Origin of the sequence: Natronolimnohabitans sp. A-GB9 (genome assembly GCF_030848565.1) — an archaeon.
Lineage (GTDB): Archaea > Halobacteriota > Halobacteria > Halobacteriales > Natrialbaceae > Natronolimnohabitans.
In genome coordinates this window covers 169,581-225,731 of record NZ_JAVDDV010000005.1, presented here as the reverse complement: position 1 = coordinate 225,731, position 56,151 = coordinate 169,581, and the positions used below count along the sequence as shown (strand labels likewise).

Annotated in this window: 54 protein-coding genes (2 of these 54 running past the window's edge); 25 read left to right on the top strand and 29 right to left on the bottom strand. The window is 63.9% G+C overall.

Going from position 1 to position 56,151, the window contains the following annotated elements:
• The 4 genes from RBH26_RS09175 to RBH26_RS09160 form a co-directional block, all read left to right on the top strand.
• Positions 1 to 679, top strand: partial view of a YqcI/YcgG family protein gene (locus RBH26_RS09175; protein WP_306757912.1) — the 3' portion only. The gene continues 119 nt to the left of window position 1, outside the view; the window shows 679 of its 798 coding nt (coding positions 120-798); the start codon falls outside the window, past its left edge; its stop codon occupies positions 677 to 679.
• Positions 676 to 1,263 (top strand): cysteine hydrolase family protein, encoded by a 588-nt coding sequence (locus RBH26_RS09170; protein ID WP_306757911.1) that lies wholly within the window; start codon positions 676 to 678, stop codon positions 1,261 to 1,263. The genes RBH26_RS09175 and RBH26_RS09170 overlap by 4 nt, the downstream gene beginning before the upstream one ends.
• A gap of 67 nt (positions 1,264 to 1,330) precedes the next feature.
• Positions 1,331 to 1,795 (top strand): pantetheine-phosphate adenylyltransferase, encoded by a 465-nt coding sequence (locus RBH26_RS09165; RefSeq protein WP_306757910.1) that lies wholly within the window; start codon positions 1,331 to 1,333, stop codon positions 1,793 to 1,795.
• 64 nt (positions 1,796 to 1,859) lie between these two features.
• Complete coding sequence (locus RBH26_RS09160) at positions 1,860 to 2,264, top strand: hypothetical protein (RefSeq protein WP_306757909.1); 405 nt, start codon at positions 1,860 to 1,862, stop codon at positions 2,262 to 2,264.
• Positions 2,265 to 2,269: 5 nt separating this feature from the next.
• Here the strand turns inward: RBH26_RS09160 and RBH26_RS09155 are convergent, their stop codons facing one another.
• The 6 genes from RBH26_RS09155 to sepF form a co-directional block, all read right to left on the bottom strand.
• Positions 2,270 to 2,713, bottom strand: coding sequence for a universal stress protein (locus tag RBH26_RS09155; protein WP_306757908.1), 444 nt, complete (start codon positions 2,711 to 2,713; stop codon positions 2,270 to 2,272).
• Between the two features lie 54 nt (positions 2,714 to 2,767).
• A complete protein-coding gene (gene ilvA, locus RBH26_RS09150; RefSeq protein WP_306757907.1) occupies positions 2,768 to 3,979 on the bottom strand; it encodes a threonine ammonia-lyase in 1,212 nt (403 codons plus the stop codon).
• A 251-nt stretch (positions 3,980 to 4,230) separates the two neighbouring features.
• On the bottom strand, positions 4,231 to 4,638 hold the full coding sequence (locus RBH26_RS09145; RefSeq protein ID WP_306757906.1) for a gamma-glutamylcyclotransferase family protein: 408 nt from the start codon (positions 4,636 to 4,638) through the stop codon (positions 4,231 to 4,233).
• Between the two features lie 143 nt (positions 4,639 to 4,781).
• On the bottom strand, positions 4,782 to 5,930 hold the full coding sequence (citZ, locus tag RBH26_RS09140; protein WP_306757905.1) for a citrate synthase: 1,149 nt from the start codon (positions 5,928 to 5,930) through the stop codon (positions 4,782 to 4,784).
• Between the two features lie 170 nt (positions 5,931 to 6,100).
• Complete coding sequence (locus RBH26_RS09135) at positions 6,101 to 6,748, bottom strand: helix-turn-helix domain-containing protein (protein ID WP_306757904.1); 648 nt, start codon at positions 6,746 to 6,748, stop codon at positions 6,101 to 6,103.
• Positions 6,749 to 6,964: 216 nt separating this feature from the next.
• Positions 6,965 to 7,330 (bottom strand): cell division protein SepF, encoded by a 366-nt coding sequence (gene sepF, locus RBH26_RS09130; RefSeq protein ID WP_306757903.1) that lies wholly within the window; start codon positions 7,328 to 7,330, stop codon positions 6,965 to 6,967.
• A 320-nt stretch (positions 7,331 to 7,650) separates the two neighbouring features.
• Here sepF and RBH26_RS09125 point away from each other — a divergent pair, with 320 nt between their 5' ends.
• From RBH26_RS09125 to RBH26_RS09110, 4 genes are all read left to right on the top strand, one after another.
• Positions 7,651 to 8,400 carry a DUF1028 domain-containing protein gene (locus RBH26_RS09125; RefSeq protein WP_306757902.1) on the top strand — a complete coding sequence of 250 codons (750 nt, stop codon included), beginning with the start codon at positions 7,651 to 7,653 and terminating at the stop codon, positions 8,398 to 8,400.
• 308 nt (positions 8,401 to 8,708) lie between these two features.
• On the top strand, positions 8,709 to 9,035 hold the full coding sequence (locus RBH26_RS09120) for a tRNA-binding protein (RefSeq protein WP_306757901.1): 327 nt from the start codon (positions 8,709 to 8,711) through the stop codon (positions 9,033 to 9,035).
• A gap of 208 nt (positions 9,036 to 9,243) precedes the next feature.
• Entirely contained in the window at positions 9,244 to 10,665 is a 1,422-nt protein-coding gene (locus tag RBH26_RS09115) for an APC family permease (protein WP_306757900.1), read from the top strand.
• Positions 10,662 to 11,372, top strand: a complete 711-nt coding sequence (locus RBH26_RS09110) for a universal stress protein (RefSeq protein ID WP_306757899.1) — start codon at positions 10,662 to 10,664, stop codon at positions 11,370 to 11,372. Before RBH26_RS09115 ends, RBH26_RS09110 begins: the two co-directional genes overlap by 4 nt.
• Before the next feature lie 76 nt (positions 11,373 to 11,448).
• Here the strand turns inward: RBH26_RS09110 and RBH26_RS09105 are convergent, their stop codons facing one another.
• Positions 11,449 to 12,186: a universal stress protein gene (locus RBH26_RS09105; RefSeq protein ID WP_306757898.1), complete on the bottom strand. Its 738-nt coding sequence runs from the start codon at positions 12,184 to 12,186 to the stop codon at positions 11,449 to 11,451.
• A gap of 129 nt (positions 12,187 to 12,315) precedes the next feature.
• Between RBH26_RS09105 and mutS the strand changes: the two genes are divergently transcribed.
• Entirely contained in the window at positions 12,316 to 14,973 is a 2,658-nt protein-coding gene (gene mutS, locus RBH26_RS09100) for a DNA mismatch repair protein MutS (RefSeq protein ID WP_306757897.1), read from the top strand.
• Between the two features lie 154 nt (positions 14,974 to 15,127).
• Here mutS and RBH26_RS09095 read toward each other — a convergent pair whose 3' ends face one another.
• Together RBH26_RS09095 and RBH26_RS09090 are read right to left on the bottom strand one after the other, a co-directional pair.
• Positions 15,128 to 15,889: a hypothetical protein gene (locus tag RBH26_RS09095; RefSeq protein ID WP_306757896.1), complete on the bottom strand. Its 762-nt coding sequence runs from the start codon at positions 15,887 to 15,889 to the stop codon at positions 15,128 to 15,130.
• A complete protein-coding gene (locus tag RBH26_RS09090) occupies positions 15,886 to 17,688 on the bottom strand; it encodes an aldehyde ferredoxin oxidoreductase C-terminal domain-containing protein (protein ID WP_306757895.1) in 1,803 nt (600 codons plus the stop codon). Before RBH26_RS09090 ends, RBH26_RS09095 begins: the two co-directional genes overlap by 4 nt.
• Before the next feature lie 232 nt (positions 17,689 to 17,920).
• Between RBH26_RS09090 and RBH26_RS09085 the strand changes: the two genes are divergently transcribed.
• The 4 genes from RBH26_RS09085 to RBH26_RS09070 all read left to right on the top strand — a co-directional run bounded on the left by RBH26_RS09085 (position 17,921) and on the right by RBH26_RS09070 (position 23,359).
• Entirely contained in the window at positions 17,921 to 20,902 is a 2,982-nt protein-coding gene (locus tag RBH26_RS09085; protein WP_306757894.1) for a molybdopterin-dependent oxidoreductase, read from the top strand.
• A 24-nt stretch (positions 20,903 to 20,926) separates the two neighbouring features.
• Entirely contained in the window at positions 20,927 to 21,529 is a 603-nt protein-coding gene (locus RBH26_RS09080) for a 4Fe-4S dicluster domain-containing protein (protein ID WP_306757893.1), read from the top strand.
• A gap of 6 nt (positions 21,530 to 21,535) precedes the next feature.
• Positions 21,536 to 22,627 (top strand): dehydrogenase, encoded by a 1,092-nt coding sequence (locus RBH26_RS09075; protein ID WP_306757892.1) that lies wholly within the window; start codon positions 21,536 to 21,538, stop codon positions 22,625 to 22,627.
• A gap of 75 nt (positions 22,628 to 22,702) precedes the next feature.
• Positions 22,703 to 23,359 (top strand): molecular chaperone TorD family protein, encoded by a 657-nt coding sequence (locus RBH26_RS09070; RefSeq protein WP_306757891.1) that lies wholly within the window; start codon positions 22,703 to 22,705, stop codon positions 23,357 to 23,359.
• Between the two features lie 114 nt (positions 23,360 to 23,473).
• Here the strand turns inward: RBH26_RS09070 and RBH26_RS09065 are convergent, their stop codons facing one another.
• Entirely contained in the window at positions 23,474 to 25,399 is a 1,926-nt protein-coding gene (locus tag RBH26_RS09065) for a prolyl oligopeptidase family serine peptidase (RefSeq protein ID WP_306757890.1), read from the bottom strand.
• A 386-nt stretch (positions 25,400 to 25,785) separates the two neighbouring features.
• On the opposite strand from RBH26_RS09065, the gene RBH26_RS09060 reads away from it, so the two are divergent.
• From RBH26_RS09060 to yqeC, 4 genes are all read left to right on the top strand, one after another.
• Entirely contained in the window at positions 25,786 to 26,247 is a 462-nt protein-coding gene (locus tag RBH26_RS09060; protein ID WP_306757889.1) for a hypothetical protein, read from the top strand.
• Positions 26,248 to 26,698: 451 nt separating this feature from the next.
• The gene (locus RBH26_RS09055; RefSeq protein WP_306757888.1) at positions 26,699 to 27,502 is read left to right on the top strand and encodes a hypothetical protein; all 804 of its coding nucleotides are present in this window, start codon (positions 26,699 to 26,701) and stop codon (positions 27,500 to 27,502) included.
• A gap of 98 nt (positions 27,503 to 27,600) precedes the next feature.
• Positions 27,601 to 28,662: a glycosyltransferase family 4 protein gene (locus RBH26_RS09050; protein WP_306757887.1), complete on the top strand. Its 1,062-nt coding sequence runs from the start codon at positions 27,601 to 27,603 to the stop codon at positions 28,660 to 28,662.
• A gap of 65 nt (positions 28,663 to 28,727) precedes the next feature.
• On the top strand, positions 28,728 to 29,456 hold the full coding sequence (gene yqeC, locus RBH26_RS09045; RefSeq protein WP_306757886.1) for a selenium cofactor biosynthesis protein YqeC: 729 nt from the start codon (positions 28,728 to 28,730) through the stop codon (positions 29,454 to 29,456).
• Here the strand turns inward: yqeC and trpB are convergent.
• Together trpB and RBH26_RS09035 are read right to left on the bottom strand one after the other, a co-directional pair.
• On the bottom strand, positions 29,453 to 30,604 hold the full coding sequence (gene trpB / locus RBH26_RS09040) for a tryptophan synthase subunit beta (protein ID WP_306757885.1): 1,152 nt from the start codon (positions 30,602 to 30,604) through the stop codon (positions 29,453 to 29,455). The genes yqeC and trpB overlap by 4 nt on opposite strands.
• Before the next feature lie 75 nt (positions 30,605 to 30,679).
• Positions 30,680 to 31,825: a NosD domain-containing protein gene (locus RBH26_RS09035; RefSeq protein ID WP_306757884.1), complete on the bottom strand. Its 1,146-nt coding sequence runs from the start codon at positions 31,823 to 31,825 to the stop codon at positions 30,680 to 30,682.
• A gap of 305 nt (positions 31,826 to 32,130) precedes the next feature.
• On the opposite strand from RBH26_RS09035, the gene RBH26_RS09030 reads away from it, so the two are divergent.
• Entirely contained in the window at positions 32,131 to 33,564 is a 1,434-nt protein-coding gene (locus RBH26_RS09030) for a hypothetical protein (RefSeq protein ID WP_306757883.1), read from the top strand.
• Between the two features lie 13 nt (positions 33,565 to 33,577).
• Here RBH26_RS09030 and RBH26_RS09025 read toward each other — a convergent pair whose 3' ends face one another.
• The 7 genes from RBH26_RS09025 to RBH26_RS08995 form a co-directional block, all read right to left on the bottom strand.
• Positions 33,578 to 34,423, bottom strand: coding sequence for a phosphate ABC transporter ATP-binding protein (locus RBH26_RS09025; protein WP_306757882.1), 846 nt, complete (start codon positions 34,421 to 34,423; stop codon positions 33,578 to 33,580).
• Between the two features lie 5 nt (positions 34,424 to 34,428).
• A complete protein-coding gene (locus tag RBH26_RS09020; protein ID WP_306757881.1) occupies positions 34,429 to 35,280 on the bottom strand; it encodes an ABC transporter permease subunit in 852 nt (283 codons plus the stop codon).
• Positions 35,280 to 36,227 carry a phosphate ABC transporter permease subunit PstC gene (gene pstC / locus RBH26_RS09015; RefSeq protein WP_306757880.1) on the bottom strand — a complete coding sequence of 316 codons (948 nt, stop codon included), beginning with the start codon at positions 36,225 to 36,227 and terminating at the stop codon, positions 35,280 to 35,282. The genes RBH26_RS09020 and pstC overlap by 1 nt, the downstream gene beginning before the upstream one ends.
• 2 nt (positions 36,228 to 36,229) lie before the next feature.
• Complete coding sequence (locus tag RBH26_RS09010; protein WP_306757879.1) at positions 36,230 to 37,237, bottom strand: substrate-binding domain-containing protein; 1,008 nt, start codon at positions 37,235 to 37,237, stop codon at positions 36,230 to 36,232.
• A 398-nt stretch (positions 37,238 to 37,635) separates the two neighbouring features.
• Complete coding sequence (locus tag RBH26_RS09005) at positions 37,636 to 37,851, bottom strand: hypothetical protein (protein ID WP_306757878.1); 216 nt, start codon at positions 37,849 to 37,851, stop codon at positions 37,636 to 37,638.
• A gap of 133 nt (positions 37,852 to 37,984) precedes the next feature.
• On the bottom strand, positions 37,985 to 38,968 hold the full coding sequence (locus tag RBH26_RS09000; RefSeq protein ID WP_306757877.1) for a putative sulfate exporter family transporter: 984 nt from the start codon (positions 38,966 to 38,968) through the stop codon (positions 37,985 to 37,987).
• Positions 38,969 to 38,972: 4 nt separating this feature from the next.
• Positions 38,973 to 39,113 (bottom strand): hypothetical protein, encoded by a 141-nt coding sequence (locus RBH26_RS08995; RefSeq protein WP_306757876.1) that lies wholly within the window; start codon positions 39,111 to 39,113, stop codon positions 38,973 to 38,975.
• Between the two features lie 190 nt (positions 39,114 to 39,303).
• On the opposite strand from RBH26_RS08995, the gene RBH26_RS08990 reads away from it, so the two are divergent.
• Complete coding sequence (locus RBH26_RS08990) at positions 39,304 to 39,636, top strand: hypothetical protein (protein WP_306757875.1); 333 nt, start codon at positions 39,304 to 39,306, stop codon at positions 39,634 to 39,636.
• Positions 39,637 to 39,844: 208 nt separating this feature from the next.
• On the opposite strand, the gene RBH26_RS08985 is transcribed toward RBH26_RS08990, so the two are convergent.
• Both RBH26_RS08985 and RBH26_RS08980 read right to left on the bottom strand, forming a co-directional pair.
• Positions 39,845 to 41,530, bottom strand: coding sequence for an NADH-quinone oxidoreductase subunit D (locus RBH26_RS08985; RefSeq protein WP_306757874.1), 1,686 nt, complete (start codon positions 41,528 to 41,530; stop codon positions 39,845 to 39,847).
• Positions 41,531 to 41,643: 113 nt separating this feature from the next.
• Positions 41,644 to 42,768, bottom strand: coding sequence for a hypothetical protein (locus RBH26_RS08980; protein ID WP_306757873.1), 1,125 nt, complete (start codon positions 42,766 to 42,768; stop codon positions 41,644 to 41,646).
• 163 nt (positions 42,769 to 42,931) lie between these two features.
• Here RBH26_RS08980 and RBH26_RS08975 point away from each other — a divergent pair, with 163 nt between their 5' ends.
• From RBH26_RS08975 to RBH26_RS08965, 3 genes are all read left to right on the top strand, one after another.
• The gene (locus tag RBH26_RS08975) at positions 42,932 to 43,819 is read left to right on the top strand and encodes an acyltransferase (RefSeq protein WP_306757872.1); all 888 of its coding nucleotides are present in this window, start codon (positions 42,932 to 42,934) and stop codon (positions 43,817 to 43,819) included.
• Positions 43,820 to 43,912: 93 nt separating this feature from the next.
• Positions 43,913 to 44,242, top strand: a complete 330-nt coding sequence (locus tag RBH26_RS08970) for a hypothetical protein (RefSeq protein WP_306757871.1) — start codon at positions 43,913 to 43,915, stop codon at positions 44,240 to 44,242.
• 374 nt (positions 44,243 to 44,616) lie between these two features.
• A complete protein-coding gene (locus RBH26_RS08965) occupies positions 44,617 to 44,937 on the top strand; it encodes a HalOD1 output domain-containing protein (RefSeq protein WP_306757870.1) in 321 nt (106 codons plus the stop codon).
• 37 nt (positions 44,938 to 44,974) lie between these two features.
• On the opposite strand, the gene RBH26_RS08960 is transcribed toward RBH26_RS08965, so the two are convergent.
• Complete coding sequence (locus RBH26_RS08960; RefSeq protein ID WP_306757869.1) at positions 44,975 to 45,721, bottom strand: hypothetical protein; 747 nt, start codon at positions 45,719 to 45,721, stop codon at positions 44,975 to 44,977.
• Positions 45,722 to 45,987: 266 nt separating this feature from the next.
• On the opposite strand from RBH26_RS08960, the gene RBH26_RS08955 reads away from it, so the two are divergent.
• A complete protein-coding gene (locus RBH26_RS08955; RefSeq protein ID WP_306757868.1) occupies positions 45,988 to 46,233 on the top strand; it encodes a PRC-barrel domain containing protein in 246 nt (81 codons plus the stop codon).
• 93 nt (positions 46,234 to 46,326) lie between these two features.
• Here the strand turns inward: RBH26_RS08955 and prf1 are convergent, their stop codons facing one another.
• Positions 46,327 to 47,583, bottom strand: a complete 1,257-nt coding sequence (gene prf1, locus RBH26_RS08950; RefSeq protein WP_306757867.1) for a peptide chain release factor aRF-1 — start codon at positions 47,581 to 47,583, stop codon at positions 46,327 to 46,329.
• Between the two features lie 185 nt (positions 47,584 to 47,768).
• Here prf1 and minD point away from each other — a divergent pair, with 185 nt between their 5' ends.
• Positions 47,769 to 48,659 carry a cell division ATPase MinD gene (gene minD, locus RBH26_RS08945; RefSeq protein WP_306757866.1) on the top strand — a complete coding sequence of 297 codons (891 nt, stop codon included), beginning with the start codon at positions 47,769 to 47,771 and terminating at the stop codon, positions 48,657 to 48,659.
• A 297-nt stretch (positions 48,660 to 48,956) separates the two neighbouring features.
• Positions 48,957 to 49,478: a hypothetical protein gene (locus RBH26_RS08940; RefSeq protein ID WP_306757865.1), complete on the top strand. Its 522-nt coding sequence runs from the start codon at positions 48,957 to 48,959 to the stop codon at positions 49,476 to 49,478.
• Positions 49,479 to 49,586: 108 nt separating this feature from the next.
• On the opposite strand, the gene argS is transcribed toward RBH26_RS08940, so the two are convergent.
• The 6 genes from argS to RBH26_RS08910 form a co-directional block, all read right to left on the bottom strand.
• Complete coding sequence (gene argS, locus RBH26_RS08935) at positions 49,587 to 51,374, bottom strand: arginine--tRNA ligase (RefSeq protein WP_306757864.1); 1,788 nt, start codon at positions 51,372 to 51,374, stop codon at positions 49,587 to 49,589.
• A 107-nt stretch (positions 51,375 to 51,481) separates the two neighbouring features.
• Positions 51,482 to 52,018: an NUDIX hydrolase gene (locus tag RBH26_RS08930; protein WP_306757863.1), complete on the bottom strand. Its 537-nt coding sequence runs from the start codon at positions 52,016 to 52,018 to the stop codon at positions 51,482 to 51,484.
• A 25-nt stretch (positions 52,019 to 52,043) separates the two neighbouring features.
• Positions 52,044 to 53,207: a pyridoxal-phosphate dependent enzyme gene (locus RBH26_RS08925; protein WP_306757862.1), complete on the bottom strand. Its 1,164-nt coding sequence runs from the start codon at positions 53,205 to 53,207 to the stop codon at positions 52,044 to 52,046.
• Position 53,208: 1 nt separating this feature from the next.
• Positions 53,209 to 54,168 (bottom strand): succinylglutamate desuccinylase/aspartoacylase family protein, encoded by a 960-nt coding sequence (locus RBH26_RS08920; protein WP_306757861.1) that lies wholly within the window; start codon positions 54,166 to 54,168, stop codon positions 53,209 to 53,211.
• Between the two features lie 111 nt (positions 54,169 to 54,279).
• Entirely contained in the window at positions 54,280 to 55,812 is a 1,533-nt protein-coding gene (locus RBH26_RS08915) for a stage II sporulation protein M (RefSeq protein ID WP_306757860.1), read from the bottom strand.
• A 286-nt stretch (positions 55,813 to 56,098) separates the two neighbouring features.
• Positions 56,099 to 56,151, bottom strand: the end of a protein-coding gene (locus tag RBH26_RS08910) for a hypothetical protein (protein WP_306757859.1). 226 nt of this gene lie beyond the right edge of the window; the window shows 53 of its 279 coding nt (coding positions 227-279); its start codon lies beyond the right edge, outside the window; its stop codon occupies positions 56,099 to 56,101.

The window sequence follows — 56,151 nt, the reverse complement described above, 5'->3', positions numbered from 1 at the left end:
CGGCGAACGAAACGGAACGCCGTTCCCGTGTTTCTTCGGCGCCGAGTCGGTCGAAAGCGGCGAGCCGTTGTATACGGCCGTCCCCTCGATGAGCGACGCCGACGCGCTGTTGACGCTGCGCGATCGCATCCTCGAGTACCTCGAGGTGTACGAAGAGTACGCCGAGCGGGCGTCGCTGGTTACCTTCTTCAAACCGCCCGAGGAACCGCTCTCCGAGCGCGAGTACCACGACGCGCTGTGGCACATCCTCCAGACGCTTCACCTCCACGATCCCGAACCTTGGCCCGAGGACATCCCCACCGATCCGGACGACTCCTACTGGGAGTTCTGTCTCGGCGGTGAGCCGATGTTCCCGACCTGCCGGGCTCCCTTTTACGACCAGTACAAGAGCCGCTACTGTCCGATCGGCCTCGAGATCACGTTCCAGCCACGCGCGCTGTTCGAAAACCTCGGCGTCACGGCCGACACCGAGGCCGGCCAGCGCGCCCGCGACGTCATCCAGGACCGACTCGAGGGGTACGACGGTGTCTGTCCCCACGCCGACCTCGGCGACTGGGGTGTCGAGGGCGACCGGGAGTGGCCCCAGTACATGCTCCGGGAGGACGAGGCCCAGGCGCCATCGGAGTGTCCAATGACTGTCACACGAACCCATCCAAAGCCGGCGGCACGGCTGCCATGAGCGACGCGAGACACGACGCACGGTCGATCGCCGACCGCACAGAGACGGCTGCACTCGTCCTGATCGACCTTCAGACGGGATTCGACGACGAAAGGTGGGGACGACGGAACAATCCCGACGCCGAGGCGAACGCGGCACGCTTACTCGAGCACTGGCGCGAGACCGGGCGACCGCTGGTCCACGTCCGTCACGACTCGACCGAGCCCGACTCCCCGCTGCGTGGCGACCGCCCCGGATTCGCGTACAAGCCCGAAACGGAACCGCTCGAGGACGAACCGACGATGGTGAAGTCGGTCAACAGCGCGTTCATCGGAACCGATCTCGAGGAGTGGCTCCGAGCGCGTGACGTCGAGACGGTCGTCGTCGTCGGCCTCACCACCGACCACTGCGTCTCGACGAGCACCCGGATGGCCGAAAACCTGGGCTTCGAGCCGATCGTCGTGTCCGACGCGACCGCGACGTTCGAACGGGAACTCGACGGCGAGCGTTTCGACGCGGAGACGGTCCACCGGACCGCGCTGGCCCACCTCGAGGGGGAGTTCGCGACCGTCGCGACGACTGCAGCGGTGCTCGACGGTGAATGAGGGCGAGGATCACACCCGACGAGAGCCGGCTAGTACAGTTATACGTCGTCTCGGCGTTGCACCCCACATGCGAGTCGCAGTCGCGGGCACGTTCGGACCGATCCACGACGGGCACCGAACCCTGTTCGAACACGCCCTCCGGTTCGGCGAGCACGTCGTCGTCGCCCTGACGAGCGACGAACTGGCCGTCGAGACCCGCACCGAGCCGCGACCGATTCCCGACTTCGACGACCGCGTCCAGGCGGTAACCGACGAGATCGCCGCGATCGACGAGTGGAACCGCGAGGTCGAGGTACGGCGACTCGAGACCGAGTACGGCATCGCAGCTGACGAGCCGTCGATCGACGCCCTGGTCGTCTCACCCGAGACCGCACCCGAACTCGAGGACGTCAACGCCAGGCGCCGCGAGCGGGGCTTCGAACCGATCTCTGGGATCGTCGCGCCCTACGTTCTCGCCGACGACGGCGAGCGCATCTCTTCGACGCGTATCGTCAAGGGGGAGATCGACGAGCACGGGCGGCTCCTCGAATAGTGGCAGTCCCCGCAGGCGGGACGTAACAGTAATATAATGAGTATCGAGACGCGCAGGAAAACTAATGAGTGACACGCGGCGTCCGTTGCTGTTCGTGCTCCTCGGGAGCGCACTGCTCGTTACGGTGATAATCCACGTCTCGTTCGTTCCGGAGTACTTCCCCGGTGACGTCTTCATGACCGGACTGGCGCTGCTCGCCGGCTGGGTTACGTATACGATCGTCTTCTACGCAGTCGGACGTATCGTCTCCGAGCCTACCGACCTGCCCAGTATGCGGACCGCCGACATCGGTATCGCGCTCTTTCTCGTCTCGGCGCTGCTCGCTGCGGCACTCGACGCGTTCGGCTTCACCCCTGAGATGATCCTCGAGGCGTACGTGGTACCCGCGATCGGAATCTACGTCGGCCTCGCGTTGCTCGGCTGGTCGCTCGGTCGCCGGACGGAGGCGATCAACGAGATTGCAAGCTGACGGTGTTAGTCGGACTCTTTTCCGTCGTTTGCCACGAACACGGGGATCTCGCCGAACCGAATGACGTGATCAGTCACGCTCCCCATCGCCATGCGGTGGACACCGCCCCGGCCGCGGGTCCCCATCACGATCAGGTCGACGTCGTTGTCCGCGGCGTACTCGAGGATCTCGTGTTCTGGCGGACCCTGTAACACCGTTCCGGCGACGTCGAGCCCGGTCCCTTCGGCCCGCTCGAGAATCGCGTCGACGTGTTCCTGGGCGCGTTCGCGCATCGCGTCTTCGGCGCTTGCCGCATCGCCCGGTAGCCGGAGGTCACCCAGCGGACCGGTGTCGGCAACACAGACGACGTGGACGGCCGCGTCGTGGACGGCCGCGAGCTCGAGGCCGGTGTCGGCGGCGGCCTCGGCGTGCTCGCTGCCGTCGGTCGGAAGCAGAATCGTCTCGAACATCGTCCGATCGGTACGGCAAGCGCCGTAAAGATCCTGCCGACATCCAAACACGAATCAGGCGAGCACGTCGACCTCGTAACCCGCCTCCCGCATATCCGAGAGGAAGGCGTCGACGTGGTCGGGGCCGCGCATCTCGAGTTCGATCTCGACTTCCGTGTCGCTCATCTCGACCTCGCGGGACGTCCGATCGTGGTGGATGGCGTAGATGTTCGCCCGGTGGGCCGTAAAGATCTCGAGCAAGTCCTCGAGGGCGCCGGGACGGTCCTTGAGGACGGTTCGGATCTTCAGATAGCGGCCGGTCTCGACGAGGCCGCGGACGATGACGTTCGTCAGGGTGTTGAGGTCGATGTTGCCCCCACAGAGGGCGGTGACGATGGTCTCGTCGTCGCCGTAGTCGAACGCCTCGAAGAGGACCGCCGCGAGCGGAACCGCACCTGCACCCTCTACGAGCGTCTTCGAGCGCTCGAGGAGATAGACCAGGGCGACGGCGATCTCGGGGTCCGAGACGGTGACGATCTCGTCGACGTACTCCTGGATGTAGGGGAACGTCTCCTCGCCGACGCTGCGGGTCGCGATGCCGTCGGCGATGGTGTCGACCTCCTCCAAGGCGACGCGTTCGCCTTTCTCGAGGGACGGGGCGGCGCTCGAGGCGCCCTCGGCCTGGACGCCGATCACGCGCGTGTCGGGTTTCTGTTCTTTGATCGCGGTGGCGATACCGCTGATGAGACCGCCGCCACCGATGGGGACGACGACGGTCTCGACTTCGGGGCAGTCGTCGAGAATCTCGAGGCCAATGGTGCCCTGGCCGGCCATCACGTACTCGTCGTCGAAGGCGTGGACGTAGGTCCGTCCTTCCTCGCGTTCGATCTCGTGGGCGCGCTCTGCGGCCGCGTCGTAGTCCCGACCGGAGAGGACGACCTCCGCGCCGTAGTTTTTGGTCGCTTTGACCTTCGATATCGGGGCGTGTTCGGGCATGACGATCTTCGCGTCGACGCCCGATCGTGTCGCCGCGAGCGCGACACCCTGTGCGTGGTTGCCTGCGCTCGCGGTGACGACACCGGCCGCTTTCTGTTCCTCGGAGAGGGTCGCAATCCGGTTTGTCGCACCGCGGATCTTGAACGCGCCCGTCCGCTGGAAGTTCTCCAGTTTCAGACGCACGTCGGCGCCAGTCATCGCCGAATAGGTGTGCGAACTCTCCAGCGGAGTGTGCCTGGACGTCTCTCGAACCCGTTTACGGGCTTCGAGAACGTCATCGAGGTCGAGCATACGGTCGACTACGGGGTGGGTATTGAAAGACTGTCGGGGACCGGTCGGCCAGTCGATCCAGCGTAGCGACACCCCGACAGAACTGTGCTGCCTGGTTGGCAACACGACAGGGAATACAGGGAATGCACGGCGTGTGACGTGCGAGTGTAGAAGGGGACGCGGACCATATAAAGCTCATGGCTCCGGGGTGAAAGTGAAACCGCAAGACAGAGCGGCGATGTCGGCCGTGTCTGACGGTCGGCAGACAGTCGTCATTCGTGTACTCGGAGTACGGCATCGCGGCGCGCGGCCGCGGTCTCGACCGCCTCGCGGAACGATCGCTCGTCGGGCCAGGCCGCGTCGGCGTCGGCACCGAGTCGATCCGGGTGGCCGACGTACACCCAGCCCTGTCCACCGTCGGCTTTCGGGACAGCGATCCGGACGTACAACCCCTGATCGACACCCTCGTATCGATCGAGTCGCTCGAGCGCCCGTTTGTCGACCGCAAGCAGTCGCCCCTCGACGCTGCCGCCGGGGACGAGCGTCGGATATCGACCGTCGACACGTCTGAACCCCTCGAGCGTGGTCGGACCGACGAACTCGAACGTACCGGGCCCAGCGTCTACGATCGCTTCGATCTGTGCCGGATCAGTCAGCGTTCCGTAGACGAACAGTTGCATACGGATCACGTCGTCGCCGTGGCACTTGCACGTACCGTCTATCGGGACAAGGAGCGAGGGAAATTCACGTCGCTTCCGGGATCGCGATGGCCGCGAAAAATCGGTTCGGTCGATCGCCAGTGCCTGCCGTTCGAACAGTGCGGTTACCGCTCCTCGAGCGGGACGAACTCCTGATCTTCGGGACCGGTGTATCGCGAGAGCGGACGGATCAGACGGTTGTCCTCCTGGTACTCGAGGACGTGACCGACCCAGCCGCCGACACGGCTCATCGCGAAGATCGGGGTGTACATATCGATCGGGATGCCGAGCTGGTAGTAGACGGACCCGGAGTAGAAGTCGACGTTCGGGGCGATGCCCTTCTCGGAGAGACCTTTCTCCTCGGAGAGGTACTGTTCGATGGTCGTGGTGTAGTTGTACCACTTGTCGTCGCCCTCTTCGGCGAGTTCCTCGCTGCGTTCCTGGAGGATCTTCGCCCGTGGGTCTTTGACGTTGTAGACGCGGTGACCGAAGCCGGGGATACGCCGTCCCTCCTCGGTCGCCTGTTCGACCCACTCACGATGGTCTAGGTCGCTCTCGTCGATCTCGAAGAGGACCTCCATGACGTCCTGGTTTGCACCGCCGTGAAGCGGACCGGAGAGCGCACTGACGCCACCGGTGACGGCGCTGTAAATGTCTGCCATCGTCGAGCCGATCACCATCGACGTAAACGTCGAGGCGTTTAGCCCGTGGTCGGCGTGGAGGATCAGCGCCTGATCGAAGGTCTCGGCGTGAACGTCGCTCGGTTCCTCGCCGGTCAGCATGTACAGGAAGTTGGCAGCGAGCCCCAGATCGGGGTGGGGATCGAGGGGCTCTTCGCCGAGTCGATAGCGCTCGAACGCCGCAAGCGCGGTCGGGATCTTGGCGGTAATGCGCCGTCCTTTGCGCAGGGTCGCCTCGAGATCCTCGGGATCGGCGTCGGTCTCGGGTTCAGTCGCCGAGAACATCGAGACCGCAGTCCGGAGTGCGGCCATCGGCTGCTCGTCGGCGTCGGCGAGTCGCTCCATCGTCGCGAGGACGTCGTCGGAGATCTCGCGTTCCTCGTCGATCGCCGCGGTAAACTCCTCGAGTTCGTCGGCGGTCGGAAGCTCGCCGTGCCAGAGGAGATAGAGGACCTCCTCGTAGCTCGCGCCACGAGCGAGATCCTCGATCGAATAGCCCCGATAGATCAGTCGGCCTTCGTCACCGTCGATCGAGCTGAGTCCGGACTCTGCGACAAGGACTCCCTCCAGTCCTTTCTTGAGATCGTCAGCCATAGAGGATGGTTTCGCATCCCATTGGAAAAGTATTGTCGTTTGTCCGCCGTCACGGCCGAACGCGTGTGATGTCTCCGCTTCGTTCCGAGCAAACGAACAACTGAACGCTCTTTATCGGAGAGAAACTCGACATTTAGTCACATATTAGCGAATATATGAATTATTTTCCATTACTTTTCGAGCAATGCATCCAGCACCTTCGTCTGTGCGGCTGCCAGGTGTTCGGTAAACGTCGACCGGGCAATGCCGAGTTCCGCGGCGACGTCGGTCGCGTTCGCTCCCTTCGGATAGTCGAAGTAGCCCATCTCGTGGGCCGTCTCGAGGATTTCACGCTGGCGTGTCGTCAGCGAGTCTCGATCGACGAAAACCGGATCGGACGTCTCGTCGTCGTGGTCCTGAGTCAGCTCTTCGACGACGACGCCGTCGAAGTGCTCGCGGAGTTCGTCGACGATGTCGGCGAGTTCTGCCAGCTCGAGAGTGCGAAACGTCAGCTGTAGCGAACCGTCGTCCGCACGAACCGAGGAGACCGGCGTCCCGCTTCGTTCGACGAGTTCGCACGCACAGTCGGCGTCGGCTTCGCGTTCGAATCGGTACACCGTCTCTCGGTCGGAGGCCTGGATCGGTGTCAGTTCCGCTGTGGTCGCGTTCGCAGTCTCGGCCGTCGCGCTAGCGACGCCGAACTCCTCGACGACCGTTCCGTTCGCTGACGCACGCGAACGCGTTACGGACGTGATCGGTTCCTCGGCAGCCGTCGACGTGTCTGCAACCGGGCACGCTGTAGGATCGCTTACGACGATCGTCGCTCGAAACCCTGTCATGCGCGACAGTACCAGCCCGTATATAATAACCCGACACCGGAATTCCCGCCGGGTGAAAACATCGGTCGAGAGCCACCGAAACGAGGTACTATCGGCGTAGGACTGGTTTTCGAGGCCTGGCCGAAAACGACGCGAGAACGCCGACCGCGAGACGGAGACGATATCGCTCGAGAATCGATTCGCCGGCCACCGTCTCGATTGGACGGTGCTTACGTCTTAGGCCCGTTGTCCGAGCTTCTCGCGACTGATTCGGACGCCGGTCGGCGTGATGATCATCTGGTCGTCACCCTTGCGGACGATGTCACCGTCGACCTCGTGGGCGACCTGCCGGAGTTCGTCGACGATGTGTTCGACTGTACTGTCGTTGGTCCGCAAACGCGTGATGTCGGCGATGACGATGTCGCCGTCGTAGACGGCGTCTTTGATATCGATGGCGTCGGCCTGGTTGCTGACCTCGGCGATGTGTACCTGCATCGCCGCCGCGTCGGCCGAACTCGCCGATACGTCGTCGAGATCCAGTTCGACGTAGTCCTCGGCCGTTCGGGAGCCGCCCCCGCCGAGGATTTTGCTCATAAGTCCCATTGGCGTAACCCACCGCCGCCGCCAGTATAGTTCTTACGTCAGACAAAGTCACGAGAACGGACACACTGAACGGGGTGACTCAGACCGATCGACTCGATGCGACCAGTTCGGACGGACGATTCTCTCACCCGCTGTCGTTCATCAAACTGTTTAGGTTCAAAAGTTGTATGAGAGCAGCCGAAAGGTCGTCGTATGGCCCCCGTCCTCCGTACCGTCGATCGACCGACAGCGAGTCGAGTCCGAGTCGACCGGATCGGCTCCGTATCGCGCACCCCGAGACCGACCAGCGATTGGTATTCGCCAGCGACGATCCACGACCGATGACGTTCAGCATCTGCGTCCACGAGACTTACGAGACCGAAGACGGCGAGTGCCACGACCGCTTCGGGGTCGCCGTCACGACGCGTCTCCCCGGTGTCGGTGCCCTCTGTCCGTTCGTCGGCGAACACGGTGCGATCGCGACCCAGAGCCTGGTCAACGTCGAACTCGGCGAACGCTGCCTCGAGTATCTCGAGGACGGCCTCGCGATCGACGACGCACTCGAGGCCCTGCTCAACACCGACGACGGCGCCCCACAGCGGCAGATCCACGGCGTCGACCGCGAGGGGACCTTCGCTTTCTCCGGTGGGGAGTGTGTCGACTGGTTCGGCCACATCGAGGGCGACCACTTCACCGTCGCCGGCAACATGCTGACCGGCGAGGACGTCCTCGAGGCGACCGTGGCGAACTACGAGGCCAACGCCGTCCACGAGACGGTCGATCGCTCGAGTGGCCCCGGTGGAGTGTGTGCGGACGTCGAGACCGACCCCCTTGCCAAGCGCCTGATCGACGCCCTCGCTGCGGGCGACCTCGAGGGTGGCGACAAACGCGAGGAACTCACGGTACAGAGCGCTGCCGTCGTCGTCGAGACGACCGAGGATCACGACTGGGTGCCACCGTACAACGATCTCCGGGTCGACGCGACCGAGACGCCGATTGCGGATCTACGTGCAACCTACGATCTCGCGATGGCCGGCTACGAGGACACGTTGGCCCGTTACAGTGAGGCGTTCGAAGCGGATTCGCTATAGTAGCCACTGCAAGTCATTGCACACCTGATCGCCAGACGGATCGGCGATCAGTGTGTAAACCGTTGCAGTTGTTACTATAGACGCCGCGGAGAACTGACCGCAGGAGAGGACGGCGAGTTGGCTCCTGTGATCGTCCCGATTCATTTCCAGCCTGTCTGTGCGCGAACGATCAGAAACCGTTACGGCGGCGTTCTGAACGCCGTGTTTCCCACCGACCGGTGAACGACCGCGACGACTCGAGTGTAACGGCGGTCACGACGGTTCCGAAAACCGAACGTTCTTCTTCTCGTGTATCGACATCACGTCTCATGGTCGAGAATCCGTTCGACGTCGAGATCCGCGTCGGCGAAGTACTCGAGGCCGAGGCGTTTCCCGAGGCAGAGAAACCGAAGATGACCAAGCTGTGGATCGACCTCGGCGAGTACGGCGAGGTCCAGTCCGCCGCCCAACTCGACAAACACTACGTGCCGGCTGAACTCGAGGGGCGGCAGGTTCTGTGTGCGATGGACCTCGGCACGGTCCGAATCGCCGGCTTCGAGTCAGAGGTGTTGACCGTCGGCGTCCCCGACGAGGAGGAGTTTCCGGTGCTCGTCGAACCCGACGGGGAAGTGCCACTCGGCGGTCTGTTGTTCTGATACGGTACAACAGCCCGTATGATACTGTCGCAGAGTACGATTCGACGATCGGTCGCGATTCGCGGTCGACGTCGTACTGACGTCCGTCCGACAGTGTAAGTGATCGGCTGGAAGCGGCGTATACAGGCGGATCGAAGACGGTCTCGAGTCGTCCCCACATAGTCGTATTCAGCAGTGTATATATCCCTTCGGCGAAACGACTGTGGCTATGGGCACCGATCGGCCGTCGGCAACGGGGACCAACATCGAAGGCGAGACACCCCAGACCGAGCCGGCGATCGACACCGACGAGGCGACGCTTACCGACGACGCCGAACTCGAGCGGACGCTCGGCCTGACTGGCGGGCTCGCGATCGGGATCGGGACGATGATCGGCGCGGGTATCTTCGTCTTTCCGGGACTGGCAGCCGGTCGCGCCGGCCCGGCCGCGGCCGCGTCGTTCGCCATCGGTGCCGTCGTCGCCCTGTTGGTCGCCTTGCCGGCCTCGGAGCTCGCGACCGCGATGCCAAAGAGTGGCGGTGGCTACTACTTCATCTCGCGGGGCCTGGGGACGCTTGCCGGCGCCGTCGTCGGACTCTCGCTGTGGTTTGGACTGGTCTTTGCGACGGCGTTTTACCTCGTCGGCTTCGGCTACTACGCCGTCGACACGCTCGCCGAACTCGGAATCGCGGTCGGCGAGGGGCTGGTCATCCCGATCGCCGTGTTGTTCGGTGCGGGGTTTACCGTCCTCAACGTCACGGGGACCGAAAACGCCGCGAAACTCCAGAACGGAATCGTCGCCCTGCTACTGTCGATTCTCGTCGCCTTTCTCGGGTACGGAGGGCTCGACGCGGTCGGTCTGGTCGGCGATCAGGCCGCACCTGAGCAGTTCGCCCCGTTTGGAGCGATGCCGGTGTTCACGACAGCAGCGCTCGTGTTCACCTCGTATCTCGGCTTCGCACAGGTCGCGACCGTCGCGGGAGAGATAAAAGACCCCGGGCGGAACCTGCCGCTGGCGATGGTCGGCTCGGTGGTCATCGTCGGCGTCCTCTACGTCGTGACGATCTTCGTTGCGACGAGTGCGTTCGGAGGGGAACGGCTCGCAGAACTCGGTGAGACGGCGATGGTCGAGGTCGGTCGCCACTATCTCGGTACCGCCGGCGCGGTCGCGATCGTCTTCGGCGGGCTGCTGGCGACGATGTCGAGTGCCAACGCCTCGGTCCTGAGTACGTCTCGGTCGATCTACGCCGTCTCGAGGGACGCGCTGTTGCCCCAGCGGGCCAGTCGGATCAACCTCCGGTACGGCACGCCACACGTCGCACTGGGGATGGCCGGCGGCCCGATCCTCGTGTTGACCGCGACCGGGCGCGTCGAACTCCTCGCGGAGGTCGCGTCGTTTCTGCACCTGCTCATGTACGGGCTGATCTGTGTCGCGTTGATCGCGCTGCGGAGAGACGAGCCCGAGTGGTACGATCCTGACTTTCGAGTACCCGGCTATCCCCTCGTTCCGGCACTGGGCGCGATCTGTAGCTTCGCGCTGATCCTCTTTATGCAACCGACCTCACAGCTCGTTGGCGTCGCGATCATGCTCGTGACTGCCGGCTGGTATCTCTACTACGCTCGCGACGTCGACCTGAAAGGAAAACTATGACACGCATACTCGTTCCACTGGCGATACTCGAGGGAGAATCGGTTTCGGGCGGCCTGGCGTCGCTGTTGGAGCCGATGGACGTCACCGTCCTGGGTTATCACGTTCTGCCCGAACAGACCCCACCCGACCAGGCGCGGCTACAGTACGAAGAGCGAGCGACTGCCGCGCTCGAGGACCTGGCGGCCGAATTCGGGGCCGAGGAGGGGACCGCCGACTATCGGCTGGTCTTTACACACGACGAAGAGCAGACGTTCGACCGGATCGCCGCGGAGACAGACGCGGACGTCTACGCTATCCCGGGGGCGACCGGACCGGTCGATCGACTGCTCGTGGCGCTGACCGGCGACGTCGCCGTCGACCGAATCGTCTCGCTCGTCGCGGAACTGGTCGGCGACCGTCCGATCGGCGCCACGCTCTTTCTCGCGACCAACGACGAGACGCGAGGGAGAGAGGTACTCGAGACGGCCGCTGAAACCCTCATAGATCGCGGCATCGACGTGAACACCGAACTCGCGGTCGACGAGCCACCGCTCGAGGCACTCGTCGATGCAGCGGTCGACCACGACGCCATCGTCATGGGCGAACAGGCGCCGTCGCTGCGCACGCTCGTCTTCGGCGAGGAGGCCGAACGCGTTGCCGCCGAATCGGTCGGCCCCGTCCTCGTCGTTCGGCGTCTCGAGGACGAGCAGACGGACGACGGCGCCTGATACGGACTGCTGTACCGATCTCCCGACGAGCCCACGCCCACAGCCGGGTCTGGGCTCGCCAGCACAGAGAACCGTATTAGCCATCGGTCTCGAGGTACTCCCCACGGATCACGACCACCGGATCGGCCGTCCCCTTGGCCAGGGCCTTCGCCCGGTCTTTGAAGATGAATCGACGGATCGACGGCCGGCTCTCGCCGACGACGAGCAGATCGTGGTCGGCTGCAGCCTCGAGGATTTCCCGCGTCGGCGAGCCGTCGACGACGAGCGAGGTGTCGATCCGGGCGCGGTCGACGCCGGCGGTAGCGAGGTCGTCGGCCGCCATCTCGAGGAGTTCGCTCCCCTGTTCCCGATCCGCTTCGTCGGAGACGATCCGGAAGAACGTCACCTCGAGGTCGGTTCCGTCTACCAGTGCCGCCAGAAAGTCGACGATGTACTCGAGGTTGACGTCGCCGCGAACGGCGACGAGTATCGACTCGAGGACCGGTGCGGAGTTGAGCAGCAACACCGCGTCGGCCGACGTTTCGACGGCGATTCGCTCGAACGTCTGCAGCCGATCGTGTGTGAAGACGAGTCGCGACGCAACGTCGAGACAGCCGGCGTCTTCGAACAGCTGGTGGTATCGGTCGAGTTCGGCTCTGGCACGGAGACCGTACTGATCCCGGGCCTGATCCGTCCCAGTCTGATCAGGGAGTTCGTGATAGCCAAGCAGGATGACCGGTACCGATGCGAACGCATCGATGACCGTAGTTGGAACGCCCTGGCCGCCGAAGACGTCGATCGGAACGAGCACACGGTGGTCTCGAGACACAGCCATGATCGGGCCGTGATAGCGTACGACATCGAGCGTTATAATCTCCCGTAGCGGCGGCGATGACTGTCATCGCGACGAGACGTCCGTCGCTGAACCCGCAGGATTTTAGCGGTGGAAGGACAGTCACCGCACATGACCGAGGCGACGGGGATCGTCGGGGAGTTCTTCTCGCTCAAGGAGGACACCGACGCCGATCTACTGACGATGCAGTGTGGCGATTTCTACGAGTTCTTCGGTGAGGACGCCGAGATCGTCGCCGACGAACTGGATCTGAAAGTCTCCCAGAAATCCTCTCACGGCTCGTCGTACCCTATGGCCGGCGTGCCGGTCGACGATCTGACACCCTACCTCAAAGCGCTGGTTGAGCGTGGCTACCGCGTGGCCGTCGCCGACCAGTACGAGACCGACTCTGGCCACGCACGCGAGATCGAACGCGTCGTCACGCCCGGAACGTTACTCGAGACGAGCGACGCCGACGCCCAGTACCTCGCGGCCGTCGTCGACGGGAACGCGAGTGCGTTTGGCACCTCGAGTGACGCTTATGGGCTCGCTTTCGCCGACGTGACGACGGGACGATTCCTCGTCGCAGACGCCGCGGACGTCGACGACGCGCTGACGGAGCTCTACCGGTTCGATCCCGTCGAGGTGTTGCCCGGCCCAGGAGTCAGAACCGACGACGACCTACTACAGACCGTCCGCGAGCGCGTCGACGCGGCGCTGTCGCTCCACGAAACCGAAGCCTTCGCACCCAAACGAGCGGCCCACGCCGTCCGCGACCAGTTCGGCGCGGAGACGGTCGATCGGCTCTCGGTCGGCGAGCCGACTGTCGCCGCCGCGGGCGCGATCCTCTCCTACGTCGAGGAGACCGGAACCGGCGTGCTCGCCTCGATGACCCGCATCCAGTCTCACCACGGCGACGACCACGTGACGCTGGACGCGACCACCCAGCGCAACCTCGAGTTGACCGAAACGATGCAAGGCGATCGCGAGGGGTCGCTGTTCGAGACGATCGACCACACCGAGACCAGCGCCGGCGGCCGTCTCTTGAAAGAGTGGCTCCAGCGACCGCGACGGTCCCTCGAGACCCTCGAGCGCCGCCAGGAAAGCGTCGCAGCGCTGTCGACGGCGGCCCTGGCCCGCGACGAGATCCAGGAGACGTTAGGCGATGCGTCCGATCTGGCGCGGCTGGCCTCGAAGGCAACTCACGGCAGCGCCGACGCGCGGGACCTGCTGTCGGTTCGGGAGACTCTCGCCGTATTGCCCGCGCTCGCCGACACCATCGCGTCGAACCCGAACCTCGAGGACTCGCCGCTCGCCGAGATCGTCGATCGCCCGGACCGAGCGGCCGCCGCGGCGCTGCGGGAGATGCTTGCCGATGCCATCGCCGAAGAGCCGCCGTCGACGGTGACCCAGGGCGGACTGTTCAAACGGGGCTACGACGAGGAACTCGACGGGGTTATCGACCGGTACGAGGAGGTCGAACACTGGCTCGATACCCTCGCCGAACGCGAGAAAGAACAGTACGGACTCTCACACGTAACCGTCGATCGGAACAAGACCGACGGCTACTACATCCAGGTCGGCAAGTCCGCCGCCGACGGCGTCCCGGATCACTACGAGCAGATCAAGACGCTGAAAAACTCGAAGCGGTTCACGACCGACGAGTTAGCGGAGAAAGAACGCGAGATGCTTCGACTCGAGGAGCGGCGGGGCGACCTCGAGTACGAACTGTTCGAGGACCTGCGCGAGGACGTCGCCGACCGTGCCGAGTTGCTCCAGGACGTCGGCCGGACGCTGGCGACGATCGACGTCCTCGCCAGTCTCGCGACCCACGCCGCGGAGAACCGGTGGGTCCAGCCGGCTCTCCATCGGGGCGACCGCCTCGAGATCGAACAGGGACGGCACCCGGTCGTCGAGCAGACGACGGAGTTCGTCCCCAACGACGTGCGACTGGACGAGGAACGAGGGTTCCTCGTCGTGACTGGGCCGAACATGTCCGGAAAGTCGACGTACATGCGCCAGGCCGCCGGCATCGTTCTGCTGGCTCAAATCGGCAGTTTCGTCCCTGCAGAGGACGCCGAGATCGGGGTGGTCGACGGTATCTTCACCCGTGTCGGCGCGCTCGACGAACTCGCACAGGGACGGTCGACGTTCATGGTCGAGATGAGCGAGCTCTCGAATATCCTGCATACGGCGACCGAGGAATCGCTGGTCATCTTAGACGAGGTGGGACGCGGGACGGCGACCTACGACGGTATCTCCATTGCGTGGGCGGCGACGGAGTACCTCCACAACGAGGTCCAGGCCAAGACCCTGTTTGCGACCCACTACCACGAGCTGACCGGCCTCGCCGAGAAGCTCCCACGGGTGGCCAACGTCCACGTCGCGGCCGACGAACGCGACGGCGACGTCACTTTCCTGCGGACGGTCCGGGACGGCCCCACGGACCGATCCTACGGGATCCACGTCGCCGACCTCGCTGGCGTCCCCGACCCCGTCGTCGACCGCGCACGCGACGTCTTGGGGCGTCTACGGGAGGAGAAGGCCATCGAGGCGAAAGGCGGCGCCTCGAGCGAGCCCGTCCAGGCCGTCTTCGATCTGGGCAGCGGCGAGTTCCGCGGCCCGGCCAACGCTGACGGCGGCGAACCCGAGGGCGAGACGGAGACGATCGACCCCGAAGCGAAGGCCGTCCTCGAGGAGTTAGAGTCGATCGACGTCAATACGACGCCGCCGATCGAACTGGTCTCGGAGATCCAGGAGCTACAGGAGCGACTCGAGGACGCCGAGTAGAGTAGCTACTGATACGGATTGCTGTACCGATGTACCGGCGTAACCGCGACCCGGGCGGCGGTTACGCCGGCAATGACGTACAGTAAACCGTATGAACCGAGGGACACACCGATCACGACGCTATCTGTCGATCGGGTGTGCAGTGATTTTCATACTACTCCGCGAACTCGATCTCCCAGCCGGCCTTTTCGGCGGCCGTCTCGAGGGGAACGAACTCCCAGTCGGCGGCCTCGGCGATCTCCTCGTCGTCCGAGACGCCGACCAGGACCATCCGATCGGCGTAGAACATCGACTCCGGCGTGACGTCGGCCAGCCGCTGGGCCGGTCCGGTTTCGGAGCCGCCGAAGAAGTCGAGATCGATCCCCTCGTCGCGCTGGAACTTCCGGATCGCCGGCGTGGAGACGGTGCCGACGATGCCGATCCAGTCGGCCCAGCCGCGGGCGTCGGCGATCACGAACTGTGGATCCGCGAGCCGGTTGATCGCCTCGTAGGTCAGTGCCAGCGTCATGTCGTCGGGCTCCGTGCTCTCGCCGTGGTCGGTGGTCCGAGCGGAAGCGTCACTCGAGGCGTGGCCCTCCTGTTGGGACGGCGATCCACCGCCGGAGCCGCCTTTCTCTTCGGGGACACCGACGGGACCCGTGGGATCGCCCGGCACTTTCGGCGTCGCCGGTCGCGTTGCCGACTCCGCGTCGTCGGTCTCGGCCGTCGGGTCTGCGTTCGTGTCAGCCGTCGGTTCGCTCGAGTCGGTCGATTCGTCCTCGTTTCGGGTCGTCGACGACGCACTGCTCCACTGGGGCCCTGGCTCGTCGTCCGGATCGCCCTCACCGCGCCAGAGCCAGTCGCCGTGGTTCGCATCGTCCGCCTGTTCGTCGTCGTCGCCGACGTCCATCTCGTCGAGATCGATACTATCAGTCATCTTCGAGTGTCCGTTGTTCGATCGTCATCGGCCGTCGACGGGACCGGCGTCGACTCGTCGGGGACGGTCGTCAGGTCCAGTCGCTGGAGGAGGTCGGCGGTCGGCCGTCCACGTCGGTCCCAGTCTCTGGCCGCGTAGTATGCCTCGAGAAGCGCGTCGAACGCTTCCTGTTCGATACCGTCGCCGCCGGTTCCGTCGCTCGAGTCGGTCGCGTCCTCGAGCGGGTCGGTCAACGGCGGTGGGAGTTCGTCGTCGATCCGGGAGAACCCCTCTCGGACGTTGAACAGCCGAACCAGCGTCCAGATCCGTTCGCCGACCCGCGACAGCGACTCGGGGTCGTGGTCGTAGCCGACGGCCGACAACCACTCGGCGGCGTGGCCTGCTTCCAACACCTCCTCTAGGAAGTCGTCCGCGATCAGACTCCACAACAGCGCCCGCCGGTTCTGTTCCTCGACGACGGCGGTGACCCGGGCCTCCCGGCTGCGGTCCATGCTAGTGACTGGCTCGAGTTCGACCGGCCGGGCGCGGCGGTGACAGCCCCCGCGGTCGCTCGTGGCGTAGGCGAGGGCCATCGTTTCGGCATTTCGCGGATCGTACGAGGAAAGTTCCATCCCTTTCACGGTCGGAATGAGGTCCTCGCCGCCGTACTGCTCGGCGGCCCGGTCGACGCCGTCCGCGAGCGCGTCGCCAAGCGGCGTCGAGCGATCGGCGATCTCCTCGATGAGTTCTCGTGCGGCGGTCTCGTCGCCAAAGGAGAGATCGCGATCGATCAGCCCTTCCTGACTCGCCCGCACTGCCCACGCGACCGCGTTCCCGGCCGTAATCACGTCCATCGCGAGCCGATCGCAGATCGCCCCGAGCATCGCGACGGCGTCGAAGTCGTCGATGCCGAGTCCGGCTCCGAGGACGATCGGTGTGGCGCCGCGGGGAACGCTTTCACCCTCGTCGCTGTCGACGCGAAACCCGCCTGGGACGTGATCGTCGGGTCGCTCTCGGCCGGTCGCTGCCTCACGAACCCGTTCGATACCGATCTCGTCGACGCCCTCGAAACTGCTCTCCTGCCAGCCCCGTGTCGGGAGGACGCCGACCTCGTTTGCGAAGTCGACCGTCTCCAAGGTGTCGCTGGCCGCGAGCCACCGACCGGCCTCGCTCTCGGCAAACGCCTCGCCGTATCGCTCCCGCAGATCCGAGAGTCCCTCCGGCGCAGTGCCGTGTGCGACGATCGCCTTCAGGTTCTTCGATCCCATTACGGTGCCGGCCCCGCCCCGGCCGGCGTGGTGGTCGCCACCGTCGGAGGCGATCGTCGCGTACTGTACGCCGTTTTCCCCGGCTGGGCCGACGCAGGCGACCGCGGCGTCGGGGAACCGCTCGCAGGTCGCCTCGGCGTCGAGACCCCACAGGTCGTCGGCCGACTCGAGTGTCGCCTCGCCGTCGTCGACCGAGAGGACGACGGGGTCGTCGGCCTCGCCGGTGACGAGAACGCCCATGTGACCGTCGAGCGACCCGGCCAGGCGTTCGGGGAACGTGCCGCCGCTGTAGGAGTCCAGAAACGCCCCCGTCAGCGGGGACTTCGTGATCGCTGCGTACCGCTGCTCACCGGGCGTATACCCCGTCAGCGGCCCCAGCATGAACAACAGGACGTTCTCCGGAGCGTGTGCGTCCGTGCCGGGCTCGAGTTCCTCGTAGAGGTAGCGAGCGCCGACACCTTTTCCCCCGACGTACTTCTCGAGCCACCGTGCGGGGATCTCCTCGCTCGTCACGCTCCCTGCGGAGAGATCGACCCGCAGCATCCTGTCCATGACGGGATATTCGCGGTGTCGGAGGATTAAAAGTCACGGTGGGAGAAGCGATATGTTCGAATATTCGAAACGTGAACGTCGAAAACAACCACATTATGCGATACGCGCCAGGTATCATAAATCCGAATGCCGAGTCCTATCGTTAGCAAGACGAGTGAATGTGCGGTATACTCACAAAGATTCCCCTCATTCTTCGGTATATTTATGATCGACAAGCCAATTCAGGCGAACAATGTCAAAGTCGACGATCGACCTCGACCGGCGAGGATTCCTCAAAGCCGGTGCTGCCGGATCGCTCGCGGCAGCGGTCGGCGGACGAACGTTACTCGAACGAGGTGGTGACGACAGCGATACCGTATCGCCGGAGGCAGGCGACGAACTAGTCAAAACGGTCTGTACACATTGCTCGGTCGGCTGTGGACTGCAGGTCGGTGTCGAAGAGGACGCGGTCGTCGGACAGGAGCCCTGGGAAGACAACCCGGTCAACCAGGGCGGACTCTGTTCGAAAGGCGCATCGCTGACCCAATCGGTCAACTCCGAGCAGCGGCTCAAACGGCCGCTGAAACTCGTCGACGGCGAGTGGGAGGCGATGGACTGGGACGAGATTCTAGACGAGATCGCCGGCCGCCTCGACGACATCCGCGAAGAGACCGGTCCTCACGCGACGTTCTGGGCCGGCTCCGCGAAACACAGCAACGAGGCCGCCTACCTGATCCGCAAGCTGGCTGCGTTCTACGGGACGAACAACATCGACCACCAGGCGCGGATCTGCCACTCGACGACCGTCGAGGGCATCGCGAACACGTGGGGCGTCGGCGCGATGACGAACAACTCAAACGACATGCGCAACGTCGACGTCAACCTCATCATCGGGCACAACCCCCTCGAGAGCCACCCAGTCGCGTGGCAGTACTTCCAGGAGGCCCAGCAAAACGGCGGCAAACACATCGTCGCCGAGCCACGGTACACCAAGACCGCGGCTGCTGCCGACGACTACTACCAGTTCCGCTCGGGCACCGACGTCGCGTTCATCTACGGCCTCATCTACCACATCGTTGAAAACCTCGAGGCCCACGACGAGGAGTTCATCGAGAGCCGCGTGGTCGACTGGCAGGAGTTCCGCGAGGAGATCCTCCACGAGTACGACCTCGAGACCGTCTCGGACATCTGTGGGATCGAGGAGGAAGAGCTGATGGAACTCGCCGAAGAGCTGGCCGACGCAGACGTCAGCTGCGTCGAGTGGGCGATGGGTGGCACCCAGCACAACAACGCGACCGGCAACGTCCGGGCGTACGCGATGTTGAACCTGACGCTCGGCCACGCCGCCCAGCCCGGCGGCGGAACGCCGATCTTCCGCGGTCACGACAACGTCCAGGGGGCGACCGACCTCGGCGTCGACTCGAGTACCCTGCCGGGCTACTACGGCCTCGATCCCGGCGCCTGGGAGCACTGGGCGAACGTCTGGTCGGAGACGAACAGTACCTCCGGCGAGATCAGCTACGACGAACTGGTCGATCGGTTCCACTCGACCGACCTGATGGAGAAAAACGGCTTCACCGTCGCCCGCTGGTACGAAGGCGTACTAGACGACGACTGGGAGATCTACCAGCCCGATCCCCTCCGCGCGGCGATCTTCTGGGGCCACGGGCTCGCCTCGCTCACCGAGTACGGGAAGGTCCGCGAAGCGGTCAACGAGCTCGACTTCATCGTCAACATCGACGTCTTCCCGAATCAGGTCGCCGAACTCGCCGAGAGCGACACCGACGTCTACATGCTGCCGGTCGGAACCAACCTCGAGGAATCCGGTAGCGTCGTCAACACCGGCCGACAGATCCAGTGGCGCTCGCAGGCCATCGAGCCCCGACACGACGCCAAGAAAGACTGGAAGCTGCTGTGTGAGTTCGCCGATCGACTCGGCTTCGGCGACCACTTCGACTACGACGAAGTCGAGGACGTCACTCGCGAGTTCAACCTCGGCGTTCGCTCTGTTGGTTACGTCGGCCACACGCCAGAACGGCTCAAGGCCCACCAGGAGAACTCCCATCTTTTCAGCGCGGAGGACCTGCAGGTCGATTTCGACGACCTCGACGTCGACGAGGACGAGGTCGACGGCGTCCAGGACGGCGAGTACTACGGACTGCCGTGGCCGTGCTGGCACGAGGACCACCCCGGAACACCGATCCTCTACGACGCGGCGAAACATCCCTCCGAGGGCGGGATGGACTTCCGCGCTCGCTGGGGCGTCGAGGGGCCGGACGACCAGGATCTGCTTCGGGATCCCTACGAGCCCGACTGGTGGGACGGCGAGATCGAAGGCGTCCCACAGTACCCCGGCTACTCGACGGTCCTTCCAGACCCCGAGAACCCAGCCGCCGCGACGCTCCCGATGGAGTATGCAGAAGACGAGACCCAGTCGGTCTACGACACCGCACTCGAGTTGGCCGAAGGGGACTACGACGTCGACATCGATCCCGAGGAGTACGCAGAGTTCGACAATCCCCAGCCCGACTCCGTGTGGGGACGTGGCCGGGCCCGGATGCGCGCCTGGAACCTCACCGACGAGTATCCCGTCCACCGCGAACCGGCGGTCACGCCGCGGCCGGACCTCGTCGACGACTACCCATGTAACGACCGCGTCGAGGACCACTGGCGCGTCGAACTCGACAACGCAGCGGTCCAGCAGGAGAACATCGACGCCGTCGAAGAGCTCGAGGACGCCGGCGACGTCGATCCGATGGTCCTCACCTCGGGTCGCCAGGTCGAGCACAAAGGCGCCGGCTCGGTGACCCGCAGCACGCAGGGCACCGCCTCGCGTGCGCCGATGATGTACCTCGAGATCCACCCCGACGTGGCTGACGAACTCGGCGTTGAGGAGGGCGACTGGATCGCCGTGACGACGCCCCACGCCGAGATGTTCGTCCAGGCCAGACCCACGGAGCGAGTCGCCCCCGACCACGCGTTCGCCCCGTACCACTGGGCAGGCATTCTCGAGGGCGAGAAGGTCACGGACTCCGTCCCGGACGGGATGGAGCCACTGGTGATCGGTGAGTCGATCAACTGCGGGACGGCCCCGGCATACGACCGCGAGACGCAGATGCAGGAGACGAAGACGACGCTGTGTAACGTCCGGGTCGCCGACGACGACGAGATCCCCGAACTGTCCGAACGCCAGCTCCGATGGCAAGAACAGCGCATGGAGCGAGACAAACGCTAGACTACTCTCTCGAGAGGAAAACCAATGAGCACACAAGAATCCGACGGTGGAACGGCACGAGTCATCCCGAACTGGGAGTCCTGTATCGACTGTGGCGCCTGTGAAGTCGCCTGTCAGCGAACCTGGGACCTCCCGCCGGAAAGCGACCGCATTCAGGTCGTCGCACTCGAGCACGGGACCGAAAACGAGACGAACAAACCGATGCAGTGTTACAACTGCTCGGAAGCCCCGTGTATCGACGTCTGTCCGACGAACGCGCTTCGGTTCCGTAACGACGGAACCGTCCGCGTCGCGGCCGACGAGTGTATCGGCTGTCACTACTGTGGCGTCGGCTGTCCGTTCGGCGCACCCCAATACCCCGACGCGGAGGTCCCCGAGGCCGAGGAGTCGAGCCCGATGGGCGCCAAGAGCGACGGCCTGATGGACAAGTGTACGACCTGCGAACCGCGTCAGGAACAGGGTCTCGAGCCGGCTTGCTCTTCGGAGTGTCCGACCGACGCGTTGCTGTTTGGTACGCCGGACGAACTCTCTGAAAAGCTCCAGGAAGACGGCGTCTCGACGCCGTTCAACGAGGAGGCGGCCGGAATCGTCTTCGGAGACGACGCGGACGAAGTCATGGGGGACTGATCACCGATGCCAGTCGAAGTTACGTTCGAATTACCGTACACCGAGTGGGGCTGGAAGGTCGGCTTCTACGTCGCCATGATCGGTATCGCCAGTGGCGCCTATCTGATGGGGTACATCGCAGATATCCTCTCTCAGAAGCGAAACGAACCGAGCCACGGCCAGGTCGCCCAGTATGGCTACCTCGCCGGAATCCTCGGGATGGCGATCGGTCCGCCGGTCCTGCTGTCCCACCTCGCGACGCCGTTCCGGGCGCTGATGTTGCCGATGACGATGACGAACCTGGGCTCGTGGATGGCGCTTGGCACGTACCTGATCGCGGGCTTCGTCCTGGGTGCGTTCCTGATGTTCGGGTGGACCGCCTTCGGTACGGAGCGTCCACACCGCCGGGCCGTCGCGGCCGACGGTGGAACCGACCACGGCACCGCTCGAGCGGCCACGGGCGATAGTACGGCAAACGGGATCCGCGGCGTTGCCAGCCGGGTCGGTCTTCTGGACCTGCTCGACACGCTTGCGGACAAGACTCGCCCGTCGGAGACGGTTCGACTCGGGATCGGTGCCGTCTTCGGCGTCTTGGCCGCCGGCGTGTTGGTCTACTCGGCGATGGCCTACGGCTCCGGTCCGACCGAACGAGTGGCGCTGTGGGATCCGACGTTCCTGCTCCCGGTGAAGATCCTCGGCGGACTTGCCGCGGGGCTGACAGTCGCGGTCGGGTTCGCAGCGATCGCGAACCGTCCCGTCGGTCGGACGATCCAGAACTACTCGCTGGCGGCGTCCGGTCTACTGGTGGCGACGCTCGTGGCGGTTCTCGCCGCGATCACGCTGCTGCCCGAGCAGCTTCCGGCCGCCGAACCGGCCGTCGAGAACCTGCTGAGCACGCACGCGACGCTGTTCGTCGGCGGCGCTGTCGTCGGCGGACTGGTGGTGCCGATCCTGCTGTCGGTCGGGGCTGTCGTCGGCCAGCGCCGTGGCGCGCTCTCGCCGGCCGCGGCTACGGGGGCCTACGTCGCTGCGGCGGCGCTGGTGGTCGTCGGAAAGGTCGCGCTCGCGCTGGCGTACCTGATGGCCGCCGAGTTCGCGCCGCTCCCGCTCCCGATGTAGGACGGTTCGATTCGACCGAGCTCTCACGATCAACTGATTTAACTCGATCTGCCGTTTTCACGCACTCGAACGACTATGACACGAACGAACGAGACCACCGAGATCGCGGATCTGTACGCCTTTCTGTCGGGCGTGCTCGCGGACCCACCGGACGAGGCGGCAGTCGAACGGCTCGTCGCCGAGGAGTTCCCCAGAGAGGCCTCGCCACAGGCGCTTTCGAACGGCTACCGGCTGCTCCAAACGTGGCAATCCGGTGTCGACGACCCGTCCGACGCCGCCGACGAACTCAAACGCGTCCACACCCGGCTGTTCGTCGGGCCACGCCCACGGATGCAGATCCACGAGTCGTGGTACGCCGACGACTACCTCGGCGAACCCCTCGCGGCGGTCAAACGCTCCTATCGCGACCTCGGCATCCGCCCCTCCGAACAGCTCCGCGAGGAAGCCGACCACGCCGCCGTCGAACTCGCCGCCCTCGAGATACTGGCCCGCGACGGTGCCGACGAACTCCGCCGAGCGTTCCTGGCAGCTCACGGCTGGTGGCTCCCCCAGCTCGCGACGGACATCCAGGAGATGGCCGACCACCCCTTCTACGAGGGCGTCGGCTGGCTAATCGAGGGCACCGTCGAGGCCGACACGTATCTCCTCAGTCTCGATCCCAACGACCTCCAGCCCGGCTACGACCTGTCTCCGTCGCAGGACAACGACTCGCCGTCGCTGTTCGGCGAGTAGTTCCCGTCTCGAGCGACGCTCGAGTCGTTTCGTTCAGACGAGTTCCTGTCGTCACGTCCTGCGATCGTCGATCCCGCCCCGGCGATCGACGGGACCTCGGGACAGCAGTCCGTATCAGACGTGTTCGTCGAGGAAATCGGCGATCTCGGAGTACGCCTCGATGCGGTTCTCGAGCTTCGAGAAGCCGTGGCCCTCGTCGTCGAAGATCAGCTTCCGAACCGGGACGCCCTGTTTCTCTGCCTTCTCGGCGATCTGTTCGGCCTCCCCGACGGGGACACGCGGATCGTTCTCACCGTGGAGGACGAAAAGCGGCGCTTCGATGTTCTCGATGTTGTTCGTCGGCGAGATCTCTTCGAGGAACTCCCGGTCGTCGTCGAGGCTCCCGTACTCGGCCTCGCGGAGTTCGCGTCGCCAGTCACCGGTGTTCTCGAGGAAGGTGACGAAGTTGGCGATACCGACGACGTCGATACCGGCCGCCCAGAGGTCGGGGTACTCGGTCAGGGCGGCAAGAACCATGAACCCACCGTAGGAGCCACCTTTGGCGGCGATCCGGTCGGGATCGATCGCGGGATGGTCCTGGAGCCACTCGACACAGGCCTTGATGTCCGCAACCGAGTCCATGCGTTTCTCGACGTCGTCGAGTGCGGCGTACTCGGCGCCGTACCCCGCGGAGCCGCGGACGTTGGGTTCGAAGTAGGCGTAGCCGCGATCGAGGAAATACTGTTTGACACTCGAGAAAGAGGGGCGGCGCTGGCTCTCGGGACCGCCGTGGATGTCGACGACGACGGGAGCGCCGTCGTCGCTGCCGTTTCCGTCGGCAGATTTGTCCGGCAGGGTCAGGAAGCCCGGAATCTCGAGGCCATCGAAGCTCTCGACGTGGACGAGGTCGGACTCGTCGAACGTCTCGCGCGGAATACCGGCCGTCGGCGCGTCGGTCCAGCGTTCGGCCGTGCCGCTCCCGATATCGTGCGACTGCGTCGCACTGCCCGAGGAACGGAGTTCCTCGATGTCGACGACGAAGACGTTCGTGTTCACGGCGTCGCCGGTCGTCGATAGCGCGACGCGTTCGGCGTCGGGACCGAAGCTGACGCCACCGGCGACGCCACCGGGAAGGTCGGGCTCGGGGAACGTCTCGAACGCCGTGGGATCGTCGTCGTCGAACTCGCCGACCGTCAGTTCGGTGTACCCCTCCACGTTGCGCGAGTAGACGAACCGGCCGGTCTCGTCGTCCAGCGCGATCCCGTCGACGTTCCATCCGTTTCCGTCCGTCACGGTCTCGATGTCCTTCGTCTCGAGGTCGAGGTACGCGAGATAGAGCGTGTCAGCGTCGCCATCGTCGGTGACCAGGTAGATCCCCGTGCCATCGGGCGCCCAGCTGGCACTCTGGTAGCGGACGTCGCCCTCGTGGGGCGTGAGATGCTCGAGTTCGGGCTCGTCGGCCTCGAGGTCGAGCACGTAGAGGTCCTGATCGAAGTTGGAGTAGGCCTGGGAAACGAGCAGGCGCGAGTCGTCGGGACTCCAGCCCGACAGGGAGAGCCAGCCGTCGCCCTCGTAAACGAGTTCGGCGTCGGCGGGAGACGACGCCTCCCGAGCAGACGGGCTCTGCCCGTCGACGTCGCCCGTCGCGTCCCGGTCCTGGACGTAGATGTCGAAGACCGACTCGTCCCGGCGGTTCGAGGCGAACGCGAACCGGTCGCCGTCGTGGCTCCAGCCGCCCCACCGATGTTTCGCGTCCGGTTTCGCGGTCAGGTTCTCGATCTCGCCCGTCTCGGCGTCGAGCCGGAAGAGTTGTGCACGCTCGTTGCCGCCCTCGTCCATCCCGAAGATCAGCTCCGGCCGTTCGGGCGACCACGAGGCGAAGGTGACCCGTTCGTCGTAAAACGTCCGCTGCTCGGGCCAGGCTTGGGGCTCCTCGAGCGTCCAGACCTGTGCCGTCCCGGTCGTGTTCATCAGAAACGAGAGTCGCTCGCCCTCGGGGCCGAAGGAAGCTCCGTAGGCGCTGCGAATATTGAGGTACCGTTCGATGTCGTACCGTCCCATATACACAGGTGACCGCTCGAGTGGGTAGTCGTTTGGGTTGCGGAGGTAGTCGCATCGACACCGAGTACGGTGGACCGGCGACCCACTATGTCTATACGGACTACTGTAAGTCGTTACCGGCGCAACCGCGACCCGGGCTGCGGTTGCGCCGGTAAATCGTTACAGCAATCCGTATAGGGAGATCTTACAGGCGACTCGAGCCCGTTCGTGGCTGGCCTTCCTCCGGTTCGAGTCGGTCTCACCCTCTGACGACGGTGCGTGTGACGGTATCACACGACTGATCGCTGTGCGTAACAAACTGCCTCGAGTCGAACGCGAGGGGTACGATGCGAGATACTGGGGGACGAACCGACGACGAAAGAGTGTCGACCACGGCGGTCCTCGTGATGGTACTCGTCGTGCTCGTCGCGTTCGGGCTGACCATCGCCGCCGTCGGCATCGGCTTTTCGACTGGCGAAGAAGAGACCGACGACGACGAGTCGGTCGACATCGACGGGCCGGTGGACGACACTACGGACGACGGAAACGGGAGCGATGGCGACACCGAAGTGCTCAACGACACCGACGCTGACGAGGAAACAGATGCTGAAGACGAGTCCGATGAGGACGACGAGGCTGACGAGGACGATGGAGACGACGATGATGGCGACGACAACGACGACGCTGACGCGGACGATACCGACGAAGGCGAGAACGACGAAGTGGAAGACGACGCTGCGAACGACACCGACGAAGCCGATGGCGACACCACCGACGGGACCGACGACACCGTCACGGACGAAGACGATGGCGTCTTAGATCGACTCACGGACTTCTTCACCGACACGATCACCTTCGGTGACGACTAAGTCGTCTCTCCGGGCCGACTCGACTCGAGACGACACGCGTTCGGTCGCGGGTCTGCTGGCCGCGTTCGGGGTGTGCATTCTGAGCGTGACGGCCTCGCTTTCTACTTCGCTGGGAGCAAGGTTCGGTTCCGTGGAAGCGCAGTAATAGCGGATAACCGTGGTCCACGAGCCAGGGCGTCGCGCCCACAATCCGTCGCTCGAGGTCCTGTTTCACCCATGATAGTTCACAGGATGTCTCACCGGCTGCGCCGAGATGAGACGAGTCGCTGTTCCATCCAAAACTACGGCCCAATCGCCTAACAGGAGATTGGCGACCGTTTGTTCAGTTCAGATGTGTCGTCATACCTGAACGAATTTCGGGGAAAGCAACGGCCGCTGAGCCGGCCGCGTTCCGGTTTCCATAACAAAGGGTGTCGCTCGCATGGCGTTTCACCGCGACGCTATGAGAGACATGAGTGAACCATCGAAACAGCGTCTTACAGTATCGAGACCGACGCGAACGTGGCTCGTCGTCCTGCTTACGACCGCCGTCGCGCTCGGCCTCTCGGTTGCTGCCGGCGGGGCCGTCGCGGCGTCGCAGTCGACCGAGCACGAACCGCTGGCGATCACGACCGAATGCACGGACGAGACGAGCACGGTCACGGTCACGAACCCCAACGACGTACCAGCTGAACTCACGATGACTTGGGAAGGCGACCAGTCATCGATCCAGCTCTCCGCAAGCAGCGAGTCGGTCCAGACCGATACTGAGAAACTCGAGCTCGCGACCGAACTGACCGCGGACTCCCTGACCGCGGCCGTACCCGCTGACGAGTCCATCACTGTCGAGGGCCTCGAGGACGGCACCTACGACCTTTCGGCAGTTGCCGACGGCGACGACGTGCCTCTCGAGACCGACGAGCTGACCCTCGAGTGTGCAACCGAGACGACCGACGAATCGGCAATGACGATGGACGGACACGTGAGCGGTCCGACCGTCGATGACGACGAGAAAGGCGACCACGAGAAGGACGTGAAAGACGACGAGAAGATTGATGAGAAAGATGAGTACGAGAAGGACGACGTGAAAGATGACGAAGAGGTCGATAAGAAAGACGACCACGAGAAGGACGACGTGAAAGACGACGAGCAAGTCGATAAGAAAGACGAGTACGAGAAGAACGATGTGAAAGACGACGTGGAAGTCGATAAGAAAGATACAGACACTGCCAACGAGGACAACACAACAGACGCGACTGCGCCCGCCGCGGAGTAACCTCGAGCGCACCACCCTTTTCTTTGGGCAGTCACAACCGGGCGAGTCAACGCTCCGAAAGAAGTGACTTTTTATTCTGTCGCTACGTCCCGCGGCATATGCGCGTCGCGTTCGTCTCGATCGAGACGGTTCATCACCGCGAGACCGAGGCGAACCGACGACTCCAGTCGATTCTCGAGTTACTCGCCGAACGGGGACACGACGTCCAGCTGTTCTGTGCCGACTTCTGGGGCGACGAGACCGCGACGCTCGAGCGCGACGACGTGACATACCACGCCGTCGCCGCCGACGTCGAGGCTCGTCGCTCGTTCTGTCTCCGGTTGCCGTTCGATCTCGCGGCGGCAAGTCCCGACGTCGTCCACGCCAGCGCCCGTCCGCCGACGGTACTGCGGGCCGCCGGCTGGGGTGCGAAACTCGCGCGTGCACCGCTCGTAAGCGAGTGGTATGGCGACGGTGGCCTCGAAGACGACCGACGGACACGACGGGCAACGGCACACGGCGACGTGCTCGTTACCCCCTCCGAACTGGTGGCCACGTGGGTCCGCGAACGCGGCGCCGATGGCGACGTCGTCGAGACGATACCCAACCCCATCGACGTCGATCGGGTTCGAGAGGTCGCCCCTGACGACCGCGTCGACGTGGTCTACGCTCGCCGACTCGATGAGGATGCGAACCTCGAGAGTCTGTTGCTCGCACTGGCCGAACTTCGCGATCGAGACTGGTCGACGACCGTCATCGGAGACGGCCCCGAACGGGCGACCTACGAACGCCTCGCGAGCGACCTGCGGATCGACGATCGGATCTCCTTCGTCGGCGACCTCCCTCTCGAGGAGCGAATCGCCGTCTACCGGGGCGCTCACGTCTTCGCCCAGACGGCCGAACACTGCGTGTTCCCGACGGAGATGTGCTGGGGGCTGGCCGCCGGCTGTGTCGGGATCGTCGAGTACCACGTCGACTCGAGCGCCCACGAACTCGTCGAAGGCTGGGAACGCGGGTTCCGAACGACCAGCGAGGCGGAACTCGCCGACGCTATCGTCGACGCGGGCGACCTCGAGTACCGCGATTTCGACGATCGGTTCGCCGATTACGACCGAGACGTCGTCGCAAAACAGTACATCGAGCAGTATCGACGGCTCCGGGACGAGTACGGGTTGCTGTAGCCGGCTGTCGCAAGACCGTCAGAACGTACAAGTAGCCACGCCACAAGTCGTCTGGTGGATCTCACATGGACCTCCCCGAAGCGCTGGCCGCCGACGGCGCCGTCGTCTGTGTCGTCGGTGCCGGTGGCAAGAAGTCGACGCTGTACGCGCTCGCAGGTCGCCTCGAGCGTGCTGTCGTGACGGCAACCGTTCGCATCCCGCCGTTCGAAGACCAGGTCGCCGAGGTGACCGTCACCGAACGACCGCTCGAGGCGATCCGGTCGGCCACGGAGTGGCCGATCGGCGTCGTACCCGCCCGCGAGCGATCGGACCGATATCTCGGCTACGATCGTGAGGTCGTCGACGAGTTCGTCCCGGCGCTCGACGACGACGTCTCGGTGGTCGTCAAAGCCGACGGCGCCAGAACTCGCTGGTTCAAGGCACCGGACGAGAAGGAACCGCAACTTCCAGCGACGGCCGACGTGGTCGTTCCGATCGCGAGCGCGAAAATCGTCGGCGAGCCACTGACCGACGAGCACGTCCACCGACCCGACCGTGTCGCGGCGCTGACGGACCTCGAACGCGGCGATCGGATCTCCACGACCGACGTCGCGACGGTCCTGGCGAGCGAACAGGGCGGGTGCAAGGACGTTCCCGATGGCGCGACCATCGTTCCGCTGATCAATATGGTCGATACCCCCCAACTCGAGGAAACGGCACGAGAGATAGCGACGGAGATTCTCGATCGGCGGTCCGTCCCCCGGGTCGTGCTGACCCGATTGATCGACGAGGAGCCGGTCGTCGACGTCGTCTAGAGGTCGAACTTCGCGACCGCCGTCTCCATATCCTTGTCACCGCGACCGGAGAGGTTCACGAGGATCGTCTCGTGTTCGCCGGCCTCCGCGAGCTGGATCGCTCGCGCGACGCCGTGGCTCGACTCGAGGGCCGGCACGATCCCTTCGGTCTCGCTCAGTTCGCGAAACGCCGCGAGCGCTTCCTCGTCGGTGATCCCGGTGTACTCACAGCGCCCGATCGCCTGGTACATGGCGTGTTCGGGGCCGACACCGGGGTAGTCCAGTCCGGCCGAGACGGAGTGGACCTCGACGTCGTCGTCGATCACGCGCGTTTTCATCCCGTGGATGACGTCGTCTTTGCCGCTGGCCAGGGGCGCGGCGTGTTTCTTCGAGCCGGCGCCCTCGCCGCCGCCTTCGGCGCCGTAGAAGTCGACGTCGTCGTCGCGGAAGGCATGAAAGAGCCCGATCGCGTTCGAGCCGCCGCCGACGCAGGCGACTGCGGCGTCGGGTAAGTCGCCGGTTCGTTCCTGGAACTGTTCGCGGGCCTCGTCGCCGATGACCGACTGGAAGTCACGGACCATCCGCGGGAACGGATCGGGGCCGACGACGCTGCCCACGAGGTAATGTGTGTCGTCGACGTTTTCGGCGAAATCCTCGAGTGCGGCGTCGACGGCATCTGCGAGGCCCTCGTCGCCGCGGGTAACCTCGTTGACCTCGGCGCCCATCAGGCGCATCCGGAAGACGTTCATTTCCTGGCGCTCGACGTCTTTCCGGCCCATATAGATCTCCGTCTCGAGATCGAGCAGGGCACCGACCATCGCGGTCGCGGTGCCGTGTTGTCCGGCGCCGGTCTCGGCGATGAGTCGGTCACGGCCGGACTGTTTGGCCAACAGGGCCTGGCCGAGCGCGTTGTTGATCTTGTGTGCGCCGCCGTGAAGCAGGTCCTCTCGCTTGAGGTAGATATCGGCGCCGTAGCGGTCGCTTAGGTTGCGCGCGTAGTACAGCGGCGTCGGTCGACCGGCGAATTCCTCGAGTAGGTCGCGAAACTCCGACTGGAACGCGTCGGTGTCGGCGACGTCGTCGTAGGCGGTCGCGAGTTGCTCGAGCGGGTCCTGTAACGGGTCGGGGACGTGTCGTCCACCGTAACCCTCGAACGCACCATTAGACATAGTCCGTCATCGGCACGGAGTGCAAATATAGTTGTTCCCCTCGTCCCGCCGAGGACCCCACCCGGAGCGTCGTTATCAGGTGTCCTCGGTGACTAACACGCCGTTGACCTCGATCGCGTTCTCTTGACCACCCTCGATCAGGATCGGTCCGCCTTCGTTTCCGTCGGCAGTATTTCCGCGTCCGGTGTTCCGACTCGAGTCGGTTACAGCGTAGCCAACGCCCAGGTTGTCGTTCGCGCTGTTGTTCGACAGACGATTGTCGTCCGACTCGTCGAGGGTGATGCCGTCGGCACCGTTGTCGGTTGCGGTATTCGCCGTGAGGGTGTTGTCGTTCGAGTTCCGGAGGCCGATGCCGTCGGCCGTCGTGTCGTTCGTCGTGTTTCCGACGAGACGATTCCCGTTCGACCCGTCGAGTTCGATACCGAAGCTGGCGTTCGCGTTCGCAGTGTTTCCGGTGACCCAGTTCTCGTCGGCGGCGGCGAGAACGATTCCCTCCCCACCGCTGTTGGCTTCGTTTTGAGCGAGCGCGTTTCGGTCGGCGTCGTCGAGGCGGATATTCGTTCCGACGTTACCACCGAACTCGTTCGCGAACAGTCCGTTGTTCGTCGAATCGACGAGTTCGATACCGTCGTTGAGCAAGCCGATACCGTTCTCCGTCAGCAGGTTCTCGTTGGACGCCGCGAGTCGAATACCGGTCCCGAACGTGTCGCCTTCCATCTCCGTTTGGGTGACGATACACCTCGTCGATCGGACGAGGGAGACGCCGCTACTAGCGACCGACGGGAGTTCGATCGTCACATCGGCGACGAGGCCGTCGGTTACTCCCTCGTACTGGATCCCGGTGGCCAGTCCCTCGAGCGTGAGGTTCGTGACTGCAACGTCGGAAACGTCCACGGCGCTGACGCCGATCCCCTCGCTGTCGGTGCCGGAAATCGTGTATCCAGCGCCGTCTAGCAACACGTCACTCGCGCGAATCTCGAGACAGCTCTCCGCGGGTGTCGCCTCGAGATCGGCTGCGAGTTCGTAGGAGCCGGGTTCGGTGATCGTCGTACACTCGGTGATCGTCGTCCGGTCTTCCTCGCGGTATTTCTCGGCCCGCTTTCGCTTTTTCTCGCCGACGACGCTTCCCGGACCGACGGCGAGTGCCCCCAGCGCTGCAGCGCTTCCGGTGAGATACGATCGGCGATCGATCCGGCCGTCATCGTTGTCTTCGCCTGACATTACAGGCGGAGCCACGAAGGGGGAGAACTTTGCTATGACTCTATTGTCAGGTTGTGGAATACGATTACGAACTCGAGTTCGGCGGTAGGTGTTCGATATCGTTTCAGATGACGTTAGAATGCCGTATCAGTGACTTTATACCGAAACGATTGCTTTTGCGATCGTTTCCGTCGATCGACGTGTCGGGTAGTTCGTGTCTCCTGCCGGGTGTACGTTTATCCGACAGTTCGTGCTTGTTTTCGGCTAGCTATCGTGTCTCGAGTCAGTCCGTACGCCAGCCGACAGTCGGTCGAGGTGACGTCGTCGTGAGGATCTCGAGCCTGCTCGCCGGCGAACGATCGACACCACCCGCGCTGCCGAACTTCGACTCGACGACGGTGTTCGTCCGGGCAGCGGCCCGCTATCTCCGTGGCGAGACGTTCCCGGGACTGGGGATGATCCATCCGAAACTGACGCCAGTGGGTGCGCGGATCAATCACCTGCCACGAAACGCCCGCACCACGCTCTACACCCGCGGCGGTGCAAACGAGGGCGTCTCGCCCGACGACCTCGGCGACGTCGACGTCGAGCGGTTCCGCGAGTGGGTCGTCGACCAGTACCCCGAGCGGGGGTATCCTGCCGTCGTCGTCGGCTCGAGCAACGGCGCAGCGGTCTATCTCGCGGCCATGCTCGGCGTGCCGTGGCTCCCGCAGACCTTTCTCGTCCCCGTTCGGCGGGACGCCCATCCAGACGCGATCCGCGAAGACGTCCAGTGGGGTCGCGAACACGCCGGGCCGTTCCTCGAGACGAACCCGGACGTTTCGCTACACCAGATGCACGATCCGAACCAGGATCGGCTGATGGTCCGTAAGCTTGCGTATTTCCGGACGAAATCGAAGACGCTGGGCGATGCCTACGAGGAGTTCATCGACACCGTCCTCGCCGCCGACGGGACGATCATCTCGCTCGAGTGTGAGTTCGACTGGCCGGCGATCGAACTGGGCGACCGTCACAGCTTTCAGGTCGGCGGCCTCGGCGGACTCGCGCCGGAAGAGTACTACGACGGCAGCGAGACGGTCGCGACCTTCCTCGAGCGACAGGACGCCGACGTCCGCGAGTGGGACACGCCCGAACCCGACGGCCGAACGCCCGAGTCCGAGTGGGGATTCGAGCCCGCACTTCGAGAGGACATAGAGCGGTTCGCCGACGGACGGGGATACGACGTCCGTCGACTCGCGTTCGACGATCCGCGGGATCTGAGCCCGTTTATCGCCGACTGGTACCGACGGCGGTACGCCGATCGGAATCGGCCCGTCGATCGGCTGTTCGTCCAGTCGTTCGCCCTGGTCGAACCCTGGTGGACGATGCGGACCGGATCGGTCCCCTACTGGGCGGCGTTTAACACCGAGTCCGACGCCGACTACCTCGAAGACTACCTCGAGAACACCGATCCGTACGACGAGATTCATGCGACGCTGTTCGGCCACGGCGTCGAATCGGCGGGCCTGGCCTCGATCGACCGGTGGCAAGAGGTCCTCGGCCACGCGCGGGACCGGCACGGATTCGTCGGAGTCGACACCGACGAGTTCCCCTACGACGTCGAGACCCACGTCCGGTACCACCGGGATCTCCCCGACGAGATCGAGGCCCGCCATCCGCATCTACCGCCGCTGTCGATCGACCGCTTCGACGCGGTGACGAACGATATCGCCGACGAGTACGCGATCGAGTGGGAACGGATCGCAGAAACTGAGCTGTGACGGAATCGAGACGCTACTCGGCCGAGACAGTCTGTGCCGTCGTGGATTCGGGTTCGGACTCGTCGGCGCCGTCAGCGTCGTCGTACTCGACGGCCGTGTGTCCCTTGACGAACTCCCGCGTTCGCTCGTTCTGTGGGTTCTCGAAGAACGATCGGGCGTCGTTTCGCTCGACCAGATCGCCGAGATAGAGGAAGACGACGTCGTCGGCGAGACGCTTGGCCTGTTCCATACTGTGGGTCACCATGACGATCGTATACTCCGACTTGAGATCCGCGAGGGTCTCCTCGACCTGTTCGGCCGAGATGGGGTCGAGCGCAGAGGTCACCTCGTCACAGAGCAACACCTCGGGCTCGGCGGCCAGCGACCGGGCGAGACAGAGCCGTTGGATCTGTCCCGTCGAGAGTTCGGCGCCGGGGGCGTCGAGTCGGTCGTTGACCTCCTCCCAGAGGTTGACTTTCCGAAGCTGTGTCTCGACGATGTCGTCGAGTTCGGCCTTCGAGTGGTCGCCGTGGATCTTCGGTCCGTAGGCAACGTTGTTGTAGATCGACACCGGCAGCGGCGTCGGTTTCTGTGGCACGTAGCCGACTCGTCTCCGGATCTCGGGCAGTGGCTCGTCGGTGTCGTACACCGACTCGTCTCCGAGATAGACGTCGCCGGAGATCTCGGCGTTTGGCTGGATCTCGTGGAGGCGGTTCAACGACTTCAACAGCGTCGATTTGCCACAGCCGGATGGGCCGATGATGGCCGTCAGTTTGTTCGCCGCAAAGTCGACGCTGACGCCGTTGAGCGCGGTGACTTCCCTGTTTCCAGTGTACGTTACTTCGAGGTCTTCGGTTCGGAGTGCGATGTCGTGAGTCATTACTGTCACCCTCCTGGTGTAAAGCGGGCGTATCGACCCGCGAGTAGTTTCGATGCGACGATCAGTGCCAATACGGCCACGATGAGCACGAACGAGGCCGCGTACGCGTGGGATCGAACTTCGGCGTTGAACGACGCCGCCTGCTCGAAGATGAGGATCGGCAGCGTCGTCGCCGGCTCGAACGGTCCGCCGGGCATCTGCGTGCTCCGTCCCGCGGTAAAGAGCACCGTTGCGGCGTCGCCGATCCCACGGGCAAAGCCCATGATGATGCCGGCGATGACACCCGGCAGTGCGGCACGGACCGTCACCCGCGCCGTCTCGAACCGCGTCGCGCCGAGCCCATAGGAGGCCTCTTTCACGGCGTCAGGCGCGGAGCGAAGCGCCTCGTCTGCGTACCGGGTCATGATCGGATACTGGAAGATCGCGATGGCGACGACCCCGAAGATCAGGCTCGTCTGGGCGCCGACGGCGATAATGACCGTCAGCACGAACACCCCATAGACGATCGGCGGCGTCCCCCAGAGCACGTTCAGGAACATGTTGATGACGTCCGACGTGCGCTCGCTCGAGTAGTCGCTCTGGAGGAACACGGCCGTCGAGAGCGACATGATCGTCGCGATCACGGTCGCCGGAACGACGATGAAGATGCTCCCGAGCACTGCGTGGAGGAACCCACCGCCGCCGTCTAACATGTACCGCGACCCCGGCGGCGTGATCGCGACCGTCGGATCGGTAAGGAACACGCGGCCGCCGCGATAGAGCGTAACCCCGACGACAAGCAACAACACCGCGATGATGAGCGCGGCGCTTGCGCGAGCCAGCAGGCCGAAGAGCCGCTGTTCGGTGTAACGGTCCATCAGTACTGCCACCTCCGTTGGAGTCGGCGACGAACGAGCATCGCCCCGAAATTAAAGAGCCAGACGATGACGAGCAACAACAGCCCGACGAGGATCAACGCGGACTGGGTGATCGGGATCGACATGAGCTCGCCGAAGTCGTTGACGATCAGCGACGGCAGCGTCTCGCCGGCGTCGAACGGCGACCCGGGAACGGCCGTCTGGCCACCGATGAGCATCGCTGGGACGATCGTCGCACCGAAGACCCGGCCGAAGCCGAGCAGGATCGCCGAGAAGATCCCCGGTCCGGCAGCCCGAAGCAACACGGAGCGAATGGTCTCCCACTTCGTCGCACCGACGCCGAGGGACGCCTCGCGGAGTTCGTCGGGCAGCGCCTCGAGCGACTCGACCGACAGCGAGATCATAAACGGTGTGACGATGATCGCCATCACCAGGCTGACCGTAACGATTCCGAGTCCGATGCTGTGAGTACCAAAGGCGGGTGCGAGATAGTCGCCGACGAACGGGACGACGACGACCAGTCCCACGAGCCCGAAGATGACACTCGGGATCGCCGCCAGCACGTCGATAAACGACGAGACGATGACCTTCATGCGTCCTTCGGCGTACTCGGCGATGTAGATCGCCGCCAGAATCGCGATCGGCGTCCCCATTGCCATCGAGAGGACGGTGACGTAGATCGTGCCGAGGATCGCCGGCAAGAAGCCGAACTCTTCCTGTGCTGGATCCCAGTTCGCCGAGGTCAGCATCTCGAGAAGGGAGTGTTCGGAGACGATGGGGATCGACTGCTGGACGAGCGTCAGCACGATCAGCCCGAACAGCGCGACGGCGAACAGCCCGGCCCCGATCAGCCAGTAGCTGCTCAATCGCTCGATCACCAGCCGCCGTCCGAGACGATCCGGACGGGTCGTCTCCGCGTTCGATCCGTGGTCTGTCGTTGGATCCATCGTTAGCTCGTCACCTCGAGTTGCTCGTGTCGTTTCTCGAGTCGGGCTTGCTCCTCTGTGAGTCGGTCATCGTCGAGCGGAGCGTAGCCGTTCTCGCGGACGTACTGCTGGCCCTCCGTAAGCACCCACGCGGCGAACTCGGCGGCTTCGTCTTCGAACTCCTCCTTTGCCGCGATGAACATCTCGCGGGCCGGCGGCGCTGGATAGATGCCTTCCTCGACGGCGGTGAGGAACTCGTCGCGATCGTCGTAGAAGTCTTCCGCCGGCGACAGCGTCCCGCTCCCGTCGATATCTAACGGAACGGGACGGATGTCCATCTCGAGATCGCCGGTGTTGTAGTCGTAGACGTAGTTGAGGTTGTTCATCGAGAACCCGAGTGCGTCGTTGTTGATCGCCTGTGCGACCTGCTGGTCGCCGTCGAAGTTGCCGTCTGCGAAGTCCTCGAGTTCGTTCTCGGTGTAGAAGTCGTCTTCACCGCCGAGGAAATCGCCCCACTGCTTGTAGGCTGCAGAGGAGTCCGACCGGCCGTAGACGTAGATGGGTTCGTCGACGTCGGCGTCGACGAGTTCTCCCCAGTTCGTGATCTCTCGCGTGAAGACGGCCTCGAACTCCGACCGTGTCAGCCCGTTTTCTCGGATCTCGTCGTAGACCGGATTGTCGACGTTGATCGTTCCGACGACAGTGTCGATGAGCATCGCGACTGCAAACAGACCCTGATCGAGCTCGTCCTCGTCGGGTTCGCGACCCATCATCGCGATATCGACCTGCTCGTTTAGAACGTCCGAGACGCCGACACCGGTTCCACCGCCGGAGACGTCGATCCCGACGCCGGTTTCGGATTCGTACTCGTCGGCCCAGACTTGCATCATCGGCAGCGGGCCGACGCCGCCGGAGATGCGGATATCCGAACCGGAAGACGATCCAGATACGGAAAGACATCCCGCGAGAGCGAGCGTAGACCCGGAGCCGAGAACGCTCAACAGCGACCGCCGTGAGTATCCCCGCTCCATGAGTACCCATCCGTATTCACTAGACCCTTGTATTCCCTCGTCACCCTGCAATTCTTTGCCCCTCAACCGGGAACCAGCAAAACTCTCGACGCCGTGGGTGGCGGTTACACGAAACCCAACTCGTTCGCGACGGCGACGGGAAACACCGGCGACGACGTCACGCTATCGGCTGGACGCCATTTTGGTAGTGACAGTCGGCCCTCGGTCCACAGCGGTTCACACCACGAGCACTCGTGACCGACAGGTTCGATCCGTGCATCGCCCGTATTCGGGCTAACTGACGCGTTTCACCCACGGTGGCAAGGATTGCCTCGAGCGAGGACGGCAGCGACGGCCGGCGAGTCCACTCCTCGTTTCGACGACTACGACGCCCCTCCGGGGATCGTTAGAAGGAATCGTTAGAGGAGATCGAGGACCAAAAACAGCCCCACGAACAGCAACAGAACGAGACCGGCGAGCGGGTATACGACGAGCAATAAGGACAGTACCAGAAGGGAAAGGAGCATCCACTGGAGTCGGCGCAACTGCGTGGCCTGTCGATCGACCGTTCGTTCCAGTTCGGCGACTCTCCGCTCTAAGTCATCGCCGTCGTCGGGAGAGTGACATTCGGACATGTGTCCAAATGTCAATTAAGCAATGTTAACAGTGTCGTTGTCGGACTGACTCGAGAGCTGTCTGTCGTCTCGTCCGCTCGGCACGGCAACCGACAGCTGGGTCGAGGACCGCCCACACTCGAGACGAGACAGTTCAGAGGACCGCTAGTAACACCGCAAGCGAGAGGGCGCTACTGACGAGCAACGCGAACAGGACGACGACCGCGGGCGTCGCGCCGGTGTTGCGGAGGTCACCGAGTCGGATCTCGGTTCCGAGGCCGACGAACGCGAGTACGAACAACCAGTTGTAGGCGTTCTCGATCGAGTCCAGTTGGGCCGACGAGAGCACGCCCGCACTCGCGACGACGGCGAGCGCGAGAAACCCCAGCACGAACTTCGGGAACTCGTCCCAGAGCGTCCGTACGGAGGGGCGACCGCCGCCGCCATCGCGGGCGTAGTAACTCGCGTACGCCAGCACGACGGCACCGATCAAGGCGTTTCGCGCGAGTTTCGTCATCGTCGCCCACTGGCCGGCGACCTCGGAGTGAGCGAAGCCGACGGCGACGACCGGTCCCGTCGAGAACATACTGACACCCGCCCAGGTCCCGAAGACCACCCCCGAGAGGTTCAAGAGGTCGCCGACGATCGGGTAGACGACGATGGTGATCGCGTCGAACAACAGGACCGTCGCTGCGGCGTACGCAATTTGTTCCTCGCGCGCACGGATGGCGCCGGCGACCGCGACGACCGCCGAGACCCCACAGATGCTGGCACCGGCCGCGAGCAGCGATCCCATCCGATCGGCGAGCCCGAAGACGTTGCGTGCGAGGAGTTCGACGACGAGCAGCGTCGTGGCGGTGACGCCGACCACGACGAGCAAGACGACCCCGCCGACCTCGAGGACACTCTCGAGCGAGATCGACGCCCCCATGAGGACGATTCCCGCCCCCAGCCACAGTTTGTGGGTCGCGATGCCGGGCTCGAGTCGGTCGGGGATTCCGACGACGTTCGTAACGAGGAATCCGAGCGCGATCGCGAGCAAGAGGTGGTTGACGCCGACCGACAGCGCAAGCGCTCGCGCGAGTATCGCACCGAGACAGAGAGCGAGAACGCCCGGCAGCAGTCGACGAACGCTCATCTCGCTACCAGGGGATCTGCAGTTCGAGAACACCGACGAGCGCGACGATCGCGACTCCGACGAAGACGCTCTTCCAGTCGCGCTCGAGTGCCGACCAGCGAGCGACTACGGTATCGACGTTCGGGCGCCATCCATCGATCGACATATCCGATCTCCAGAGGCGACTGCAGTTAATAGTTGCCGATCCCGTCAGAGGTAGCGGGAGATATTGCCTCTGTCTACGACAAAAGGGAGGAATATCGCGCGAATAGGACCGTATTGATTCATTCGAAACTCCGTCCGGTGGCGACACATTCAGGGATCGGTCACTTCCGTCCGCGCGACGATGGACGAGTATGACCGACGACGCGGGCCACGAGCCGGCAGAGCACTTAAAACGCGTCCGCGAACGCCTCCAGCGAGCGACCGCAAGCGCGGATCGGTCCGTCCAGACACAACTGAACTCGATTACCGCGGGCGTCTTCGAAGAACAGGAGGGCGACCTGACGCAGTCCGAGCCAGGACCGAAAGTCGACCGCATCGCCGAGGTCGCCGAGAAACTCGACGGACTGGCCGACGAAGCCTCGGGCGAGACCACCGACCACGTCCGTACGGCTCGAGATCACTGCCTCGAGTACGTAGCCGAAAGTGACGACGACGAACGGTCTCGAGACGCAGAGACCGAGTGATACGGATTGCTGTAACGATTTACCGGCGCAACCGCGACCCGGGCTGCGGTTGCGCCGGTAACGACTTACAGTAGTCCGTATGAGAGGCACAACACAGCCCCACAGCAGCCACCGATGCAGTTCCCTTCGATCGCCCGACGACGTTGCAATCGATGTGTAGGGTGTGGCGGGACGGCGGCCGGTTTCGGTAGCTACTGCGGCTCAGCCGCTAGCGATCGACGCTTCCGAGAACGATGTCGAGACTGCCAAGCGACGCGATCAGGTCCGCGACGTACTCGCCTTCGGCCATCTCCGGTAACACCGAGAGGTTGTGGAAGCAGGGGCTGCGGATCTTGAACCGGGCCGGCGAGTTCGAGCCATCGGACCGGATGTAGATGCCGAGTTCCCCCTTCGCGGATTCGACCGCACGGTACGTCTCGGTGTCTGCGTCCGGTTTCAGCGTCCGCGGGACGTTGCTCTGGACCGTGCGTTCGTCCTCGGGCCAGTCGGCGAGCAGATCGAGACACTGTTCGACGATCTTCGCGGACTCCTCGACTTCCTGCATGCGCGCGAGGACCCGTGAGTGATTGTCACAGCCGTCCCGCGTGACGACCTCCCAGTCGAGGTGCTCGTAGTAGCCGTAGGGGTCGTCCCGGCGGAGGTCGTAGTCGATGCCCGATCCACGAGCGACCGGGCCCGTACAGCCGTACTCCTTCGCTACCTCGGGCTCTAAGATCCCCGTGTCGATCGTCCTGGCCTGGAAAATCTCGTTGCCGGTGATCAGATTGTGGTACTCGTCGACCTTTGCGGGGAGTTCGTCGAGGAAATCGCGGGTCTTCTCGATGAACTCCTCGCGGGGTTCGGGCAGGTCCCAGGCGACCCCACCGAGTCGGAAGTAGTAGAACATCATTCGCTGTCCGGTGAGGTCCTCTAAGATGTCCTGGACGACCTCCCGGTCGCGGAAGGCATACTGGAAGATAGCGGTGAAGTCACCGTAAACGTCGAGCGCGAAAGTTCCGAGCGCGAGGAAGTGTCCGAGCATTCGCCCGAGTTCGGTCGACATCGTCCGCAAGATCTGGGCGTACTCGGGGACCTCGATATCGGCGAGGTCCTCGATGGCGCGGGCGACCGCCCACTCGTTGGGGAGATTCGCCGTGTAATCCCACCGGTTCGAGTACGGGATGATCTGGTGGCGATAGGTGCCGTTTTGACACATCTGCTCCTCACAGCGGTGGAGGTAGCCGATGTCCGGATCGACGTCGGCGACCGTCTCACCGTCCAGGACGGTCCTGAGATGAAGCACACCGTGTGTCGCCGGATGGTGTGGGCCGATGTTCAACAGCATCGTATCGGTTTCGGTAACGCTGTGATCGGGCTGAAGTGGATTCGTGTGTTCGCTGTAGCGGACGATCTGTGGTTTCTCCTGGTCGTAATCCAGCGAGAGTGGATGGCCCTGCCAGCTCTCCGGCAACAGGATACGGCGTGGATCGGGGTGACCCTCGTACTCGATCCCGACGAGATCGAACGCCTCCCGTTCGTGCCAGTCGGCGGTCCGGAACACCGGCTCGGCGGTCTGACAGCGGGGATCGCTCTGTGGTAACTGAACGACCAGTGTCACCTCGTGGGTCCGATTGTCGTACTTCGTCAGGTGCAGAATCGACTCGTACCGGTCTTCGTACTCCTGGGGCGTGATACACGAGAGGTGGTCGAACCCGGCCTCGTCGCGGAGTAGTTCCAGGACTTCCTGGACCTCGTCCGGACGGATCACGAATCCGGGCGCGTTCTCGTGGTCGTCTCGCCGAAGCGTGTACTCGGCGAGCAACGACTCGAGTCGTGACTCGTCGACGCCGTCCTCCCGGCGGTGGTCGTACTCGGGATCGATATCGACGGGCTCGGGCTGATGAGTCTCGCTCATTGGATTCCCTCTCGTGCGCCAAACGCCGGCGCGTCTATGGCTGACATACGGCGGACCTGGTGTTGAGGGTTTTTCGGACTCACAGTGACTGTCTGTATCTGGAGAACATTCTGTCACACTGATTCTGATGTCAGGTGGCGATACTCCGTCCACAGCGCAGCGGCGACGGTAAACTCTGCTGCGCTCGCGTAGCCGCGCTTGACGTAGGGCGCACCCGACAACGTATACACTTCGAGGAAATTTCCGTACGACTCGAGGACCCCTTCGACGCGCGTTAGTTCCCGGCGTGCGCGCTCGGTGTAGCCGTACCGATAGAGTCCGATGGCGTACATGAAGCTGTTCCAGGGCCAGACGTGGTAATGATAGTCCCGATGGAGGAGAAAGAAGGGATGAACCGCCGTATGCGAGAACGGTTCGGAGCGCATACAGAGCCCGTTTGGCGTCTCGAGATCCTCGAGTGTCGCGACGATCGACGCCGCGCGGTCGTCGTCGACCACACCCAGATACAGCGGGACGACGTTCGCGTCACAGGCGAGGACCGACGAGCGACCGTCGGGACCGTGGCGAGTACGGTGCTCGTCGAAGTAGCGGCCGTTCCAGAGCCGCGAGTAGAGGGCGTCCCGAATTAGCCCGGCGTCGCCGGTAAACGTCGTCTCGATGTCCCGCGACTCGAGGCGTTCGACGGCAGCCAGCAACATCGCGGTGTTGTACGTCTCGCGGGGCGCGAGCGCGGAGTCCCACCAGGAACTGCCCGCACCGGTGACGAGTCCCGAGTCGGCGACGAACCGCTCGCGATGGCGCGCGGCGAGAGCGACGATCGCGTCGGCGTGTTCGCGGAGGCAACCGCACTCGGCGAGCAAGAGGACGACAGCGGGGAACGTATCGACGCCTTCGGCCGGCGTCGCGGCGTGGTACCGATCGTGAAAGTCCGTATAGAAGACGTCACTTGCGAGGAGTTGCTCGACGATCCAGCCGGCAGTGTCGGCGAGGGCGCCGTCGAACCCGCTGGCGGAGAGTCCACGGGCGGCGAAACAGAGGTCTCGTGGCCAGACGCCTCGAAAGTGGCTGCCCGCTTCGAACCTCCGCTCAGCCCGTGCGTTCAGGATCGTCTCGGCGGCCTGCTCGAGCGAGCCGTAGTGGCGATAGCCGTGGCGACGCTTCGCGACGTAGTGTGCGAGTCGTCGCCACAGCTCCCGCGTGTAGTATCGACCGTTCCGGACGGCCTCGGTGGCCTCCATACTGCTCTCGAAGACGCGAGGCCGGAAGTGCCGTCTGGCTGCACGAGACGGCGGACCGCGAGCGGCCCGCGTGACTCGAGTGTCCTGTGCCCCCTCTCGGCGACGGCGTCGCCGGTCGACGTACAACCGAACCCCTTTGACCACCGGGGCAATACGTCGGAGTATGACAAAGCGGTACGTCTCGCTCCCCGACGAGGCGGAGACGGGAATGCGTGAGTTCATCGACGAGGTCGACCGGCGGCTCTCGAGTGACGAGGACACCTGTTCCGTCGTCGAAGACGTCCTGATCGACCTCTCGGGCGATCGCGAGGCCTACGAACGCTGGCAAAACGGTGAGTCGCTCTCTGCGGCCGAACGCGTCCGTCTGCAAAGCTACGACCCCTGCAACACGACCTTAGAGAGCGAGTACTACGCCGAAAAGGACGAGGAGAAGTTCCGCCGATCGAAACACCTGCAGTGGCTGTGGCGCCAGTTCGATAGCCTGCCGATCGCGGACAACGTCGAGTTCGCCCTCCGATTCAGACGAATGCTCGCCGACCACCTTTTCGAGGAGTGTGGCGACAACTGCCGCTTTTTCAAGGGCATCACCTTCACCTACGGACACAACATCACGATCGGTGACAACACAGTCGTCCACGACGACGTCCACTTAGACGATCGCGGGAAACTCACTATCGGCGATCGCGTCTCGGTCTCAGACGGCGTCCATATCTACAGCCACGACCACGACGTCGTCGACCAGACCGAAGTCCGCAACTACCACACGATCGTCGAAGACGACGTTCGTCTCACCTACGACTCGATGGTTCGTGCGGGCTGTAAGGTCGGCGAGAACGCCATCGTCGGTGCACGCGGAATCGTCCAGCACGATATCCCCGCCCACCACATCGCCATCGGAATGCCGGCCAAAAGCGTCAAGATCAAACCCGGCTGGGAGGACGTCGCCACACCGATCGAAGACGCCGGCGTCAACCGCCAGGAGGAGCGCCACATCGAGTACGACCTCCCCGAGGATCTCGAGGTCTTCGACGAGTTCCAGCGCGAGTTCTGACCGGTCCGTAACTCTGGAATTCTCCTCGAGGCGACTCTCTGCAATTGCTGATACAGGGAATATCCAAGTGCCTTGAGAACCAATATCACAGCGATGGAGCTCTGGGGCTGGCTCATCGGATACGTGGTGTTGTTCGCCCTCCTCCACCTCGTGCTGTACTACGTCTACGTCCGTGGTGACGACAGTGAGAGCGCCGGCTCGCCGTCGTTTGCCGATCCAAATCGCGCGAGTTCGCGGACAGCACCCGGTCCGGAGCGCTATCCGCGTGCGCCCGACGACGTCGACGATCCCGAAGCCCTCGAAGAGGATCACGACGTCGAGTTCGACGACGAGACGATCCGCTGTCCACACTGTGGGGTGCGAAACGAGGCCGATCAGACCTTCACGTACTGCTGGAACTGTATTTCGACGCTCCGGCAGTGATACAGACTGCTGAAACGCTGTCCCGCCAATCGCCGACCGTTCTCTAGTTGCTACTGATACTGTCGGACAGCAGTCAGTGATACGGATTGCTGTAACGGTTTCCCGGCGTAACCGCCGCCCGGGTCGCGGTTACGCCGGCAGTGACGTACAGTAAACCGTATGAGACGTCGGGACGGCCGCAGTCGCGCGACCGATCGTCGAATCGTGCTGTCCAACAGTATGAACCGATGTACACACCGATCGCAACGCCGTCCGGCGATCGGTGTCCCTGCGTCGCTTCTCGGATACCGGTCGGGAGCGACGGAAAAACCGTCGTGTAATGAACGGTTACGCTTTTAAGCTCGAGGTCCGGACTCGAGAGCCGACGGCCAGTCATGAACGGAGAGCATCCCCCAGCACCCGCTTCTCACGCCCGCCCTCCATCGGTGTACCGTGTGTTCCACGATCCGGACGGGCCGGCACGGCTCAGCACGACCGCCGCCCACGCCCTCGCCGACTGTCTCGGAATCGACGTCTCCGACGGTCGAGTCTTGCTGTACGACGCCGTCGACCCCGATGCGCTCGATAGGCTCTTTCGGCCGCGACACGACGGCCGAGCTCGACACGGTAGCTCGCTTTCGTTTACCGTTCGGGACCACTACGTGACGATCACGAGCGACGGCGAGATCGTGATCGAACCGCCTGTCCACCGGTAGCCGTTTTCTCCCTTCGAGTTCAGTCGATACTCGGTTGTCACTCGACCAGCGCGTCAGCAAGCGTCTCGAGATGGTCGACGCCGACGACGGCCACGACGTCGCCGTCGCTCGAGCGTAGCTCTTCCAAGCGATCGATCATACAGCGTTCGCGCGTCTCGTCGCGGTACGTAAGTGCGCTCTCGTCAGTCTGGACGCTGCCGAGCAACGCCTGGATGCTGGCAACGTGTGAGCGCTCGTGGGCGGCCTGGCGCTCCGGCGGATCGTCGTGGTCACAGTCGTACTCGATCGGATCGTCACAGGCGACGGTCATCGACGTCGCGTGAGTCAGCGTCGCGGCGACACGACAGGTCAGTGCCTCCCGCGTCGCGCCGCTGAGCCCGGAGAGGACGCGACGGGCCGTCGCGGGCGAGACGCGGTCCGCGATCAGTCGTGTCACGAGTCGTCGGACGAACGACCAGTTCGGGGCGTCGATGCCGACGACGGTCGCGTCGGCTGCGGCACGGATCGCCGCGCTCATCTCGCCGCCGAACCGCGGCGGGGCCTCCGTAGAGCCATCACGAGCGTAAGCACGGTACAGCGGGAGGGCTGCACTCGGCAACTCGAGGGCGACCGTTTCGGGGTCGACCGACTCGAGAACGCGTTCGACGCGGGCGATACTCGCGGGGTGGTCGTGGACGACGCCGAGGAGGGTAACATCGCCCGACGGCCCGGTCACCCGACGGCAGAACTGGGTGGTAATTCGGGGGTCGTCGAACGACGCGGCAAAGGGCGGGGACTCGTCCATTGATCGACTGGTAATACGTGACTACCGCTATAACCCTTCCGTTGTTCGCGGCCTCGAGTCGGTCGTCGAAACGGACGTCCGCCGTAACCAGTGCCTACTCGGCACGACCGTCGTTCTCGGGGCGTAACGATCACCTGACCGGCGGAAACTATTTTCCCGCTTTATCTCCCGATCGACCGTCGACCAGATCGTCCATTCGGCGATCACAGCAGCGCTTCGAACGGCGCGAGCCGATATCGATCGATCGAACGGACTCGTACGGATCAATGACCAAGCAGCGGCTCACCAAAGACGACGAGGGGAAACGGGTTCTGAATACCGATGGAACCGAAATCGGTCGACTCGTCGACGTCCAAGACGGCCGCGGCTACGTCGAACCCGATCCGAGTCTGACGGCGACGATCAAGGCGAAACTCGGCTGGGGAACGCGAAGCGACGACGCCCATCCGTTAGACGAGGGCAGTATCGAGAAGATCACGGACGACGCGGTTTATCTCCGCGGGACGCTCTAGTCGAATCCGACACGTGTCGACATCGTCGCGTTCGAAGACCAGCAGTCGGAGGTCGATACCGAAACGAGAACCAGCAAGTCGATAGGAGAAGCGTTAGACGCCGGTGCTGTACCGCAAGAGTCCGGCGAAACCGCCGAAAGCGTTGTAGAGCTGTTCGCCCTTCTCGAAGTCCGTCGAGATGAACTTGGTCTCGGTGCCGCGCTGTTCGGCGATCTCGATCAGGTGATCGATCGCATCCTCACGGTCCTCTTCGCTTGCTTCGACCTCGGCGCCACAGTCGGTACAGGTGTGATCGGGCGTCGATTTACGCCGATCGATCACCTCGCGGTCGGTGTTGCCACACTCCGAACAGTCGAAGGTGATGACGTCCTTTCGGAGGTCCTCGCTGATGAGCAGCCGGTCGACGGCGCCCATCATCAGGTTCTGACGGGTCTGCTCGAAGCCGTAGGTCGCGAGCTCGCCCGCGTTGAGTTCCTCGAAGAACTCCTCCATCACCTTCTTGTCTTTCATCACCTCGGCGTCGGCCAGCGCGTCTTCGGCGTTGTCGACTAAGTCCTTCAGGCCGGACTCGTCGGTGTAGGCGACGTCGAACTTGCCGATGACCTCGTCCTGGAGCTCGTGGTGGAGGTAGTCGCCGTCCAGGAACTCGTCTTTCGTCGGCGATGGACCGCCGACGAGAATCCCGTCGATCTCGTGGCGCTTGGGGACGAACAGGTCGTTGGCCATCCCTGCAACCTCCTGGTAGAAGTTGTCGATGGCCTCGAGACGCAGGCGGGCGAATCGCTGTGCGGACTGGCCTCCTTTCCGTTGTTTGCCGGGGACGAGCGAAGAGGCAGATTTGACGGCCTCGATGCGTTTGCCTTTCAGCCAGCCGACGTTTGCCTCGCGTCGGTCGAGGACGATCAGGCCGTACAGACCCTTGTCCGCCATCATCTCCTCGAGTGGCTCGGTCAGAAACGCCGAGTCACAGTGGTAGCGAAACGACTGGACGGGCTGGGGCGGGTTTTCTAGGACCTTCGTGACCATCTCGGTACGGCCGCCGCCGGAGTCGACCGCGCCCGAAAACAGGACCATCCCGTTTTCGGGTGGCTCTTTGTAGTACTTGAGCCGGTCTTTGATGCTCGTCAATGCGTCCTGGACGTTCGTTCGGGTCTGTTTGGACTTGATGTTAGCCGCTTCGCTGTGTTCCTGTGTGACGTGTTGAACGACGTCACTGATCTGGCGGTCCTCCGGCACGTAGATCGTTACGAGCTGTGTCCCGGAGCCTTCGTACTCCTTGAGATCCTCGAGAACCTTCCGGAACTCGTATTTCTTCCGGTCGGAATGCTCCTGCTCGCCCTCCTGGCTCATTGGCCGTACAAAACGGTTCTGTGGGTAAGTATTCTTTGAGACGACAGCGCTCGACGGATCGGTATGCCGAGACTACTCCGCACACGGTAAGCGCGGGGCGAAAGACACCGACCGAACCCCTCACAGCTGGCAATTGAGGTGACGTTTAAGGTGTTGCCGTTCTTCTGTCCGATCAGTACTCCAGTATGTCTCACGAGACGGTCTATGCTATCGCGAGCGGGAAAGGCGGCGTCGGGAAGACGACGACGACGGTCAATCTCGGGACGGCACTGGCTCAGGCCGGCGAACGCGTCGCGGTCGTCGACGCCGATCTCGGAATGGCGAATCTCGCTGGATTCGTCAGCCTCTCACCCGACTCGACGACGCTACACGACGTCCTCGCCGGTGACGAATCGATCGACGATGCAACCTACCAGATAGCGGATAATATCGTCGCAGTTCCGAGCGGGACGAGCCTCGACGAGTACGCCGACACCGCTCCGGAACGCCTCCGGGAGGTCGTCTCGGAGCTCCGGGCGGAGTTCGACTACGTCTTTCTCGACGTCGGCGCGGGCGTCAGCCACGAGACCGTCCTCCCGCTTGGACTGGCCGACGCCGTCGTCCTCGTCTCGACGCCAGAACCCGCGGCCGTCCACGACTCGAAGAAAACCCTCGAGTTGACCGAACGTGCCGGCGGCGAGGTCGCCGGCCTCCTCCTTACGCGGACCCGACCCGACAGCGACGTCTCCTACGAGGAGATCGCGTCCCGCCTCGAGACGCCGCTGTTGGGGACGATTCCGGACGATCCTGCCGCCCGCGAGAGTGTCTATGCCGGAACGCCGTTGGTCGTCTACGAACCCGACGGTCCGGCGGCCGTCGCGTATCGGCAACTCGCCGCCGACCTCGCCGGTATCGAGATCGCTGAGACGACGAGCGAGGACACCGGCGCCGAGTCGTCCGATCGAACCGCTCCCGTCGCTGGTACCGACAGTGACACGAACGCGACTGAAACCGACAGCGATACCGACGGCGCCGACGGAGAGGCCGCACACGACGACGTCTCGAGTGCGATCACGGAAGCCGAGTCCGATTCCTGATCGGTACCGCGACCGCGATCGCTACTACGGTCCGCTCGACATCGGTAAGCACCACCTACTTCCGGTTGCAGGCACTTTACAGCCGGTTTTGGATAAGAAGGAAGTAGTTATAGAATATAGCTACTCTCTCTAAAACACGACGTTCAGGAATCGCGTACCATTTCGGTATCGCCATCGAGGGGCGCTAACAGCGGTGAAATAGTGATGGGAAAAGAAAATCAGTCTCAACGTGACGTTCTCGAGTACTCGACAGTAACGAACTGATTACTAATCACCTATCGTATCAACGACCCGCCCATGGAGCGACGAAAGATCCTCCTGGGAAGTAGCGCCGCACTCACAACCGCACTGGCCGGCTGTTTCGGCAGTGACTCCGACGACGAAAACGGGGACGACGGCAGCGAGCCGGCCACTGAAGGTGGCTCCGGTGACGATTCCGAAGATAACGGCGACGAAGACGACGGTGACGTCGACGACGTTCCCGGACTGGACAGCGACGAACTCGAGTTCGATACCGACGCGGTGACGATCGAGCAGGTCGACCACGACGGCGACACCGTGTCCATCGTCGCCGCAACCGACGTCACCGACCACGAAGAGCTGTACGAGGAACTCGAGTCCCTCGCCGACGACTTCGACGCGGTAGTCGCCGACCTCGACAGGCTCAAAGACGAGATCAGTGCCATCGAGTTAACGGTCGACCACGACGAGATGAAAGTCGCCTCGTTTACCATCGAGGTCACGTGGATCGCCGACTACCACGATGAGAAGATAACCAAAGACGAGTTCAGGGACAAAGTCAAGTCGACAGCCGAGTGACGCCGACCGTATCCGTACGAACGTCGACCATCGATCGTCGATCGTCGATCGTCGATCGAAGAACCGTCTTTTTCGCGCGCCGAGTCGAGGACAGTGTTGGCCCCGGAGTTACATCGACCGCGGTGCTTCGACGCCGAGGATCGACAACGCGTTGGCGATCGTGTGTTTCGACGCCGCGACGAGTGCCAGTCGTGTCTCACGAACCGCAGGATCGACGTCGTCGGCCAGCACCGGACACTCCCGATAGAAGGCGTTGAATCGGTCGGCGAACTCCCGCGTGTAGGTCGCGACGCGATGAGGCTCTAGATCGTCGGCTGCCTCATCGACGACGGCTGGGAACCGACCGATCGTCTCGAGTAAGTCCCGCTCGGCGTCGGTCGCGAGGACGTCGGCCTCGAGATCCGCCAGCGCCACGTCCTGTGTCGCAAGCGGCGTCGTCGGATCGAGGTCGGCCTCCTCTAAGATCCCACAGCATCGGGCATGGACGTACTGGACGTACGGCGCAGACTGGGCCTCGAAGTCGAGGGCGCGATCCCACTCGAAGGTAATCGCCTTCGTCGGCTGTTTCGAGACGATGTCGTAGCGAACTGCGCCGATCCCGACCTGGTGGGCGATGCGTTCGATGTCGTCGTCGTCTAACTCGTCGTCGCGGATGCGGTCGTCGAGACGGTCCTCGACTTCCTGGCGGGCGCGGTCGATCGCCTCGTCTAACAGATCGTCGAGGTCGACGCCAGTGCCACGGCGGGTCGACATTTTCCCTTCCGGGAGATTGACGTACGAATAGAGGACCTGCTGGAGCCCATCGGTGTCGTTGCCGAGCAACTCGAGGCTCGTCCGGAGCTGTTTGGCCTGCAGCTTGTGGTCCTCGCCGAGGACGGTCACCGCACGGTCGTACTCCTCGAACTTCCACTCGTGGTGGGCGAGGTCGCGGGTCGCATAGAGGGAGGTGCCATCCGAGCGCAGGAAGACGAGGTTCTTGTCGATGCCGTGGTCGTCGAGTTCGAGCTGCCAGGCGTCGTCCTCGTAGACGGCCTCGTCGAGTTCTTTCAACCGCGAGACGAGGTCGTCGGTGTCGCCGTTGCGCATGAAACGGGTTTCTTTGACGAACTCGTCGAACTCTGCGGGGAGACGGCCGAGACAGGCTTTCATACCCGAGAGCACCTGATCGACGACCTCGCTGACGCGTTCGTAGGCCTCGTCGTCGCCGGCCTCGAGGCCCTGCATGATCGACTCGATCTCGGCCTCGGCTTCGGCGACGTCCGCCTCGCTTGCGTTCTCGAGGTAGGCGTTCCCTTTCCGGTAGTAGCGTACGAGATCGTACTCGATGCGGTCACGCTCGGGCTCGCTTTCGAGGTCGTCTTCGTCGAACGTCTCGTAGGCCCACGTGAAGACGGCCATCTGGCGCCCGGCGTCGTTGACGTAGTAGTGGCGATCCACGTCGTAGCCGGCGAAATCGAGGACGTTTGCGACGGCGTCGCCGATGATCGGGTTTCGCGCGCGACCGACGTGGACCGGCCCAGTCGGGTTCGCGCTAGTGTGTTCGACGACGACCGACGTCTCCCGGTCCTCGAGGTGGCCGTAGTCGTCGGCCGTGGCGGCCTCGAGGGTTTCCTCGAAGTAGGCCTCGCTGGGCAGGAAGTTGAGGTAGGGTCCCTGCGTTCGGACCTCGGAGACGTATGTCAGGTCGTCGGCGTCGAGTGCATCCGCGAGCTGGCCGGCGACCTGCGGCGGCGGTGCGCCGGCCTCGCTGGCCAGTCGGAACGCCACGCTCGAGGCGAGGACGCTGTCGACGTCTTCCGGCGGTTCTTCGAGCCCGAGATCGTCGGTCGGGAAGTCGAGTTCCGAGAGCGCCCCCTCGAGGGCGTCCTCGACCTCCGCGCGTAGGGAGAGGAACATACCCGCCCGTATTCAGGGCGCAAGTAAAGGAATGTCGGGTTTCGCCCGCGTGACTGATGGCCGCAGCGACTCCCGGATTCGCGCGAGTCGAGCCCCGGGGGGAGCATTCAGTCGAAGTAGACGGCGGCCTCGCGGAACCGGCGCTCGTGAATCGGACGAAACGCCTCACTCGAGTCGTCGAACTCCGCCGGCGACCAGAACCGGGCCGCGGTCGCGTCGCTGCCGGCGATCGGTTCGCCGGTCGCGTCGGCCCGTCTCGCGACGTAGTGGACCGTTACGACGTGTTTGTCCTTCTGTGGCGGCATCGTAGTCGCATCGAGAATCTCGAGCGCGTCGGGATCGAGAGCCACGCCGGTTTCCTCCTCGAGTTCGCGGACGGCGGCGACGGCCGGCTCCTCGCCGACCTCCATGTGGCCGCCGGGGAGCGTCCACTCGCCGATCCCCGGCGGTACGCCACGTTCGACACAGAGTACCGCCGGATCGGGGCGGGAGCGATCGACGACCGCGACGCTCGCACAGGGGACCGGATTGTGCCAGATTACGTCCTCACAGCTCGGACAGTGCTCTCGCTCGCGACCATCGGCCGTAATCGACTCGAGGGGGTCTCCACAGTGCGGGCAGAACTCGGCTGGACGGCTGACCATCTATTCCGTCATCGGAACTGGGTGTTCATAGGGTTTTCAGTCCGCTGCCGGTGAGCGGAACGACGACGTCGTCGTCCGCGGAGAGGACGCCGTGTTCGCGGTACGCCTCGAGGGCTGCGGGCGCGACCGCACTGGTTGGCTCGACGTAGAAGCCACCGCGGTGGAGGCGATCGAGTGCGCTCTCGATCGGGTCCGCACCGAGCGCGATGACGTCCCCGTCGGTCGCCTCGATCGCCGTAAGAATCTCGTCGCCCCGTGCCGGCTCGATAATCCGAATTCCATCGGCGATGTCAGCGCCGACCGTCTCGCCGTCGTTCGTGCCGACCGCCTCGCCGTCGACCGCACCGACGATCGGCGTATAACCCGTCGCCTGTGCACCCAACAGCCGGGGCGTTCCGTCGACGATACCGGCCTCGTTGAGCCGAGCGAAGCCTCGATAGGCACCGAGAAACAGCGTTCCGTGCCCGATCGGGAGAACGACGGCATCCGGTACTTCCCATCCTCGCTGGGCCGCAATCTCGAACGCGAACGTCATCGTCCCGGCGTAGAAGGCCGGGTTCCAGGCGTGGCTGGCGTACCAGCCCTCGCCGGTCTGATAGGGAGTCGCTCTGGCCGTGCCTTCTGTGGCGTCTCCTCGATCGCCCTCGACGGCGTCGATACAGGCCTCGGTTACGTCCTCTCGGCTCCCCTCGATCCGAACGGGCCGGGCACCGGCTCGCTGGATCGCCATCAGCTTCGACTGTTTGACGTCCGTCGGGACGTAGATCTCGGCCTCGAGGCCCGCCCGGGCCGCGTAGGTTGCGATCGCGGCGCCGGCGTTGCCCGAGGAGTCTTCGACGACCGTCTCGGCGCCGACCTCGACCGCTCGAGAGAGGGTCGTCGTCGCACCACGGTCCTTGAACGACCCCGTCGGGAGCACGTACTCGAGTTTGAACCGGGCGTTCCACTCGGGGGCGTCGACCAGCGGCGTAAACCCTTCGTGAAACGTCACGTGTCGCTCGATCGGGAGGAACTCGAAGAAGGTCCAGAGTCCGTCACTGGTGTCGAGCCGGTGAAGCGGCAGCGGATCGCCCTGCGGGAGCGGTCGGTCCGCGAACTCGAGGGGACTGCCACAGCCACAGCGCCACGGTTCGGACGGGCTGGCCTCGTAGACGATCTCACAGTCCGGACAGACGAGGTCCGACGGCATCTCAGTAGTCGTCGATATCGGTGGCGACCGAGCAGACGTACTCTCCGGTCGCGACCTGTGGCAGCCGACGGGTGCGCCAGAGGATCCCCGTGCTGTCGGCGGTCACCTCGGCTTTGGGCTCGCCAAATGGGGTCGTCAGTTCGAACAGCGTCTCGCCGGCGCGGACGCGCTCGCCAAGATCCTTCTGGAACGAGATCAACCCGCCACCGGGAGCGCCGTACTGCTCGAACCCGCGGGCTCGCGTCTGTGACTCGGGGATGACGTCGCCGTCGAGGAAGCCGTAGTAGGTCAGGACGTTGAAGACGCCTTCGACGCCTTTCCGAATGCTCGTCTCGTCCCAGCCGACGGTGCCGCCGAGTTCGGGGTCGACCGTCGGGATCCCTTCGTCCGGTGCTGCCCGTGCGAGCTGTCCGTCGGGACCTTTCTGATCGAGGATGTACCCACAGCCAAAGACCTTCGCCAGCTCGAGACAGTCGTCGTGGAGTCGGTGGCGTTTCCCACAACGGACGCGGACCTCGTCGATCATTCGGCTGGTCGAACCCTGATGGAGATCGAGAATCAGGTCCGCCCGGGTCGCGGCTTCGAACGTCGCGGCCGCGATTCGCTCGCTCGAGGTCCCGTTCTCGTTGCCGGGGTAGGCCCGGTTCATTTTCGTGTCGTCGATCGGATTGCGATGCTCTGCGACCTGGAACGCGTGGTAGTTGACGATCCCGACGATCAGGATCGTCCCGGCGATCTCCGCAGGATCGAGTTGGGGGACGACGCGCTGGATGACGCCGACGCCGTTGAGTTCGTCGCCATCGCTCGCCGCCTGCATGTAGAGAGTCTTCCCCGACCGCTGGCCGTTGATCACGGCGACCGGCAGTCCGAACGGGCTTCCGTCTCGAGTCTCACCGACCTCGAGACGACCCGTATCGATCTCGCCGGGGGCCGCGCTCGCCGTTCCGAGCGTCGTCGTCATGTCACAGACGACGGAACCGTTCGCCTTTATTGGTTCGGTGTTCACCAGCGGGCGGGCAGTTTGCGTGTCGGTACTCGACCCGGACGCAGGTCGGCGAGCCGACCGACGACCTCAGAACAATAGTTCGTAATAGTACGGACTCACGAACCCTTCGATAACCGCTGCGACAGCGAGCAGGATACCGATTCCGACCAACACCCAGAACGCGCGCTCGAGCGTGTCAGCGAGCTCCGTCCGGCTCGTCTGCCCGCGATAGGCCAGCCAGCCGGCGATGCCGAGTCGGATCCCGAGCGCCGAGGCGACGAAGATCGCGGGGACCTCGAAGACACCGTGGGGGACGACGAACGCGAGCAGCTCCGTCGGATCGACCTCAGTCCGGCCGTAGATACCCATGACGAACCCGTTGAATACGAGCGAGACGATCGCTGGGAGCACCAAGATCAGTCCGGAAAGCGCTGTCGTCAGCGCGACCATCCAGTTGTTGCCAAAGAACTCGAGCGTCGCCGCGGCCGGGTTGTGGCCCTCGAGACGGGCCGCGATCGACGTCTCGACGCCGAGATCGACGAGCGGTTCGGCGGCCTCCCAGCCGACCCAGAAGCTACCGATAGCCAGGACGACGACGAGCGTGTGGGTGCCTGGCGTCTCGCGGACGAACGCGACCAGTTCGTTCCAGCCGCGACCGATTCCATCGCGGAACTGCCTCGAGAGCGTCCGCTCGGGTGTCGCTGGCGGTCGGAGCCGCTCCCGATACGCGTTGTAAAGTGCCGTCTTCAGGAGATCCAGTGCCGGGAAGACGAGCAACACAGTAAGCAGGGAGACGACGGCGGTAGCGTTGACGAGCGCGAGGGCACTCGAGACGATCGCGAGTGTGACGACCGTCGCGAGGACGACGGCGTAGTAAAAGCCCGCACGAAGCGGCTGTGAACGGACGAATCCGACGGTGTTCGACACCGCATCGACCGCGGTCGTGTCGTCGACGACGACCGCGACCGGTGCGAACGCAAACAGCGCACGGACTGCCGCGAGCGCGAGGCCAGTGACGAATATCGCGATGACGACGACGACGATGGCGGCCCCAGCCGAGCCGGTCGCAGCTGCGACGAGCACAGCGACGATCGACGTTCCGATACCGACCGTCAGCAGGACCGCGATCCAGGCCAGCAACTCGAGGAGGTAGAGCCCGAGGAAGCGAAGCCAGTACCGTCTCGAGCCGGCGAAACCGGCCGTCAGTCCGCGATTACTCCGGAGACGAGCTGAACAGGCCGTGAGCTGGCCAGCGGAGACGGCCGCGTACAGCCCGACGCCGACGACGATCGCGCCACCGACGGCGACGAGCACGAGCAGCGCGATCGTCGGCGAAAACAACGGTTCGAAGGCTGTACCGACGCTCTCGGCCCACGCCTCGAACGCGTCCGGATCCGCCTCCGGATCGGGCGGCTCGGTCTCGAGTTCCTGAAACTGCGTGATGGCCGCCTCGAGTCGCCCGGTCACCTCGAGATAAGCGACACCGACTGCGATCGCGAGAAACGGGACGACGCGAGCGATCGCGGGGACGGCGGCCCCGAGGACGTACCAGGGAAGGAGATCCGTCGGTCGGCGACGGAACGCGGAAGCGGCTGCACCGACGACGTCTGAGAGGGACATACCGGACGTTCGGTCGTGTATCAGTTAAATTACCCTCTCTCGATCGACGACTGGTGCGGTCACGGAGGCCTGATATTCTCATACGGACTGCTGTACCTATAGTAGCCACTGCAAGTCATTGCACACCTGATCGCCAGACGGATCGGCGATCAGTGTGTAAACCGTTGCAGTTGTTACTATATTTACCGCCGATCGCCAGAACGGGGCGGCGACCGACGGCTCACTGACTGCTGTCCGACAGTATAAACAGTAGCTGCTGAAGTCGTGGGCGTCCGCTGTCTAGCTATCAGTTGAACGTCCGGTCGTCGAACGCGTCACTCGAGTCCTCGTCGGCCCCGG

What these genes read in the sequence shown, in the direction of transcription:
- RBH26_RS09170 (WP_306757911.1), top strand. Translation starts at nt 676, where the DNA reads ATGAGCGACGCGAGACACGACGCACGGTCGATCGCCGACCGCACAGAG.
- RBH26_RS09165 (WP_306757910.1), top strand. Translation starts at nt 1,331, where the DNA reads ATGCGAGTCGCAGTCGCGGGCACGTTCGGACCGATCCACGACGGGCAC.
- RBH26_RS09160 (WP_306757909.1), top strand. Translation starts at nt 1,860, where the DNA reads ATGAGTGACACGCGGCGTCCGTTGCTGTTCGTGCTCCTCGGGAGCGCA.
- RBH26_RS09155 (WP_306757908.1), bottom strand. Translation starts at nt 2,713, where the DNA reads ATGTTCGAGACGATTCTGCTTCCGACCGACGGCAGCGAGCACGCCGAG.
- ilvA (WP_306757907.1), bottom strand. Translation starts at nt 3,979, where the DNA reads ATGCTCGACCTCGATGACGTTCTCGAAGCCCGTAAACGGGTTCGAGAG.
- RBH26_RS09145 (WP_306757906.1), bottom strand. Translation starts at nt 4,638, where the DNA reads ATGCAACTGTTCGTCTACGGAACGCTGACTGATCCGGCACAGATCGAA.
- citZ (WP_306757905.1), bottom strand. Translation starts at nt 5,930, where the DNA reads ATGGCTGACGATCTCAAGAAAGGACTGGAGGGAGTCCTTGTCGCAGAG.
- RBH26_RS09135 (WP_306757904.1), bottom strand. Translation starts at nt 6,748, where the DNA reads ATGACAGGGTTTCGAGCGACGATCGTCGTAAGCGATCCTACAGCGTGC.
- sepF (WP_306757903.1), bottom strand. Translation starts at nt 7,330, where the DNA reads ATGGGACTTATGAGCAAAATCCTCGGCGGGGGCGGCTCCCGAACGGCC.
- RBH26_RS09125 (WP_306757902.1), top strand. Translation starts at nt 7,651, where the DNA reads ATGACGTTCAGCATCTGCGTCCACGAGACTTACGAGACCGAAGACGGC.
- RBH26_RS09120 (WP_306757901.1), top strand. Translation starts at nt 8,709, where the DNA reads ATGGTCGAGAATCCGTTCGACGTCGAGATCCGCGTCGGCGAAGTACTC.
- RBH26_RS09115 (WP_306757900.1), top strand. Translation starts at nt 9,244, where the DNA reads ATGGGCACCGATCGGCCGTCGGCAACGGGGACCAACATCGAAGGCGAG.
- RBH26_RS09110 (WP_306757899.1), top strand. Translation starts at nt 10,662, where the DNA reads ATGACACGCATACTCGTTCCACTGGCGATACTCGAGGGAGAATCGGTT.
- RBH26_RS09105 (WP_306757898.1), bottom strand. Translation starts at nt 12,186, where the DNA reads ATGGCTGTGTCTCGAGACCACCGTGTGCTCGTTCCGATCGACGTCTTC.
- mutS (WP_306757897.1), top strand. Translation starts at nt 12,316, where the DNA reads ATGACCGAGGCGACGGGGATCGTCGGGGAGTTCTTCTCGCTCAAGGAG.
- RBH26_RS09095 (WP_306757896.1), bottom strand. Translation starts at nt 15,889, where the DNA reads ATGACTGATAGTATCGATCTCGACGAGATGGACGTCGGCGACGACGAC.
- RBH26_RS09090 (WP_306757895.1), bottom strand. Translation starts at nt 17,688, where the DNA reads ATGGACAGGATGCTGCGGGTCGATCTCTCCGCAGGGAGCGTGACGAGC.
- RBH26_RS09085 (WP_306757894.1), top strand. Translation starts at nt 17,921, where the DNA reads ATGTCAAAGTCGACGATCGACCTCGACCGGCGAGGATTCCTCAAAGCC.
- RBH26_RS09080 (WP_306757893.1), top strand. Translation starts at nt 20,927, where the DNA reads ATGAGCACACAAGAATCCGACGGTGGAACGGCACGAGTCATCCCGAAC.
- RBH26_RS09075 (WP_306757892.1), top strand. Translation starts at nt 21,536, where the DNA reads ATGCCAGTCGAAGTTACGTTCGAATTACCGTACACCGAGTGGGGCTGG.
- RBH26_RS09070 (WP_306757891.1), top strand. Translation starts at nt 22,703, where the DNA reads ATGACACGAACGAACGAGACCACCGAGATCGCGGATCTGTACGCCTTT.
- RBH26_RS09065 (WP_306757890.1), bottom strand. Translation starts at nt 25,399, where the DNA reads ATGGGACGGTACGACATCGAACGGTACCTCAATATTCGCAGCGCCTAC.
- RBH26_RS09060 (WP_306757889.1), top strand. Translation starts at nt 25,786, where the DNA reads ATGGTACTCGTCGTGCTCGTCGCGTTCGGGCTGACCATCGCCGCCGTC.
- RBH26_RS09055 (WP_306757888.1), top strand. Translation starts at nt 26,699, where the DNA reads ATGAGTGAACCATCGAAACAGCGTCTTACAGTATCGAGACCGACGCGA.
- RBH26_RS09050 (WP_306757887.1), top strand. Translation starts at nt 27,601, where the DNA reads ATGCGCGTCGCGTTCGTCTCGATCGAGACGGTTCATCACCGCGAGACC.
- yqeC (WP_306757886.1), top strand. Translation starts at nt 28,728, where the DNA reads ATGGACCTCCCCGAAGCGCTGGCCGCCGACGGCGCCGTCGTCTGTGTC.
- trpB (WP_306757885.1), bottom strand. Translation starts at nt 30,604, where the DNA reads ATGTCTAATGGTGCGTTCGAGGGTTACGGTGGACGACACGTCCCCGAC.
- RBH26_RS09035 (WP_306757884.1), bottom strand. Translation starts at nt 31,825, where the DNA reads ATGTCAGGCGAAGACAACGATGACGGCCGGATCGATCGCCGATCGTAT.
- RBH26_RS09025 (WP_306757882.1), bottom strand. Translation starts at nt 34,423, where the DNA reads ATGACTCACGACATCGCACTCCGAACCGAAGACCTCGAAGTAACGTAC.
- RBH26_RS09020 (WP_306757881.1), bottom strand. Translation starts at nt 35,280, where the DNA reads ATGGACCGTTACACCGAACAGCGGCTCTTCGGCCTGCTGGCTCGCGCA.
- pstC (WP_306757880.1), bottom strand. Translation starts at nt 36,227, where the DNA reads ATGGATCCAACGACAGACCACGGATCGAACGCGGAGACGACCCGTCCG.
- RBH26_RS09010 (WP_306757879.1), bottom strand. Translation starts at nt 37,237, where the DNA reads ATGGAGCGGGGATACTCACGGCGGTCGCTGTTGAGCGTTCTCGGCTCC.
- RBH26_RS09005 (WP_306757878.1), bottom strand. Translation starts at nt 37,851, where the DNA reads ATGTCCGAATGTCACTCTCCCGACGACGGCGATGACTTAGAGCGGAGA.
- RBH26_RS09000 (WP_306757877.1), bottom strand. Translation starts at nt 38,968, where the DNA reads ATGAGCGTTCGTCGACTGCTGCCGGGCGTTCTCGCTCTCTGTCTCGGT.
- RBH26_RS08995 (WP_306757876.1), bottom strand. Translation starts at nt 39,113, where the DNA reads ATGTCGATCGATGGATGGCGCCCGAACGTCGATACCGTAGTCGCTCGC.
- RBH26_RS08990 (WP_306757875.1), top strand. Translation starts at nt 39,304, where the DNA reads ATGACCGACGACGCGGGCCACGAGCCGGCAGAGCACTTAAAACGCGTC.
- RBH26_RS08985 (WP_306757874.1), bottom strand. Translation starts at nt 41,530, where the DNA reads ATGAGCGAGACTCATCAGCCCGAGCCCGTCGATATCGATCCCGAGTAC.
- RBH26_RS08980 (WP_306757873.1), bottom strand. Translation starts at nt 42,768, where the DNA reads ATGGAGGCCACCGAGGCCGTCCGGAACGGTCGATACTACACGCGGGAG.
- RBH26_RS08975 (WP_306757872.1), top strand. Translation starts at nt 42,932, where the DNA reads ATGACAAAGCGGTACGTCTCGCTCCCCGACGAGGCGGAGACGGGAATG.
- RBH26_RS08970 (WP_306757871.1), top strand. Translation starts at nt 43,913, where the DNA reads ATGGAGCTCTGGGGCTGGCTCATCGGATACGTGGTGTTGTTCGCCCTC.
- RBH26_RS08965 (WP_306757870.1), top strand. Translation starts at nt 44,617, where the DNA reads ATGAACGGAGAGCATCCCCCAGCACCCGCTTCTCACGCCCGCCCTCCA.
- RBH26_RS08960 (WP_306757869.1), bottom strand. Translation starts at nt 45,721, where the DNA reads ATGGACGAGTCCCCGCCCTTTGCCGCGTCGTTCGACGACCCCCGAATT.
- RBH26_RS08955 (WP_306757868.1), top strand. Translation starts at nt 45,988, where the DNA reads ATGACCAAGCAGCGGCTCACCAAAGACGACGAGGGGAAACGGGTTCTG.
- prf1 (WP_306757867.1), bottom strand. Translation starts at nt 47,583, where the DNA reads ATGAGCCAGGAGGGCGAGCAGGAGCATTCCGACCGGAAGAAATACGAG.
- minD (WP_306757866.1), top strand. Translation starts at nt 47,769, where the DNA reads ATGTCTCACGAGACGGTCTATGCTATCGCGAGCGGGAAAGGCGGCGTC.
- RBH26_RS08940 (WP_306757865.1), top strand. Translation starts at nt 48,957, where the DNA reads ATGGAGCGACGAAAGATCCTCCTGGGAAGTAGCGCCGCACTCACAACC.
- argS (WP_306757864.1), bottom strand. Translation starts at nt 51,374, where the DNA reads ATGTTCCTCTCCCTACGCGCGGAGGTCGAGGACGCCCTCGAGGGGGCG.
- RBH26_RS08930 (WP_306757863.1), bottom strand. Translation starts at nt 52,018, where the DNA reads ATGGTCAGCCGTCCAGCCGAGTTCTGCCCGCACTGTGGAGACCCCCTC.
- RBH26_RS08925 (WP_306757862.1), bottom strand. Translation starts at nt 53,207, where the DNA reads ATGCCGTCGGACCTCGTCTGTCCGGACTGTGAGATCGTCTACGAGGCC.
- RBH26_RS08920 (WP_306757861.1), bottom strand. Translation starts at nt 54,168, where the DNA reads ATGACGACGACGCTCGGAACGGCGAGCGCGGCCCCCGGCGAGATCGAT.
- RBH26_RS08915 (WP_306757860.1), bottom strand. Translation starts at nt 55,812, where the DNA reads ATGTCCCTCTCAGACGTCGTCGGTGCAGCCGCTTCCGCGTTCCGTCGC.